Origin of the sequence: Streptococcus sp. 449_SSPC (assembly GCF_001073005.1) — a bacterium.
Classification (GTDB): domain Bacteria; phylum Bacillota; class Bacilli; order Lactobacillales; family Streptococcaceae; genus Streptococcus; species Streptococcus salivarius_F.
In genome coordinates this window covers 1-57,671 of record NZ_JVGR01000029.1, presented here as the reverse complement: position 1 = coordinate 57,671, position 57,671 = coordinate 1, and the positions used below count along the sequence as shown (strand labels likewise).

Below are 57,671 nucleotides of genomic sequence, written 5' to 3'. Positions count from 1 at the left end.
TGAAGAGCCTGCTGCTGTCCTTGCTGTCCTATAAATTCTTGCAAAAACAGTCGACTTAGTAGTCGTCCAATAGCAAGGGCTGGTAACAAAGACATAAGGGACACCAACAATATCTCCATAAGAAATTGAGCAAAAATGCGTCCCTTGCTCTTCCCAATTGCTAAAAGAATACCTATCTCATGATTTCTCTCACGCGTCCATAGTGCCATTAAAAACGAGAGGATACCTGCTCCTGTAACAATTAAACTAATCATCATCGTTCTGACTATTTCTTGTAGCGCTTGAGACGATTCCTTCAAGGAGTCAAAAGCCTTTCGGTCCTGGTCCAAACGTAGACGATACCAATCGATATCTAATTGTTCCACTTGTTTTATGACTTGGTCGATTCTATCTGGATTCTTAATACCAAAGGATAATTTTGTCACTAACTTATCAGTCAAATTAAGCAGCTGGCTAGAGTCCTCATAATGGAGGAAGACTTGATTTTCACTTAAATCTGAGGACATTCCAGTAAATGTCTCCTCCTTCTTGCCAGAAAAAATACCAACGATATCAAAGCCCATTTCCCTAGCTCCACTTTCAGTCATCTGGAAATTGGACAAGGTCAGCTTGTCTCCGACGCTTAGCTTATTTTTCCTAGCAAGCGATTCATGAATCATAATTTGCCCTTTAGCAGATAAGTGCTTCCCTTTAAGGAGTTGAAAAGCACCACTCCTAAAATCAACACTTTGCCCTGTTCCCTTAGTGAAAGTGGCCCCCAAGGCTTGATTAGCCTCATTATCAAGGTCATCACGTTCCACCGTTTGTTTTCCTGTAACGACCTTCTTATCGATTAGTCGTACTGGGCTTATATATTCAGGTATCGTTGTCATCACATCAGATAGATGACTAATCTTTTCCCCCTCTTTCCAGGAAAATGCACTGCCTCTTTCTTTACTTACCAGAGCAAAACTTGCCCCACTTGACTTCCTGATTTGTGCTTTCATTCCTCCACCAACTTGCATAAGAGAGAAACAAAAATACAAGCAAGATAATATCAAAAATAAAATGAGAAAAAGGATAAAATTCCGCGTTTTTTTGCGAAAAATATAAGCAGTTGCCTGTTGTAAGAGAACCATCTTCCACCTCCATTTAAGACATTAGCCCTCAGCTATACCAAAGATAAGTGAGGATGCTTTAATTTCTTATTCTAATTATAGACGACAAATGTGAAACCTTTATGAAATTAAATATTCTAATCATGATTGACTTTAAACTCTTTTTCTCCAACAAATCGACTTTCGCTAATAGCATTTACCTTCGGCATTTGATATAATTTTTCTCAGAGGTATTTTTATTTATGAAGAAACAAGCTTTTAGTTCTGAACAGTATTTGAATCTGCAACGCGACCATATTTTGGAGCGTATTAACCAGTTTGACGGGAAACTCTACTTGGAGTTTGGTGGTAAAATGTTGGAAGATTTCCACGCTGCTCGTGTCCTTCCTGGTTATGAGCCTGACAATAAAATCAAGCTCCTTCAAGAGCTTAAAGATCAGGTTGAAGTGGTTATCGCCATCAATGCTAACAATATCGAGCACTCTAAGGCTCGTGGTGACCTTGGCATTTCCTACGACCAAGAAGTCCTTCGTTTGATTGATAAATTCAACGAGCTCAATATCTATGTGGGTTCTGTTGTTATTACGCAGTATTCAGGTCAACCTGCAGCCGATGCTTTCCGTAACCAATTGGAAAAAAATGGCATCACGTCTTACATCCACTACCCAATCAAGGGCTATCCGACGGATATGAACCATATCATTTCTCCTGAAGGTATGGGGAAAAACGACTATATCAAGACCAGCCGTAACCTTATCGTCGTTACAGCTCCTGGTCCTGGTTCTGGTAAATTGGCAACATGTATGTCTAACATGTACCACGACCAAATCAATGGCATCAAATCAGGTTATGCAAAATTTGAAACCTTCCCAGTTTGGAATTTGCCACTTCATCACCCAGTCAACTTGGCCTATGAAGCTGCCACTGCCGACCTTGATGATGTCAATATGATTGACCCATTCCACTTGGAAACTTATGGCAAAACTACGGTAAACTACAACCGTGACATCGAGATTTTCCCAGTCCTCAAACGTATGCTTGAGCGCATCCTTGGTGAGTCACCTTACGCTTCACCTACAGATATGGGTGTTAACATGGTTGGTTTTGCCATTACGGATGATGAGGCTGCCAAAGAAGCTTCCAAACAAGAGATTATCCGTCGCTACTATCAAACCGTCCTTGATTTCAAAAATGAACGTGTTCCTGAGACCGCTGTCAAAAAGATTGAGTTGCTCATGAACGATCTTGGCATTACTCCTGAAGATCGCCAAGTGGTCGTTGCAGCACGCGCTAAGGCTGAAGAAACAGGTGGTTCTGCTCTTGCCCTCGAATTGCCAAATGGTCAAATCGTCACTGGTAAAAATTCAGAACTCTTTGGTCCAACTGCGGCTGCTTTAATCAACGCTATCAAGACTTCTGCAGGTATTGATAAGGATACTAAACTTATCGAGCCTGAGGTGGTTAAACCTATCCAAGGTCTGAAAATTGACCATTTAGGTAGCCGTAACCCTCGCCTCCACTCAAACGAAATCCTTATCGCCTTGGCCATTACAGCTGCCAACAATGCGGATGCGGCGCGTGCCATGGAGGAACTTGGTAACCTCAAAGGTTCTGAAGCTCACTCAACAATCATTCTTACCGATGAAGACAAAAATGTTCTTCGTAAGCTCGGTATCAATGTGACCTTCGATCCTTACTATCAATACGACAAATTGTACCGTAAGTAATTCATGATTTAAAACAAGAAAGACCTCAGTTTTACCAACTGGGGTCTTTTAGAAATGACTTTAGATTGAGAAAGAAAAAAGGGAAACTCTATCGAGTTCCCTTTTTGATAACCCACTCTTTCGTCTCGACCCGTTCCCAATGAAAAGGGAGTGGCCTAGCATTATTATGAAAAAGTGAGTTAAAGGTATCAAACAGAGGGCTAAGCCACTCCCGATTCTAATCAGCCTACGATTTCTAACTTGAGAAAAGGTAAGCTAAAAAGCAAAATTATAGTAGATAGGACAGCAACAAGTGGGAGGTAACGACCTCCAACAAGATAAAGTAACAATGGCGCTATCGCTATAAAGCGATTTAGAAAATTGCTAGTAACACGAACGGTTTGTCCGTCCTCGACAGTAATGGTGTTAGACTTGTAACCCAACTTTCCGACACTCAAACGAGCTTTCGACGATGGTAGGGAAACGCTCACGTCTTCCACTCCAGAAACTGTCCCCACAAGACTACTGTCTACGCGAATAGGACTCTTTCTAGCTACCTTGCTCGCTTCAATTGTTATACTAGCCACTAGCCATCTCCTTTTCCTATCTTTCCACCTATATTATACACTTTTTAAAACGCTTACACAAGTGAAATGACTGTTAAATCAGGATTTCTTGAAAATGGTTTATGTTTTCAAAAGTTCTTAAAACGCTTTGAGGGACTTTGGAAATATTGGATTTTAAATAGTAAAAAGGGCACAGTCCTATCTAATATAGAACTGAACCCTTTCCTATAACAATTTGTCTATCCTGTTGGGATAAGTGCCTGAGGGGGATAATATTCCTATACGGGAATGGTGGCACTTTCCCTACAAAAGAGCAAATTTACTTAGGCTAATCCATGAACATAAGCATCTACAGCAACGATGGCTTGCGCAATATCAGAAGCTTTCACCTCAAATGGCATTTGATGAATAGTTTCTCCTTCGATTGTTGCTTGTTGACCAACCTTGAGAAGATCTTCGTAACTTGCATTTTCAAGATGCATTTCTTTAAGAGTGGTTGGCATGCCAATTTGTTGATAGAAACGAATGTATTTATCCAAAACTTCTTTTGGACGATTTTCTAGGAACAATTGTACAAGAGTTCCGTAAGCTACTTTTTCACCATGAGTCAAATGGTGAATATCGCCAGTGAGGGCTGTGAAACCATTATGGATAGCATGAGCCGCAGCCAAGCCACCACTTTCAAATCCGATACCACTGAGAAGGGTATTGGCTTCAATGATGTTTTCAAGGGCTGGCGTTACCACTTTTGCTTCACAGGCAGCCATGGCTTGTAAACCATCTGCAAAAAGGATTTCTTCACAGCGTTCAGCAATGGCAACACCAGCAAGTGTTTGGTGTTTGCCTAGCATGGTTTTACCATTTGCTTGCATAACTGCCCTAGCTTCTACCCAAGTTGCTAAGCCATCTGCAATACCAGAAGCGAGCAAGCGTTTTGGCGCTTGAGAGATAACCTTACTATCAACCAAAACTAATTCTGGGTTCTTAGAATAGAAGATGTAGCGTTCAAAGGCACCTTCGTCCGTATAGATAACAGACAAGGCTGAAACCGGAGCATCTGTAGATGCAATGGTAGGAGCAATCACTACTGGTGATTTAAGAAGATCTGCGATGGCTTTAGCACTATCAATAGTCTTACCACCACCTAAACCAATGACTAAATTACAGCCCTTTTCTTTGGCCAAACTTACCACACGATTAATTTCATTATCTGAAGCTTCACCATTAAAGAAGACTGGAACAACTTTAAGTCCATTTTGAACGAGGTATTCTTCGAAACGTTGACCCACAATGTCATAAACTACTGAATCACACAATAGTACAGGATGACTTCCTAGTTCCAAAATGGTTTTTGCATTTTCAAATAAGGCATTTTCACCTTGAATGTAACGTGACGGACTTGCAAAATTTCTCATAGTCTTTCTCCTTTGACATAAATGTATTTATATAGAATCAATTAAACGACCTTACTTCTATGGAATATAGAGCTAAAAACTCACTTTAATTGACAGCATATCTATTTGGAGTCAGTACATAAGTCTAATTTTTTACTCTGTTTTCAAAACTCCTACTCTTCTTCTGGGTAGGTCAAACCCCAGTCTTTACGGAGTTGAGTCATGAGGTCCATGACATCTCGGCTGTAATTGAGGTAGGTACGATCATCCTCGCCTGCAACGGCTGCTTCCATATCGAGGACCTCATACTGGAGGGCTTTAGCGGTTTCTCCTGCTTCGATGACTTCTTGTGAGCCATCTTCCGTATAGGTGATGACCGCCTTTTGCCCACGTGGGTATTCATAAAGTTCGATATAGCCCTTGTCATAGGCGATAGTACCACGTTTAGGCTGTTTGGCGTGAAGACTTAGCGTCACCGTTGCCATTTCCCCTTCTGCATTGGTAAGAAGAATACCCGCTTGTTCATCAACACCAGTTGGAGCTAATTTAACCTGTGAAACCATCTCTGTCGGTTGCGACGTCATGAACCAACGTACAAAGGAAAGGGCATAAACACCGATATCAAGCAAAGCACCACCTGCCAGATTACGATTGAAAAAGCGGTTGGTCATGTCATATTCTTTATAAGAACCGAAGTTCATCTGGATGACCTTGAGAGGTCCTAGCTTACCACTTTCCACGATTTCAGAGAGTTTTCGATAGATAGGCATATGGAAAATGGTCATGGCTTCTGCCAGTTTGACATGATTTTCTTCGGCCAGTTGAATAGCTTCTGCCAATTCCTCACTATTTAGGGTGATGGATTTTTCACAGAGGACGTGCTTGCCAGCTGCTAAGGCCTTGCGAAGGTAATTAATATGCGTATTATGAGGCGTTGAGATATAGATAATATCCACTTCAGGGTCTTCAAAGACTTGGTCAATCTCTTCATAAACCTTTTCAATGCCATATTTTTCAGCGAAGGCCACTCCCTTGTCGTAGGTACGATTGGCTACGGAATAGAGTTTCCCGCCAAGAGCTTCCAAGGCTTGTGCCAATTCGTTGGCAATAACGCCAGTTCCAAGACTAGCCCAGTTGTACTTAATTTGATTTGTCATAGTTTTCCTTTTTCTATTTTTGAATGGTCAATTCATTAATCTGAGATAAGATTTCAACCTCACTCGCTCCTGCCTGAAGCAAGGCTGAAGCCGCATAGGCCCCCTCAATGAGAGGTACCTGTTGAATAAGGATTTCCTTGTCTGAAAATTCCTCAAGCATTTCCAAATTCATACGGGAACTACCTAGGTCGTAAAAGGCCAAGAGTCGGTTGGCTGGCTGACTTTCCACAGCCACTTGGACATGGTCAAAACTAGATCCCAAGCCACCATCTTCCAGACCACCTGTAGCCGTCAAAGGGATATCTGGAGCGACTTCACGAATCAGGCTCACCAAACCTTTAGCAATATCCGCAGAGTGGGACACAATCACAATTCCAAGTTCTGGCATATCCTAGCCCTCCGCTTCTAGCAAGGCTTTGAAGAGTAGACCAGACGAATAAGAGCCTGGATCAATGTGACCAATAGAACGCTCACCTACATAAGAGGCACGCCCCTTGGTAGCCACAACTTCCTTGGTTGAAAGAACAGCTTGATCAATAAGGTCATTGGTTAATTGACCTTGTTTGACAGCTTCAACAACTGGGTGCCAAACATCCACCATGGTCTTTTCACCAACTTGTGCATGGCCACGTTTTTTAATCATCTCGAGACCTGCCTCAAGCACTCCTGCCAAATCTTGACCAGCTTGTTCAGCCTTCATCATGCCCATAAATGCAGACCCATAAAGCGGACCTGAAGCACCACCAACCTTACTAATCAAGGCCATAGACACTGCCTTAAAAACTTCTGCCGTACTTTGTGGTTCAGTACTGTTAATAGCCTCAATGGCTGCCGCCATACCACGCGCCAAGTTAGCACCATGATCACCATCTCCAATAGGACCGTCTAATTCAGACAAGTGGTCTTTTTCTGCTTCAACCTTTTGATCAAAGCCTTGCATCCATTTTTCTGCAACTGTTTTATCCATAATATACCTAATTTCTAGTTTTCATGTCAGACTACCAAGCGATGGTCTTAACAGGACTCTCCAGAACCTCAAGCCAAGCGTCATTTTCAATCTTCATGAGCGTCAATGAAAGACCTGCCATATCAATCGATGTCATGTAGTTACCTAATTTTTTATAGGCCACTTCTAGTCCAACTTCTCCAAGAATGCTTGCTACATCGTTAGCAAAGACATACTGCTCCATGAGAGGTGTCGCACCCATACCATTGATGAGAAGGGCATAGCGTTCACCTGCCTTAGCCTCAAAGGCTTCAAGGAGTTTCCCTGTCAATTCTTCAGCTAACTGGCGAGATGGCTGCATAGACTCCTTACGATAACCTGGTTCACCATGGATACCAATACCGTACTCAATTTCATCCTCAGCTAGGACAAAACCAGGCTTACCAACCTCAGGAACCGTCGCACCACTAAGGGCCAAACCAATGGTGTGGATGTTAGGAACAATCTTATCAGCCAAGTCCTTGATTTCAGCCAGAGACTTACCTTCACGAGCCGCATGACCTAGGATTTTGTGAACGAAAATAGTACCTGCAACCCCACGACGACCTTGTGTATAGAGGCTATTTTCCACAGCAATATCATCGTCTACAACAACACTAGCAACCTCGATGCCTTCCATTTCAGCCAATTCTTGAGCCATCTCAAAATTCATGATGTCGCCAGAATAATTTTTAACAACCATGAAGACACCAGCTCCTTGGTCCGCTTCCTTGATAGCTTCCAAAATCTGATCTGGCGTTGGTGACGTGAAGACAGCACCTGCAATGGCTGCAGAAAGCATACCATCACCTACAAAACCTGCGTGAGCTGGCTCGTGACCACTTCCACCACCAGAAATGAGACCAACCTGACCAGCAGCCTGCTCATTTCTTGCGATGATGTCAAACCCCTCAACACGATGTACCAAATCACTGTGAACATAAGCCAAGCCATCTAGCATCTCTGTCACTACATTTTCAGGTTTATTGATAATTTTTTTCATGGGATTGCCTCCTTTTCAAAGGTATCAACTATTGCACTTACATTGGCTTCCTTCTGTGATTGTTAATTCCCTTTAAATAAAGGACTTCAAGGCTTTTTGAGAAAGACAGCGTAAAAATATGTAAACGCATACATTTTATAATTCAATTGTAGCATTTGCCTCTATCAATAGCAAGGCAAAAGGCAAGACCTCCATTTTCCTGACCTCTATCATTAAGTAGAAGAAAAATTTCATAGAAAGTCCTATTTTAGTCGCCAAAGCTATTGAAAAACCACCATTCAAACCTTATAATGGAATGACGAATTAAGCGATAAGGAGATTCAAATGACCATCGATTTCCAAAGAGAGACAGAAACAGAAACTAAAAACGAAATGGATGCCGTCCTTCAGGCAGGCCGTGTCCTTATGGAGAGCGGTGCTGAGATTTACCGTATCGAGGACACCATGGGACACATGGCCAAGTCTCTTGGTATCAGAGACTTCTCCACTTATGTGGTCAATCGAGGAGTCATGATTTCTGGACTCAACCGCTCAGGTCTTAAAGAGTCTCGTGTCCTAGCTACCTCAGTCCCGTCTATCCATCTAGGTAAACTAGAGGAAGTAAACCGCCTGTCTCGAGAACTGGCAGAACAACCAAATCAGCCTGTATCTAGCATTTTCCAAAAGCTGAAAATCATTGAGCAGAAGACTTTCTATCGTCCCTTAGAGGATATTATAGCCTGTGTCATTGGTGCAGGGAGCTTCTCGCTAGCTCTTGGAAGTAGCTGGATTGATGGGACTGCTGCGGCTATATCGGGGCTTTTTGTGGGGATTGGTATGCAACTCTTTTCCCGTTTTATTCATACCAGTTTCTTGCAGATTATCCTCTCTAGTGCCATTGCCGCTTTATCAGCTAATATTCTCTATTATTTGGGTATCGGGCAACATCGTAGCGTGATTATTCTGGGCACCTTGATGATTTTGATTCCTGGGGCCTACTTTGTAAATGCCATTCGAGAATTCACCCAGAACAACTACTATAGCGGTCTAGCCCTGATGTTGTCAGGGGTCTCCACTTGTCTATCTATCTCTGTCGGTGTTCTTGCCATGATTTCCATTCTTCCCTTTGCGGAACAGTTATCAGGCATGTTCTCAACACCGTCAACCTCATGGCTGGGGGTCTCAATTCAGACCTTCATGGCAGGACTAGGGACAGCAGCCTTCTCCGTGCTTTACCGAGTGCCTAAGAAATACTTCCTAGACCTTGGGACCCTAGGAGCAGGCTCATGGCTCCTCTACCTCTTGATTTGGAATAATACCCATCACGAGGTCCTCGCCATCCTCTTCCCAGCCCTATTAGTCACTATCACCTCACGCTTTTTGGCCCACTACCGTAGATGTCCAGCTACAGTCTTCCTAGCCTCAAGCATGTTCCCACTCATCCCAGGGATGAGCTTCTACCGTGCGGTCTACTTCCTCTTGATTGGAAATGCAGACCTCGGCCTCAGCTTCCTACGAGCTTGTTTCCTGGCCTCCTTTACCATCGCCATCGCAGTCAGTTTGACACAACAAATCCCTAGCCGTTATTTTGTACTAGGGAAGAAGAAATAAATTGTTAAAAGCCATTGGTATTGTATGCCAGTGGCTTTTTTTGGTGGCGTTCTAAAATCAGTGAATAGCATATTATGAATATCAAAAATACCCTACTCAAGGATCTATCCGCTGCTAACTTAAAGCAAATACATCATTAACACTCTTTAATGAAAGTTCATCATTCATATACTATCAGTTTTGTTTAGAGTAGAGTTGGAAAGAGTTTATACAAAAATAAAAACGCTTACACAATTCTTTGATTTTATTAAAATGTGATGATAAACTTGATGTGTAAGTAAGAGAACCATAATGCTAACTTAATTTTACTCATGAGTTAACCATATCCTTGCTACTATTATTTAGTTTTATGAAAGGAGCATTATCATGGAAAAGAAAGTATACTTTAAACTTCACAAAGTAAAAAAGCAATGGGTAACCATTGCAGTAACTGGTCTAGCTCTAGGACTTAGTTTTGCAAGCTTGGGCTATGTGTCCGCAGCTGAACAGACTTACCCCACCTCAGAACCAACGGTTGAAAACAGCATAGAAGAAAATGCAATCGATGTCATAAGCCCGTCAACTAATGAAGTCACTACTAAACCAGAGGAAAACAAATCTTTAGTCACAACAAATTCAAGTGAAATCATCACTGAAACTACTTCTACTGAATCTAAACAAAGTGTCACTGATGCAGCTACTTCAGACATAGGTACTTCTGAAATTAACTCTCAACAAGCTCTTCGTTCGGAAGTCTCTACTGTTACTAGCAGTGAAGTCGTAAGCTCTGAAACATCACATTCTGAAACAAATGCAGCCCATGAATTAGAAGAAAGTCCCGTAATATCCGGCGGTCATTACACTAGCGATGATCAGGGCAACTGGTACTATTTTAAGGATGGGAAAGCACTTACTGGTATGCAAAATATTGATAATGTGAATGTCTACTTCGATGCCGATGGTAAGCAAGTCAAAGGAGACACCCGTCACGTTAATGGAGCAACATATCACTTTGAGAAAGATAGCGGACAACTTACTCGCAATGCTTTTGCATCTGATAAGAATGGAAATTGGTACTACTTAGGCCAAGATGGGAAAGCACTTATCGGTAAACAAGTTATTGACAATATTACACTCTACTTTTACCCTAATGGTGTTCAAGCTAAAGATGCCTTTGTCATCCTAGATGGAAATTCCTATTATTTTCAAAAAAATACTGGCCAATTGGTTCGTGACCGTTTTTGGTCGGATGACGACGGCAACTGGTACTATAGTGATAAAGAAGGGAAACTTCTAACAGGCGAACAGACTATAGATGGCTTCGACATGTATTTCTACCCAGACGGTGTTCAGGCCAAGGGTGAAATCGTTACAATAGGTATCGAACCCTATTACTTTGATAAGGATAGTGGTCATAAGGTTATAAATACCGACATCACTATTAATGGAAAAACTTACCACGCAGAAGCTAATGGACTTTTGATTGAAACTGAGCAGAAACTTCCACAACTTCCACTTGTTTCTGGTGGCCATTTCCAAGAGGATTCCTCAGGGAACTGGTATTATTACACCGCAACAGGAGAGAAACTAAGAGGATGGCAAAATGTAGATGGAGTAACTCTTTACTTTGATGAAGAAGGTCGTCAAGCGAAAGATGGCGAAAGAATCATAGACGGCTTCCATTACTATTTTAGTCACTATTCAGGTGCTGTAAAAACCAACTATTGGCATACTTGGTCTATTGAAATCAGAAGATGGGAACCATTTGCAAAAACGTATAACATCTATTATGGTTCTGATGGTCGACGTTACTATGGATGGCATCGAGTTGGCGATCAACTTTATTATTTTGATCATACTGGTCGAGTTGAAAATGCTCTTACTACCTTCAAAGGACAAGACTACCTCTTTGATAATCATGGAAAATTGGTAAAAGATGCCTTTTATATTCAGTCATTACGTGTCTTTGCTGGAACTTTAAATACTAGTTATCGCTCCAATAAATTTGGTCAAGTACTAACCGGAGAACATCATATTAATGGTGATGACTACTATTTTTCAAATTCTGGTTCAGCAGTCACTGCTATTGTCACAAAAGGTGGCAAGGATTATTATTATTTTGAAGGTAAACTTCTGAAAAACTATCTCGGACCTTTACTCGTACGTCAGTATATGGATGATTATACTTACTACCATGGCATCGTAGGTACAGATAAGGATGGGAGGGTACTTACTGGTGTTAGCACTGCAAATAATGGTAAACTCTATTATTTTGAAAATAAAGGAGATATTTACCATGAAAGATATATCCCCCAAATGGTTACAGTTACAACACCTACATGGAAAACGATTGATGGTAAGCTATACCACTTAGAACCTAGCATAAACAGAACTTACAAATCTGGAAGAAGCCGAACCTATACCGTCAGAGAAGAAGTAGACATTATTAACCACGGAGTACGAACAAAGACCGATAAGATTAAACGTATTATTGATGATGATTTTGGTAATCTATACTATCTTGATGAAAACAATGATTTTTACATCGGACATCTACTTCCAGAAAACACAGATTTAACCAAGATTGAAGAAACTGTAATTCAAAGTGACAATAAATTCTATGCTTTCAATAGAACAAGTTCGCTTTCCGAAACTTCCCCTCTTACAGTTTCCAAGACCTTAGTTTACAATAAAAAAGCCTACCTCATTGATGATAAAGGAGTAGCGACCGAAACTAAACTAACAAATCGTTTCGAACACGATGATGCATGGAATTGGTACTACTTTGATAACGAGGGAAAAGCTGTCACCGGACTCCATTCAATAGATAATGTCACTCTATACTTTGATAAAGAGGGCAAACAAGCTAAGGGACGACTTGTCGAAATTGACGGTCAAACACATTATTTCGATAGAGACAGCGGAGCTATGTGGACTAACCGAACACTTGAACTTAATGGTATTCGTTATGTCATTGACCAAAATGGTTATGTAACGATGAACAAACCTGGACAATTTATTCAAGATAAAGATGGTGATTGGGCTTATATTAAAGAAAATGGACAGTTAGCCACTGGACTTCAAATTATTAATCATCAAAAATACTACTTTGATCCAACTGGAAAACAAGCCAAAGGAAAACGACTTCTGCTTGATGGAAAGTACTATTTCTTCGATAACGATACTGGTGCTATGTTCGTAAATAAATTCCATGAAACAGGCGATTACTTTTCTAAAAAATATACTTATTTTGGCGAGGATGGAAGCCAGATATTTGGTTGGGCAACTATTGAAGGTAAACGTGTTTATTTTAAAGAAGATGGCTACCAAGTTCGAAATGATAGACACAAGATAGGTGATTTCGATTATTTCTTCAAAAAAGACGGTAGTATGCTTTCTGATGATATTGACGGCGACTACAAATACTATTATGCTGATAAGGACGGTCATCTACAGTTCGGATGGGTTACTCATAATAATGAAACCTACTATATCAGCCCACCATGGGGAGCTGAAAACCGAACATATCTACAAAATATCAATGAAAAGACCTATCTTTTGGGCCCTAAAGGACGACTTCTACGGAATACAGCTACAGACATCTCTTGGGATAATTTCTGTGTTTCTGATGAAAATGGAGTTGTAAAAACAGGTGTCATTCGGTTAGAAGATAATAGGCTTTATTATTTCAACCCTGAAATTTATATGACTACTCCTTTTAGTGGCGAATGGGCAGAGTTTGATGGTAAACTTTATCATTTTGAAAAGCCGATATCAGTTAGTCCAGAGTCAAAAGGTTCTCCAATTACCACTAACACTACGCTTGAAAAAGATGGAAAAACCTATATTATTGACGAAAATGGCGTAGCTACAGAGAAAAAGGATTAATATCAAACTAACAACTGTAAGTATTTGAAAAATACCTCATTTTTGCCAAAATGTATTCAAAAACACCAGAAATCATTTTTTCTGGTGTTTTCTTTTTGTTTTCTAAAACCTAGTAAGGCTACCGGCAAAATCTCTATCATCAATCTACTTCAAGTCAAAATATTCCTTAACATCTTTAGCATAGCCATACTGCTGGTTTAAACGCTCGAGCAAGTTTTTGTTATGGCCTGGATAATTGTCATTCCTCACCTTCACCCTCATACAAACATGCCACCAAGCGTTCAAAGGGCTCTATATACTCCCAATACTCAAAAGGGAGATTTGAAATCTTACTTAGATCATTATCATCAAAATGATACACGAGATGGCGTAGTATTTGATTTTCAATATAATGGATATCTCTCAACTGCTCGAGACTGATTGTATCCAGTTCTATGATGTAGTGACACAAATCATCAAGTGCTTTTACATCAAATTTTTCTCCTCGTGCAGGAAGTAGAGAAAGCTTTGATTCTCACCTCTTTTATTATCTTCTATCAGATTCCTTTTATGCATCATTCTTGAATCCTTTCCTTAATAGCACCATTATAACACTAGAAAATGATTTCCCAAAGCTACAACATAAAAAAAGAATCTGGGATGTTTACATTCCAAATTCTCTTATTCTTGATTAGCAAAGCAGCAAGACTTTTTACCACAAACTAATGCGTTTGCTTGGTGCTAGATACATGGCGTCGCCTTCCTTGATTTGAGGGTAAGCTTCATAAAACTCAGGAAGATTCTTAAGTTGTTGGTTAACACGCAGTTCGTTAGGTGCGTGGACGTCTTGTACCATGGTATATTTATTGTACTGTAGGCTGGCCTTTTGTTTCCAGATATCTGCGTAGTTCTCAAAGTAATCCTTGAGGTTAGGTTTTGTCATATCTGTTTTGAGAACTTGTAGTGTGGATGAGAGACCGCCAGCATCTGCGACATTCTCAGTGACTGTGAGTTTTCCATTTACCTTAGTCCCGTAAATTTCCAAACCATTCCACTGGTCTTCAAAGGCTTTGATTCTCTTGTCAAAAGCTTTGCTATCAGCTTTTGTCCACCAATTGTGCATGTCGCCGTTCTCATCATAGTCGGCACCATTGGAGTCAAAGGCATGGGTAATTTCATGTCCTATCACGACACCGATACCACCATAGTTCTTTTCAACACTTTGGTTCTTGTCGTAAAACGGAGCTTGCAAAATACCAGCTGGGAAGTTGATGCTGTTGCTTTCTGGGTTGTAATAAGCATTGATATCAAAAGCTGATCCAGACCATTTATTCTTATCAATAGGCTCATCAAAATGATCAATGGTATAACGTTTTCCGAACTGGGCAATGTCTTCTGACAATTCAAAGAAGGACTTGTTCGGGTCAAGATGTAGTTCCTTAGTACCAGGATCCACATCTTCCTGATAACCTACAAAAACCTTCATTTTATCCAACTTTTCGATGGCCTTGTTGCGTGTATCTTCCGTCAACCAATCATTCTGTTGGAGACGGCCACGATAGACATTTTTGATTTTATCAATCATACCTGTCACATCAGTCTTGGCTTCTTCACCAAAGTATTTACGTCCATAATAGACACTCATGACATCGCTAAACAGATTGACACTCATCTCATAGACCGTATCTTCTTTAGAAATTGGCTTTTGTGTGCCCATAATAGCCATGCTAATCGATGCAAAATTCAAACGGTAATCTTCTGTCAAAGAATTTGACGCTGCCATAGCTTCTTGCACTAATATCCATGATTTTATTTTAGAAAAATTATCCTGATTGACGATTTTACTATAGTTCTCAAAATACTTGGTATTAGGGACATTGATGGTTTCTAAATCACGTCCCATAATGCCTTTAATGACATCATATATTTTGAAGGAACCAGAGTAGGCATTAATCTCTTCTGCTGTTTTAGGGTGAACTAAATTCTTACTCTCGGACATCTCTTCGTTACTGAGACTGTACTTAGCAATGATTTCGTCGAACTCCAGTGCTTCTTTGACAATGCGTTTACTATTTTTTTCGCTATATCCAAGCATTTCCAAGGCTTTTTGCGTGGCTGTTTCAATTGGAGTCAAATATTGTTTCTTGCTGGCCTCGTCTTTATAAATAGACACATCTGGCAATAAGATACTTGGGGGACTCAGTTGGATTTGTTTTTGACTGGTATTCTCTGCGTTAGTTCCAACGTTGTAACCAAATGGAAGAGGAATCCCCTTATCAGTCAAGCTAGCAGATTTACTGGCCAAATCATTTACATCCTTGATTTCCTCAATTTCTTTTAGATAAGGTTTGAGAGGTTCAAGACCATCTTTCTCACGTTGCTTGTAATTACTAGCAGCCTTGTAGAAGGTGATAAACTCAGACATCCCCGTAATATCTGACGTTTCCTTACCCTCCCCTAAATTTTTGATATCCTTCTTAAGCTTTCCTTTGATATCTTCCCCTAAAGTATAAAAATTATCAATGCTTGGAGAATCAGCGGGAATTTTGGCTTTTAGGAGCCAGTCCTTGTTAACAGCTTGATAAAAATTAGAAGCTACCGTAGCATTCTTATCAATTGGCGTTTCTTGCGGAACAAAGGTTTTATAAGCCCAAAAACCGCCTCCAGCAAGAGCTAAGGCCAAAGCTCCTGTTATGGAGCCAAGAATAATTTTCTTACGCTTTTTCATAAATACTCCTCATAAAATTAAATTAATGTATTTGTATTATATCATTGGAACAGCGATTTTAGCAAGCTGTTTTTGGGAGACAAAAAGAAGTAATCAGACGATTACTTCTCTTTATTTTCTTAAATAGCGAAAATTAGGTATTACGACACCAAAGATAAGAACCATAAAAGATCATCTAAAAGACAAACTGCCGAGTGATGTTAATCCTTTTGCTAGATTAATGTTACGCTCTGATTTTTCTTGGAATTCTGTGAGCGTCTTACTCAAGTCACTCACTCCAGAACTCAGTGATTTGCCTTTAGAAAGATTGCTGACTGCTAGAGCTTGAATAGCTCTACATAATTCTGCAAGAAGTTCATCATTATCCTTCTTCCCAACTTCTATTTCATTTTTATACGTTACGAGCAACTCTCTCTCATTTTCAGTTGTTTCTGGATTTATAATAAGATTATAGATATTGTTTAAGATATCCGTAATTTGGTTGTTGTTACTTTTTGTCATCTAGATTACCTCCTATAACCTGTAGCAAGATTAGGTCGAGCAAGTGAATTAAATTGGTTAATTGTTTGTGTTGTCATGAGCAACGACCTCTTTTAATAGTTCGCTGTGACATCATTATACACATCTAGCATATCAAATTCAAGAACAAAAATATCCTTCTGCCACAAATGGTCCAAATATAGCACCAACAGACAAAAAGAAGTAATTAGACGATTACTTCTTTCAGATTGAAGAATAAGTCCATTTTAGGCAACTTTCTTCAATCTGTTTCTTTTAGAGTATAAAGTGAAAAACTCTTATAAATTCCATTACATCAATATTCCTAAGAGATTTAACTACGTGGTAACCAACTTTTAAAAGGGCTTGCCTATATTCTGAAGTAAGCACATCGAGCGGTTATTTTTATATTGCTTTATTGACATAAAATCGTATCTCTAACGCTATTCCTTATATTTTTCTATCATTTTTTATGATACAATAGCATCAATTTATTTTTAGGAGGATAATATATGACTTCTACTATTGGTATTATAAGTTTATCTAGTGGGACTATGGGTGAAGACTTTGTCAAGCACGAAGTGGACTTGGGGGTCCAACGTCTCAAGGACCTCGGACTCAACCCTATCTTTTTACCTCATTCGCTAAAAGGCTTAGATTTTATCAAAGAACATCCTGAAGCTCGTGCAGAGGATTTGATTCAGGCCTTTTCTGATGATAGCATCGACATGATCCTATGCGCCATTGGTGGAAACGATACCTATCGCTTGCTACCTTATCTTTTTGAAAATGACCAACTACAAAAGGTTATCAAACCAAAGATTTTTCTCGGTTTCTCGGATACGACCATGAACCATCTCATGTTGCATAAACTAGGAATCAAGACTTTTTACGGCCAATCATTTCTAGCAGACATTTGTGAGTTAGACAAAGAAATGTTGCCATATAGCCTCCACTACTTCAAAGAATTGATTGAGACTGGAAGAATCTCAGAAATTCGACCTAGTGACATTTGGTATGAGGAACGGACTGATTTTAGTCCCAAAGCCTTGGGAACACCTCGTGTCAGCCATGCAAATACAGGTTTTGACTTGTTACAAGGCAATGCTCAGTATGAGGGAGAAATCCTCGGTGGTTGTCTTGAGTCTCTCTATGATATTTTTGACAACTCTCTACACGCAGATAGCACAGACCTCTGCCAAAAATACAAACTTTTCCCTGACTTATCCGACTGGGAAGGAAAGATTCTATTGCTAGAAACAAGTCAAGAAAAGCCTGAACCTGATGATTTCAAAAAAATGTTGCAGGCTTTAAAAGAAACTGGGATATTTGAAGTCATCAGTGGACTCTTGGTCGGAAAACCTATGGATGAAACCTTCTATGACGACTATAAGGAGGCTTTAATGGACACCATTGATAGCAATATCCCGATTGTCTATAATCTGAATGTCGGACACGCAACTCCAAGAACAATTGTTCCCTTTGGAGTCCACGCGTATGTAGATGCAACGGAGCAAGTCATTCGCTTTGACTATAACAAAGAAAGCTGAGATGAATTTCTCAGCTCAGATTGAAGTAATCATACGATTACTTCTCTTTATTTTCTTAAACAGCGAAAATTGGGTAACAAGATACTCAAGATAAGAACGATAAAAATGCCCAAAACCATAATTGTAGTATAGGGATTAAAGCAGAGACTTATTAGCAAGGCAAGACTTATTCCAATCATTAGGTATCCCAACTTTCTCACTACTGACTCACTGCTCTGGTTATGATTTTTTGTAGCCAGGCCAATACTTTTAGGAAGATAATTTCCAATCACTAGAAAAATAAGTGCCACTAACCAAATCACAGTCAATCGAACTTGAACATGGCCTCCTAAGTCAACAGTCAATATAAGACCTTGGATAAGCACAGCAGAAATTGGGACCAACCATAACATAAACTCTTTTAAGAATGGGATCGTTATTTGTTTAAAGAATGAAAAACAGAGATTATATATGATTAACGCCAGAAAAGGTAGAGCAACAATTGCTAAATTGCGATTCATAAAGCCATTGGCTTGCTCTTCTACATTATAGTGGATTGCAATCTGATTTGGTAGTTGTTTGTAAAAGACTAGTCCGACAATAACTGGTGTAAGTATCACTATATTACCAATGACTCTTTGCATATTATTTTTCATCTTCTTTTCCTCCAAGTGATTGAATCCAAGTTAAAATTTCTTCAAAAACGGTCAAGTTCAAACTATAGTAGATAAAATTCTTCTGTTTTTCTTCTTCAATAAGTCCCGCTTTTCTCAAGGTAGACAAATGATGGGAAACTGTTGCGGGAGCTAAGTCAAACTGCTGGCTGATTTCACCAGCGGACTTTGGTCCAGACTTTAGATAGTCTAAAATTTCTCTCCTCACAGGGGCAGAGATGGCTTTTAGTGTTTCAGATAAGCCCATGAGTTTTCTCCTTTCTCCAAATCCGACGTGTCAGAAGTCCAATACCTAACACATAAATAGCTAAAATAAGTTCGATTAGTAAGAGATTGCTGACTATCCCTAGCTGATAAGCACCTGCCAAAAAATCAATGGCAGCATGGAGTATAATCACCCAGAAATAGAATGAAAGCTTATGCTTAGTGACTGCCAGAAAATCCCAAGCTGTAAGCAAGACTTGTAACACCAAGGCAACTAGTCTTTCAAAGAGAGACATAAGCACAGCTAAGCCCGTTAATTGGTTGACCTGACTTACAAGAAGTGAAGGTAACTGACTGGCCTGACCTGAATGGATGGCCTGTAAAACAATGATGTTAGTGAGTAAGCCCATCACTCCAAGGAAGATAAATTCACTAAGACCATGTCCAAAACCGTAGGCTACAATATCAGACGTCATCAAACTTCTTTTCTTTGCAAGTACCTTAAAAACCAAATAGCGAGTTGTTTCTTCAACAAGGCCAGCCATAAGCCCTCCATAAATAATGGTGAACCATTTAGAAGAGTGACCAAAGCTTGAAAGAACTAGGGAGTTAATAGGTCCTTCAATCATCATGACAGGTAAGGCAAAACCAATCAAACCGACTAAAAAGAGCTTGATTGAAAATTGCCATCTTTTCTTCAGAATGATAAAACTTATGACGGCGATAACCAACATGGTAAGAATTGCCATAAAAAGAAATGTTTCCATTTGATTTATCCTTTCATTGAAACGGAGCATCAATACGACTTGAGTCAGAATACCTATTTCTATACTTTTCGAAATAGATTCTACGCTTTTCTGAAAGCACCGTCAAGACTATTTCGAAAAAAATCGAAATAGGGACACAAAAAAAGACCGTTTTCACGATCTTTCTTCTTGAGAATTTTCCCTCATTCTCGGCTGTGTGTTCTCTAGTCAATTACATGGGCTACTACTGCTTATCTTCCTGGGACATATTCGCCAGTGTTGGCATCGTAGTAACGACGTTGGCCGTTGACTGTGACGTAGGCACCTTTAACTTGGCGACCTGATTGGTCAAAGTAAAGGTGTTGGCCATTGATGACTTGTTCGCCTGTTACGGCATAACCATCTGCTCCGAAGTAAGCCCAGACATTAGGCTCGATTTGAGCAAAGCGGTTGGTTACAGGTTGACCGTCGTTTTCGTCATAGTACTTGTAACGACTGCCGACCTTAATGGCCTTGCCTTTGTATTGGATACCATTTTCGTCAAAGTAGTATTCCTTGCCATTGATAGTCCACTTGCCTTTAAGGGCTTGGCCATCAGTATTGAAGTAAGACCATTGGTTTGGTGCAATCTCAGCAAAGCTGCTTGTGACAAGAGCTCCACTGTGGGCATCATAGTAATAAGTCTTACCATCTTCGACAACAGTTTTCCCCTTAACTTGGATACCATTTTTATCAAAGTACTTAAGGTATCCATGATCAGCACGAACTTGGCCGATAGCCAGTGAACCGTCTTGTTTGAAGTACATCCACTGGTCATCACCAACTTGGAGGTAGCGTCCGCTAGCAAGAATACCTGATTCTGGCTCATAATAATATTTGATGCCATTTTCTTCAATAATTTCGCCCTTAGCTTGGCTACCATCTTCCTTGAAGTAATAGAGGTGACCATCAATGTATTGACGTCCTGTGACACGGTTACCTTCTTTATCAAAGTAGTTCCATGCCTTAGTTGCTGGGTTGTAGACAAAGATGCTGCGTCCGATTTCACCTGCTGGTGTGATGTAGCGAGCCTTACCATTTTCAAAGATAATAGAATCTGCACGATTGCTGTAGGCCGTACCAACACTACCATCTTGGTTAAAGTAATAAGTCTTACCATCAATGACACGTGAACCAGTCACAGTATTACCGTCAGCGTCAAAGTAATAACGTTTACCTGTGCTGCTGTCTGTCGCAAAGACGTTACGTCCCATGTCACCAGTTTCAGCAACATAGTAATGCAATTTGCCATCATCTGTACGAACAACGCGATCCTTAGCCTGGATACCAGTTTCACGGTCAAAGTAGAAATGGTGGCCACTCCAATGAAGGTTACCCACTACCATTGTTCCTTGAGTCGTAAAGGCACGAACCTGCTTATGTTTGTCATCAAAATCAACGAAGGCATTCTTAACCATTGCGCCGTCTAGACCGTAATAGTAGGTATAGCCGTTGCTAGCACGACGAAGGGCGTTACGCAATTGGATACCATTGTCAAAGAAATAGTAATCCTTGTTATTGATGTTTTGGGCACCCTTGGTCATCTTACCGTCACCACCGAAGTAATACCAGTTACCGTTTCCGTCTTGAACAAATTCATTCTTAACGGTTTGGTTATCACGTAGGAAGTAAACATCTTGTCCACGACGTTGGAAGACTTGAGTGCTTGTGATGGCACCAGTATCACGAAGTGGTGTTGGCAAGAGTTGGCTGTTGGCTGAGGTATTAAAGTACTGGTTGGTCTTGTCATCACGAAGGACATAGTTGATGCCTCGTCCAAGGATGTTAGTTCCATTGAAGTACTTAGCAGACCATTTGGTAATCTTTTCATTTGTAGGCAACTGTTTACCATTTGAGATTTGCACACGGTTGAAAATAGATGGGTACTTAGCTTTAAGCTCATCAAGGAAGGCTCCACCGTATTTACCTTGATAGTCTGTACCATCTGTACGGGTATTAGCCACATAGGCTTGGTCAATGATTTGATAGCCTACTTGGTGGTTACCATAACCGTTAACACGTGTCGCATTTACCACTTCTTTTCCTGGGAGGTTATAGATTTGGTCTGGCACCCAGTCAGCAATGGCTTGAATACCGTCTTTATGGAGGGCACGAAGAACGTTAAGGAGGTCCTCAAGTGATCCGTATTTATTATTTTGACTCAAGGCCATATCGTAACGGTCATCAAAGGCATAACCATTATCAATTGTTGAGTCAAGGAAGGTACCATCCTTACTTGAAACGTACTGTGGTGGAAGTCCGACTGACGTGATCCCCCAAGCTTTGAGCAAGTCAGTGTTCTTAGCCAAGACACGGTTCATGTAAAGTTCAGGTTGATCGTCCGCAAAGGCTTGGAAGTTTGAGAAGGCTTCATACATGACTTGCGAATCAAGGGCTGCTGAAGACTTGTAAACTTGACCGTCGCTATTGGCACGATTACTTGGCTGTGTGCGTGCATCTTGATTAGCCTTAGCTCCGTATGGTACCCAGACACCGAGGTAACCTGAGACTTGGACATTTTCTACACCGAAAACATCGTTGGCATTGAAGGTCAAGTTCCCATTCCAGTCAGTGCGTTTAAGAAGGTTTTTAGGCACATCAGAATCGTTGAGGTAGGTTGCTATACCATCCTTTGTCGTCAAAAGCAATGGACGATAAAGCTGATTACGGTGAGCTCTACCCATGTTCATCGTTACGGTTTCATTGCTACCTAATCGGAAATCATAGTTGTTGGTCATGATGACACCCATACCTTGCGTACGAGTTTCTGAAGTTCCCAAATCTGTTCTGTTATTGGCACCTTTACCATAACGAACTGATGTCAAGAGGCCGTCATTTCCGACTTTCTTCACTTCCATGTCTTGACCACCAGCTACATACTTGATACGGGCACGTAAGAGGGTGTCGATGGCATCAAAGTAAGGCGTCTTCTTAGCCATGTAGTGACCATCTTCACGGTAGAGGTCTCCGTAATAAACACGTGTTACAGAGTCCTTATTGGTCAACATGAGGGCATAGACAGATGGCAAGTTGTATGACGCATAAGTCTTGTGAGCCTTATCAATATCCTCATTGTAAATCTCGAAGGCTTTCTTGATTTCATCACGAGTGAAATTGTAGCCAAACAAATTTGGATTGATACGATCACGGATGATACGTTGGATAATCGTTTGAGCTTCCGTATCGTGGGCACGGGTGAAAATATAGTTAGCCATACGTTCACCATTTTTATCGTTGGCACCACGTGGATTCAAACTACTATTGATGAAAGCAGTCATGTCTCCAAGCTGCATACGTGTATTTTTATCACGCATCAAGAGGTTGGTAAGGGCATTACGAAGGGCATTGTCAATCGGAAGTTGTGCCCCCTTAGTGTCCTTGTTATAGTATGGGTCGTTGGCAGACCAAGCTTCCAAGTATGACAAGTGCTTAATTGCATTGGCTTCAGACTTGTCAACACCATAGGCTGCTTTAAAGTAATCTGATGCGATTTGGAGCAGGTCGGCATCCACATTGTCCAAGGCATCGACACGCAAACCGTCAAAGTTGGCTGTTGGGTCATTGGCCATGATGCTTCCGATATTCATCATAAAGTGGAGCCAGTTAAGTTGTTCTGCCTGAACTGCTGGGTTTGAGTTATCAATATCGTTGGCAAGCAAGAACTCAAGACCACCGATAGAATTGTCCTTGAAGTACTTACGTGTACCCGTCTGGTTAGTCGGTGTGCGGTTAAGCAAACGATAGTCAGAGTTGGCGTGGCTGGTACGGTTGCCAGTATCACCCTTACTGTTGTTAAAGAGCAACTGTCCACCTTGCAAGTGGTCGTATGAACTATTTTCAGTGCTACTATTCCAACCTGGCTGAGTCTTGATGAACTGGTCGATACTTGTACGCAACCAGTTGGTATTACCCTCACGAGCGATACGTTCTTCAATCTTAGTCTGAACCATCTTGGCAGCTTGGTCTAGACTTTCCTGGCTAGAGTTGGTTGAGAATGATCCTGCACCAAGACCTTGATTTTGCATATAGTTAAGGTAGTTCACCTGAGTTGACTTGTCAGGCCACCAAACCATCAAGAGTGGACGTTTGTCAGCCTCGGTTGAAGCTGTCCAAGTCTTCCCATCCTTGAGAATGCTCTTTGGACGGTACCAAGCATCCGCTGTGATGAAGGTGTCAAGTTGGTCCAAAGACTTGTCATCGTTTTTGTAGAGCTGGTTTCCAGATGAAAAATCTACAGTTGCCTTGATAGGTTCTGTTGAAAATTCATCCTGTGACTTAGTCGCAAGAGCCCCAGTTTCAGCATCAAAGTAATAAGACTTACCATCTTGCTCAAAGACATAGTTCTTACGCACACTACCGTCACTATTGACATAGTATTGTTTGCCGTTAATCCATTGGATACCAGTCGATGTGTTGGTGTTGGCTTCACGAGTTTCTGCCAAGGCACGACGACTACGTGTACGAGCTTCTGTATTTGCCGTATCAGTTGTTGCTGCACGGTCTGTTGTAGCAGCATTAGTATTTGTATCTGTAGTTGTAGCACTCGTATCAGCTGTAGCTGGTTGTACATTTGTACTTGGTGCTGCTTGACCTGAGTTGGTGTCAACTGTTGCTGCGTTTGTGGTAGGTGCTGCTGCTCTATCTGTGACAGCTGTTGTCGTGCTAGTGGCGTCTGCGACAGGTATGTTGACACTAGCAGTATTGGCATCTGTCGCGATAGTTGGTACTACCGTAGTTGCTGCATCATTAGTTGTGGCAGGTGTCTCTTGAAGCAAATCCTGACTGCTATCACCCGACTGATTCGCAGGATTTTGTTCATCGGCCTGAACCTGTTGATCCGCCAACAAGGTTCCACCAGCAACAGTAACCATTGAGAGTGCTGTTACCCCAATTGTCACCCAATTCTTCTTCACTTTATGCATTTTAAAGCGTACTTTTTGTTCCATATTATATACCTTTTTCCCTTATATTATTTCTATCATAAGCTATTTGACAAGAGAATACAATTACACAACTATAATATCAGCTTAATGTATAGCCCCTGGTTTTCTAAGAAATCAGGCTCAAATGAATGGTAGACGAAACGAGGAATTGGTAACTAACGGTATCATTAGGTTATAGCCCCTCCAAGCACTCCTTGCACCCCAACAATCTTAATTTATTTTTAAATAAAAAAACCTTCATTTCTAAGATGAAATAAAGGCTTTGTGGGAGGTATTAGCGAATGACTGTGAAAGTATGTGTGGCTAATGGGTTAGGAGGTTGCGCTGCTTTCCATGTTTGGTAGTCCGAAAAACTCTTGATTGGTGTTTTTAATTATTTTCCATGTACTACCACCTAGTAAAAAAGGCACCTATGGTCTCAATAATTGCATAGAGGAATGCTTTTTTTCGTGTTCTGGAATCTGTTTTATAAAAGTAATAATTCGAAATTAAAAGAAATAATATGACAATGATAATCCAAGCCAAGATAAGCATGATTTTCCTCCTCTAGAAAGTCAATTACACCTCGAGTTTAACGAAAATAGTCCCCCATAACTACCCCTAACTCTATTTTCCTAAATACAACTATAATACCCATTATAACACGGCTATGGCTCCTTCTTTTGAATATGAGAGGGATAAAATTATTAGGATTTAAGCGTGAAAAATCACCTAAACAAACAGCAAAACGTTATCTTCACTAAAAAACCAGCAAACGCTGGCTCTTTCGTCTATTTAATCATCTAGAGTTCTGATAGGAAAATAATAATAGTAATTTATATAGGAAAAGGAAAAATTCGCTCTAGATTTTTAAAGTACATCTTAATTAGCGACGCTGTCTCAATTCACCAGTTTTGGCATCGCAGAAAAGGCGTTTACCACCAACATAGACATAACGTCCTTTCACTTGACGACCTGAACCGTCGAAGTAAAGTTGTTTGCCATTGATGACCTGTTTTCCAGTCACTGCTTGACCTGCTGCGTTAAAGTAATACCAGCAACCACGGCCAGCTTCGACAAAGCGGTTCACCACTTGCTCACCAGTGTGGGCATCAAAGTAGCATTTCTTACCTTGGACAGTGAGCAACTTACCTTTGACTTGAGCACCATTGCTACCAAAGTAGTAAACTTTATTGTTAATGTTTTGAAGACCTGTCACTTTGTGACCATCTTGGTTAAGGTAAGCCCATTGGTTAGCCGCAATTTGAATGAATTGGTTGATGACTGCTTGGCCAGTAACGGCATCATAATAGCGTCCTTCAGCCCAGCCACCTTTTAATTGGCTGTGATCTTTATTGAAGTAATAGAGTTTACCATCAATCACTTTTGCACCTTGAACGAGGCAACCAAAAGCATCCGCATAATACCAGTTGTTGTTTTCAAAGATAAAGCGTGAAACAGCCATTTCACCTGTTTGAGCTGAAATGTAGTATTGCTTGTTGCCTTGTTGCATCATCTGACCTTTGATTTGACGGCCTTCTGAGTCAAAGCAGTATTCTTTACCATTGATGATACGTTTTCCTGTCACAGCGTAACCATGTTCATCTAGGTAGTACCAAGCTTGGTTTTCTTTATTTTGAACAAAAGTATTTACAGCCATATTACCAGTATCAGGGATGAAGTAACGGATACGGCCATCTGAGAAGCGAATAAACTTGTCTTTCGCTTGGATACCTGTTTGTGTATCAAAGTAGAAGGTTGTGCCACACATTTCAAGAAGACCAGTAGCCATGTGACCATAACAATCGAAATAGCGGACATCCTCACGATAACCTGCAAAATCGTAGAAACCGTTGATAGCTTTCACACCACTTTTATCGTAATAATAAGTGTAGCCATCGCTACCTTTAACAAGTGAGTCACGAGCTTGAAGACCATTTTCAAGGAAGTAATAAGCCTTACCATCGATAACCTTTTCACCTTTGACCTTTTGGCCATATTGGTCGTAATAATACCATTGATTTTCGCCTACACGGACAAATGAAGACTTGGCATTGTTCGAATCAACACTTGGTTTAGTCTCGCCTGAAATGATTTGGTAACCTGAGTTATTTTGCTGATTTCCTTGTGAAATGATAGTGACATTAGCATTTGAACCATTTGAATGACCTACTGTCACGTTTGGAAACAGTTTATTAGAATTCGAAACGATAGTCACATTCGGCGTTGTTCCTGAAGCCGTGATGGTGATTGTCGTGTTTCGACCACCATTCCAATGAATGCCGTTTGAGTCAGACGAACTTGTCGTAATTGTCGCAAAACCGCTAGCTGACGATGATGATGACCATGATGATGAAGACGAGTAAGAATACCAAGCTGAACTTGATGAGCTTGAAGAACTTGACGCACTAGCACTTACTGATGCCGAACTGCTACTTGATTGGTAAGCAGAACCCGTTTGTGATGAATTAGAGGTTTGTGTTCCTACTACTTGAGAAGATTGTGACGAACTCACTTGACCAGCTCCGCCACCTACCACAGTCTGTGATGAGCCTCCTGTTGAGGTAGATGATGAAGACTCGTAGCTTGAGTTTGTTTGACTGCCATAGTTAGATGACACTGCTGACAAATGGCCAGCATCTTCCGTCAAGGTTGGTGAGTAACTTTCATTAATCAATGAAGCACTTGACTCAATGCCTGCATCTGTTTGTTCAAAACCGTCACCATTAGGAAGAGACACTTCATCTGCTTGTGCCGATTGATCTGCTAAAAGAGCTCCACCCGCAAGTGCAACCATCGACAGCGTACTAACTCCAATAGTCACCCAGTTTTTCTTGACCTTGTGCAACTTAAATCCAACTTTCTTTTCCATAACATACACCTTTCAATATAACTTTATTTCTCTATACTATGTTAAGGGATTTTGGAAGCGAATACAATTACAGATGCATAACCCTAGTCTCATAAGACTAACCTTCTACCCATAATCCATTTGAAGAAACAAGCCTAAGATATATACCTATAACCTTTATATGTTAGAAAACGTTACTAAAAATAACGTTCGGATTTTCTTAAATTCACACAGAAATTCCGATGTTTAGCCGTTTTAGCTCCCCCTTCATTAGAGGACTGAGTATAGTTTAAAACGAAAGTAAGCAGTTTATTGACGATTCTATTAATCAAACTCATTGTTTGCTTACAATCCACTAGACATTTCGAGGGAAATGATAAAAGAAAAGTACTTGAAAGAAAATACTTCAAGTACTTAAAAGTTTTGAAATTATGTGGAAAGCTGCTGATTTTCAATCTATAAGCTTCTGGGATAGTCTCAAAAATACATTTTCTTATGCCTACTTATCGTTTTCTGACCCAAGCTCCAGTATTGGCGTCATAGTAACGGCGTTGGCCTTTAACCCAGACGTAACGGCCTTTGACCTGACGGCCAGAAGCGTCAAAGTAGAGGTGTTGGCCGTTGATGACTTGTTCACCAGTTACGGCTTGGCCTGAGGCGTTAAAGTAATACCAAACACCGCGAGAAATTTGGATGAAGCGATTGGTTACGGCTTCACCACTATTGGCATCAAAGTAGTATTTCTTACCTTTATAGGTAAGGAGTTTACCCTTGGCTTGGACCCCATTGCCTTCAAAGTAGTAAAGTTTACCATTGATATGCTGGAGACCAACTACCTTTTGACCATTTTGGTTGAGGTAAGCCCATTTGTTGGCACCAACTTGGACAAAGCGGTTGGTTACGGCCTGACCTGAGTCACCATCATAGTAACGGCCGTTGGCCCAGGCACCCTTGACTTGGCTATAATCATTGTTGAAATAATAGTGATTACCATTAATGACTTGAGCACCTTTAACCAACTTACCATTGCCATCGACATAGTACCACTTGTTGTTTTCCGTCACAAAGCGTGAACGGGCAATTTCACCACTATCGCCATCAAGGAAGTAACGTTGGTTATTGATAGTGACAAAGTGTCCTTTAACTTGTCGTCCTTCATTGTCAAAGTAATACTGTTTACCGTTAATGGTTTGTAGTCCTGTCACGGCATAACCGTTGCTATCGAGGTAATACCAAGCCTTGTTTTCAGGATTTTGCGCAAAACGGTTGACTGCGAGATTTCCTGTATCTGGAATGAAGTAACGTGTGCGTCCGTCCGCAAAGCGGATGAACTTGTCTTTGGCTTGAATACCAGTCTTTTCATCGAAATAGAAGGTTGTGCCATACATGTCGTGGAGGCCACGATACATTTGACCGTTGCCATCAAAATAGCGAACATCTTGGCGAGGACCTGCAAAGTCGTAGAATCCGTTAAAGGCCTGAACCCCTTTAGGATCGTAGTAATAAACGTGACCATCACTACCTTGGCGAAGGACATGGCGTAGCTGGAGACCATTGTCTAGGAAGAAGTATTTCTTGCCATCAATGACCTGTTCACCAGTGACCATGTTGCCGTTCTTATCAAAGTAATACCACTGGTTGGCACCGATTTGAATGAAGGTATTCTTAGCAAGGTAGCCACTCGTTGAGAGGTATTGGACCTTATCTCCCACCCTACGGAAACCAGTTGCTGTGATTTCTGTCATTTGTTTTGGAAGGAAGGTCTGACCTGCTTTCAGGTTGAAGTATTGGTTTGTGGCATTATCTTGCAAAACATAGCGAGCCCCAGTACCTTGGATATTGCTTCCATTGAAATACTTGGCTGACCATTGCGTGATTTTCTCATTGGTTGTCAATTTACGGCCATTTGAAATCTGCACGCGCTCAAAGATAGCTGGGTATTTCGCCTTCAACTCATCGAGGAAGGCACCACCGTACTTGCCTTGGAAGTCATTTCCAAAGGTACGTGTTTTAGCTGCATAGAGACTATTGTAGATTTCGGCATTTGGACGTGGTGTGCCGTAGCTGTTGGTACGTGAGGCTGTTACCACTTCTTTTCCAGGAAGATTGTAAATTTGGTCTGGAACCCAGTCAGCAATGGCTGAGATACCTTCTGCGTGAAGGGCACGAAGGGCATCCATGAGGTCTTTGAGTGAACCGTATTTGTTGTTCTTACTCATGGCAATATCGTAACGATCCTCGAAGGCATAGCCATTTTCAATGATAGAATCCAAGAAAGTGCCGTCTTGGCTAGACACGTACTGTGGCGCAAATTCAAAGGAAGTGATTCCCCACTCTTTGAAGAGTTTGGCATTTTGAGCAATGACACGGTTGGTGTACTGACTTGGTGTCTTAACGAAATCTTGGAAGTTTGAGAAACCTTCGTAAATGACCTGTGAGTCAAGAGCAGCTGATGATTCAAAGACCTGCTCACCTTTCTTGGTCGTCGAAGCCTTGGTTCGAGCATCTTGGTTTTCAGAAGCACCTACTGGCACCCAAACTGCCAAATAACCTGAAACTTCAACGGTTGAATGACCAGTGATATCATCTGCTGTAAAGGTCAAGTTCCCTTGATTGTCAGTATAGCGAACCAATCCAGCTGGCACATCAGAATCCTTGAGGTAGGTCGCAAGACCTGTAGATTTGCTGAGAAGCAATGGACGGTAAGCCTGATTTTTGTGGGCAGCTCCCATATTGACCACCAAACGGTCATTTGTTCCCAACTTCATATCTGGACGGTTGGCTGTAAGGACGAGCATTCCTTGGTTGCGTGTTTCGGCAGTACCAAGCTGGTTGGCTTCTTCTGCTCCTTTACCATAACGCACAGATGACATGATTTCATAGCCATTAAGCTTAGTAACCTTCATGTCTTGACCACCTGCTACATATTTGATGCGAGCACGGAGCAGGGCATCGATGGCATTATAGTATGGTGATTTTTCAGCCATGTATTGGCCATCGTCGGTAAAGAGGTCCCCGTAGTAAACACGAGTGATACTATCCTTGTTGGTCAACATTGTGGCATAGGCAGCTGGGATATTGTACTGGGTGTACTTTTTATCAGCCTTGCGCATGTCCGCATTGTAGATTTCAAAAGCCTGTTTGAGCTCATCCATAGTGAAGGTGAAACCATCTGTTTTTGGATTAATCTGCTTGCTGATGATATTGGCCAAAACAGCTTGCACTTCACTATCATGGGCACGCACGAAAATATAATTGGCATCACGTGGCGTGTGTTTCTGCTCACTTGAACGATTGTTAAGAGAGTTAGTAATCACTCGCTCCAAGCTACCACGGTAATTGCTCTTACGCAAGAAAGTTGTCAAAAGCGTTTCACGTAGTGGATTGTCAATGGACAACTGGGCACCCTTGGTATCCTTGTTATATTGATGATCGTTGTAGGACCAAGCTTCAAGGATTGACAAGTGGGCAATAGCGTTGGCTTCATTGTCAGCCACACGGTATTTTTCCTTGAAGTAGTCAGAAGCAATCTGCAAGAGGTCCGCATCCACATTGTCCACCGCATCGATACGAACACCGTCAAAGTTGGCACTTGGATCATTGCCAAGGATAGAACCAATATTCATGATGTAGTGGAGCCAGTTTAGTTGTTCAGCCTGAACAGCTGGGTTAGAGTTGTCGATATCGTTTGCCAAGAGCAACTCGTAACCACCATTTGAACGGTCAATATGGTATTTGCGTGTCCCCGTTTGGTTAGTCGGTGTGCGGTTCATGAGACGGAAATCTGAATTGGCATGACTTGTCGCACTATTATTGAGGAAGGTCAGTGCTCCTCCTTGCAAGTGGTCTTTACCAACTAAGAGATTGTCTTCACTCTCAGAGTTCCAGTCAGGCTGTGTTTTGATGAAGTCTGACATCAACTGGCGAAGCCAAGTGGTATTGCCCTCACGACCGATACGTTCCTCGATTCCTTGTTGAACCGTTTCGGCAGCGGCTGCCAAGTCATAGCTCATCATATCTGTCGTATAGGTCTTATTACCAAACCCTTGTTGACTCATATAGTTGAGGTAGTTGACTTGTGTCACCTTGTCTGGCCACCAAGTCATCAAAAGGGGACGATAATCTTTCTCAGTTGAAGCTGTCCAATTTTTCCCGTCCTTCAAGATCTGTTTTGGACGGTACCAGCTATCAGCCGTCAAGAAATTGTCCAAGTGTTCAAAACTCTTGCTTGACGTATCATAGGCCTGGTTATAAACCGCATAGATAGAGTTATTTGGAATGGCATCGGCACGATACAAAGGTTTACTTTGATCCACCATAGCCCCAGTCTCATCGAAATAATAAAGACGACCATCAAGTTCAATCGCTGTGTTCTTTTTCACAACGCCATTTTCAACATAATACTGCTTGCCATCAATAGTCTTCAAGTTGGAAGCTACTGGTTTATAGTCAAGACTTGGCTGACTTGGTTGGACTGGCTTATTAGGTTGGGACGGTTGACTCGGTTGAACAGGTTTGTTGGGTTGATTTGGCTGCGTTACAATGGTCACATTTGGTCTTGTGCCATTTGGACTTGTCACCGTCACGTTTGGCTTAGGAGTGTTTGGCCCTGTGATAATGGTTACATTTGGTGTCGTACCGCTGGCCGTAATCGTGATGTTAGTGTTGCGGTTAGCATTGATACGAATAGTGCTGTCAGCAGCGCGTGTGGCAATTGCTGGTGCAGCATTGGTCAAGACTCTAGGTCTTGCTTGTTCTGTCACACTTGGAGTAGACTGAGCACTTGTTTGCCCAGCTACTTGAGTTGATGTCTGACCTTGTGAGGCTTGTTCCGTAGTCTGTGTCTCTTGAGCACTAGCTTGAGTTTGCAAAGAAACTGCCACTTCCCGACTGGCAACTGGACTAGTTTGTGCTTGGACAGTTGCCTCTTGGCTGACTGCACTTGTCGCCTCCTGAGAGCTTGTTTCGTGACTTACGCTGGCTGTTTCTACTGCTGACACACTTGCTTGAGCACTAGCTTGCTCAGTAACAGTTGTTGTCGTCACTAGACTGGCAGTCCCATCCTCACTCAGTTGCTGCAAGCCATCACCGTTAGGTGCGCTCGTCTCATCGGCCTCTACTTTTCCTTGAGATAGGAGGCTTCCACCTGCCAAGGCAACCATTGAGAGAGTGGTCACCCCGATAGTTACCCAGTTTTTCTTAACCTTGTGTAGTTTAAAACGTACCTTATTTTCCATCTATATCAATCATCCTTTTTCTGTTGTTGACTCTACTCTATGATATATTCAGACAAATTACAAATAGGAAAAAATCATCTTCTTTTCATAAATCTCTGCCACAAGCTCAGTTATATTAACTTTGATTAGCGAAAATGAGACCTTACACTTCATGTAAGGTCTTAAATAGAAAGTTTTCGATTCTCAAACACCTTCAAACGCTTATCCTTAAAGACTTTTCAACATTAAAGCAAGCTTCAATTAAGCTTAAGAGATAGCAAAACTATGAGAGAAGTAGACCCTAAAAAGACAATTCTGAAAAGAAAATTTTAGATAGAAAGACTCTATTTTTTCATCTGACTAAGACCGTGTCCGGTCTATAATGGAAAAAGATTAAAGCACAGAGAGATTATTTGAGAGGAACCTACTCCATCCTCTAGATTTCTGAAAGAATCTTCTAAATTTTCTTGCATTTTGGCGTAAACTGGCAGAAAAACCTAGGAAAGTCAGCCCCTTTCAGATATAATAAAACTTAGGAAAAAGGAGGAAAATTATGAAAGTACATTCTAATTTTGCTGGACAGACGTCCAAACATCGTCTTCTTGCGCTCTCATGCGCAACTGCTCTTGCTAGTTTTGCCTTTATTGCTAAGCCTGCCCTTGCCGAGGAAGCAACAGCTGACAGCACTGCCAACCTCGACACTAGAGCTACGACAACCGCCAATGTCGAAACAACAGCTGATCTAGTTGAGACAAAAGTTGTCGATGCCACGCCAGCGACAGAAGCGACTGCTAACACTTCAGAAGAGGCAGCAAGTGTAAACACTGACGCAGGCACTAATCTCACTACAGTGACTGTTAGCCAAGAACAGACACCTGATCAACCTGCTGTAGCAACAAATGCACTTGAGGCCCAAGCCACCAATACTGAGTCAAGCGCTTCAACTGGTCACTACTACAGTGATGACAAAGGTAATTGGTACTATAAAGACGCCAATGGTGAAAACCTCAAAGGCGCACAAACCATTGATGGTCAAAACGTTTACTTTGAAAACAATGGGCGACAAGTCAAGGGAGATTTCGCCGAAGACGGTTATTATTATGATGGTAACTCGGGTCAGCGTGTTACTAATAGTTATGTTAGACGAGGAGCAAGTCTATGGTTCTACGTAGATGCAGAGGGTAGAAAACTCTTTGGAGAACAAACAATTAATAATCAAGACGTTTACTTTGATCAAAATTACGGTACTCAAGTAAAAGGCAACTTTGCAAGTAATGGTTATTACTATGATGAGGATTCAGGTGCTCGTGTTGACTTTGGAAAAAATCAGTTTGTTAAAGTGGATAATAACTGGTACTACGTAGATAACCAAGGAAAGATTGTAAAAGGTGCTCAAACCATTGACGGAAGAGAGCTTTATTTTGATCAACGTACTGGTCGACAAATTAAAGGTAACACCGACCCTAACAGTCTATACTACAGTGACTTAACTGGCGATCTCGTCAAAAACCAATTCTATAAGCTTGGTGATAGTTGGTATTATGCTGGGACAGATGGAAAGAGACTAAAGGGAGCCCAGACTGTTTACGGGAACCAAAAGGTCTTCTTCGAATATGATGGTAGACAAGTCAAAGGGGAATTCGCATCAGATGGCAATTACTATGACAAGGACAATGGACTTCTCGTTGATCTACCTCGTAACCAGTTTATCTACCTTAACAAAAGATGGTACTACATCAACTCTGAAGGCAAGCGCCTATTTGGTGCGCAAACAATCGATGGGAAAAGTCTTTTTTTCCATCCTTACCACGGCTTCCAAATCAAGGGTGATTTTGCCTACTACTCAGAAGGATCTTTTGGTGGGGACTTCTACGATGGTGAAACTGGTGAGAAAGTTACTCACAAAGGTTTTGTTAAACGTAATTCAGGAGACTGGTTCTACCTTGATGACAACGGTAACAGACTCATGGGACTTCAAAACATTGACGGAAAGCTCTACTATTTCATTGCTAGCGGAGCTTCCAAATATATCCAATACGGGAAACAAGTAAAAGGAGAAATAGTTGACTTCGTTGCTAATTCAAACATAGCACCTGTTTATTCTATGTGGAACAAGTTTGAAATAACTAGACGTTACTACTTTGATGAAAACACTGGTGAAGCTGTTAAAAATCGCTACATCTACGATCGTGGTGCTTGGTACTACTTTGGTGAAGATGGTAATGCCATCCGCCCAGAATCTGGTGAAGCTGTTATTGATGGTCAAGTGGTTTACCTCTACGAGTCTGGTAAACAGGCCAAAGGTGAGCTTATTGAAGTCAACGGTGTCCCACACTACTACGATGCTAATACTGGAGCCCGTGTGTCAAACGCCATTCTCACGATTAAAGGCAAGACCTACCAATTCGACGCTGATGGTAACGGAAAACTTGTCGGATAATTAAGAAATAGCAAAATGAAAGGAAGTCGGGTATCGACTTCTTTTTTCGTAGATACATTTTGTTCCTCTTAAACATTAAAAATGAAAAGGTATTCATTCTTTTTATCTAAACCTTTTATAATCTATTGATTAAAAAATAATAACATTTATAATAATAATTAAGAAAAGGAGGAAAGTTATGAAAGTGAATTCTAATTTCTTTAGGTTGACGTCTAAAAAGCGTCTTGTTTCCCTATCTTGCGCAACTGCTTTAGCTAGTTTTGCTTTAATTGCAAGACCTGTCTTTGCTGAAGAAGTCACCACAGATAAACCTACAAATCTCGATACAACAACAGTTACGACTGCGACTGTCGAAACGACTGCTGATTTGGTTGAGACTCATTCTTCAAGTACTGTAGGCCTATCAGAAACAAGTGCTGCTTCTACGACTGAAAATATTTCATCAAACAGCACAGAAACAGTAAGCTCTCTTCTTGGGACTTCTGAAGCGACAAGTGACTTAGCCTCGCAAGCAGGGAGTCAGAGTCAAGCTGCTAGTGAAAGCCCAAACACTACAAGCACTACTGCTTCAACATCAACTGCCACTTCTACAGCGACAAGTGAAGCTAATTCAACTACTGCTAACACGTCCAGTGAAACTAATATTACTGGTGGAGAATACTATCTTGGAGACTACGGACGCTGGCACTATAGAGATGCTAACGGCAAGGACCTCGTAGGCCCTCAGACTGTTGATGGTATTAAAGTCTACTTCTATAAAACTGGTGCCCAAGCCCGAGGTGAGTTTGCCGGGGATAGAAAATACTATGATAATGAAAAAGGAGCCTTGGTCACAAATAGCTATGTCACCTACAAAGATGACACCTACTATATTGATGAAAATGGCTACGCCCTAGAAGGTCCTCACGTTATTAATGGTGTCCATGTCTATTTCAATGATAATTGGCAGCCAGGCAGTACGGGGGCTATGCTAAAAAATTCTTTTGGGAGAGACAACCGATACTATAATGAGAAAGGTGAACAGGTAGATTTCGGTACAAATAACTACTTCCAAATTGGAGAGGACTGGTACTATGCTGGAAGTGATGGAGCTATCGTCAAGGGTCCTCAGATTATAGATGGAAAGCAAGTCTATTTTGAAAAAGAAAGTGGTAAACAGGTTCGAAACCATTTTGTAAAAGATGCTACTAATCCTAAGAAGTTATATTACTATGGTGACGACAATGGTGCTTTAGTCACAAACCAATACCTTGTAGCCTACAATAAGAAAACTCAAAGAAAAGAGCGTTATTACCTTAATGCTGAAGGAACGCCTAGCTTAGGAGAACAAACTATCGAAGGCAAACAAGTCTACTTCGACCCTCAAGACGGCAGACAACTGTTTGATGTTTTTTCAAGTACTGGTCACTACTATGATCAAGACGGTATCCTAAAAGATTTTGGTACTAACCACTACGTCAATATAAAAGGAAATTGGTACTATGTTGGTAGCGACGGAGCTTTTGTCAAAGGTCGAAAAGTTATTAATGGCGCTCAAGTCTACTTCGGCAAAGATGGGAAGCAAGTCAAAGGTGACTTTGATGATGATAATAATTTCCATGACATCAACGATGGAGACCTTGTCACTAATCGTTTGGTAACAGTAGGTGATAAGAGCTACTATATTGGAACCTACAACAAAGCTATCAAGGGTGCTACCGTTATTGATGGTACAGAGTATTATTTTGACAATACTACAGGCGTCCAAGTTAAAGGACACTTTGCATCTAATGACAAATATTATGATGCTAGAAGCGGAGCCCTCGTAACTAATAGTTATGTCCAAGTCGGTCAAGATTGGTATTATGTTGATAAAGAAGGAAAAGCCCTAACAGGTGAACATACTATCAACGGTGACCATGTTTACTTCGAAGATTATCGTGGTAAACAAGTTAAGGGTAACTTTGCTGAGAATGGCTATTATTACGACCAACATACCGGTGCCAAAACAGATTTGGGTACAAATCGTTATGTTCAAGTGAATGATGACTGGTACTATATTGGATCAACAGGAACCATTCTCAAAGGGCAACAAACTATTGATGGTGTTGAGGTCTATTTTGATACAACCACTGGAAAACAAGCTAAGGGACTTTTCATTAATGAATACGGTGAAGCAGAAAATCCAAATTATAGGTTAAGTACTGTTAAATTCTATGACAAAGATAATGGTGCCCTCCTTAAACAGCAATACTTTAATTTTAATGATAATTGGTACTATGCTGATGCTGATGGAACCATTCTCAAAGGGGCGCACACTATTGATGGTGTCGATGTCTACTTTGATAAGTCAAACGGTAAGCAAGTCAAAGGGAAGTTTGTTACTGAGTCAGGAGATGTAAGTGATAGTGGGATTCACTACTATGACAAAGATAATGGCGCCCTCATCAAAGGGGGTTACTTCACTGACGGTGGCTACTGGTATTATGCTGACGATCAAGGCAATCTTCTTTCAGGTGAACACACCATTAATGGGATTAAGGTTTACTTTAATCCAAAAACTCACCGACAAGCCAGAAATACAATTGTCAATGGCTACTATTATGACAAAGAGACCGGTGCACCACATGCAGTACCTCGAAATCAGTTTATAGACCTTGATGATGATTTGTACTATTTTGATAGCGAGGGCAAGCCTCTAACTGGTAAACAAATCATAGATGGGAAGGAATATTATTTCAGAGAAAATGGTTCAGCTCGAAGAGGGGACTTTAATTTCTTTGGTACAGGGCCATATTATGACAAGAAAACAGGGGCTGCAGTCTATAAAGCTGGTCTCGTCGAAGTTGGTAATGGACACTGGTGTTACATTAACGACAAGAGCGAAAAGCTACTCTATCTCCAAAATATTGATGGCAAACTCTATTATTTTGAAAATATTAGAGCCAACTATTACACTTCAGGTTATCTCGTTAAAGACAGAGTACTTAGTCCTGAAGTTGAAGAATTTGATCGACACAGGGGTACAACTGCTGATGAAGTTGTTAAATCAGAACCTCGCGCTTATTATTACTTCGATGCCGACACAGGTGCTGCCGTAACCAATCAATTCATCAACTGGCGGGGGAATACCTACTACTTTGGTGCTGACGGCAAAGCACTCGTCTTTAATCAAATCATAGATGGCAAACACTACTACTTTGATGAACAAGGTAAACAAATCAAAGGGCAATTTATTTTAGATTACAATGGCAATCGCTATTTTGATGATAATACTGGGGAACTCCTAACTAATACCATTCGAACTATTAATGGTAAGACTTATTCCTTTGATAAAAATGGTAAATCTACAGAGATTTAAGTCTCCGTTTAAGATATGGAATTCCAGATAATCATTTGGCTTTAACTAAGTATTAACCCTTTCAATGGATATTGAAAGGGTTTTTGTTGCTTCTATTTTTTCCTATACACCCTTAAACTCTGACACTAGCTCTGAAAAATCCTTATTTGAAATAAAATGATGTCAATATTTTAGCATTTAGGGTATTTCTGTTAGTTTCTATTGTTTATTCTTAAAAAAGGATTATAATGAAGCTAGGTGAACATGTAAGCGTTTTAATCTTACTTTAAAGGACACTTGGGGATTATCTAAAAGATTGACATTAGTTGCCTAATGCCTAAATAAGAATCATAGTAGGATGACCATTCCTGAGTCACTTTGAACCATCAAACTAGGGCTCATTTCTAAAAATACAGCATCATTTCAAACTAGAGCTCTAGAGAGGACGCCCCATACTAGTAAGCTCTAGTTTTTTGTGTCTTAGAAAACCAAAATAAACGAGATCTTCAATGCTTAGAAAGGAGGAAAATTCCGAACAACTCTCGTTTTTCTAAAATCATTTCGTCAGGACTCATGTTTGCCTTGAACAGTCTCACAATACCGAAATTGAGGAGACTTGGAGAAATAAGGATTGTCATTAAATAGATTGCCCCACATCGTTAGGGACTCTACCCAATGCTCACTTTTCATAAACTCTCATGACAGCCCTTATTTTGCAGTATGTAAAAAGTTTAAAATGAAAGGAGAATTATCATGGAAAAGAAAGTACATTTTAAACTTCACAAAGTTAAAAAACATTGGGTAACTATTGCAGTAACAGGACTTACTTTGGGATTGAGTTTTGCAAGCCTTAGCTACGCTTCAGCTGAAGAACAGACTACCCCTGTTAATGAAGCAACCGTTGAAGCCATCATCAAAGAAGGTGCTATTGACGTCGATGCTCCAGCGACTAGTGAAACCACAGCTAAACCTGCAGAAAACACGGCTACTACCGCTTCGAGCGAAGCTGCCACAGTATCAGAAGCACCAGTAGCTAGCTCTGAAGTCGCTTCAACAGAAACCGTTTCTGAAAAACCAAGCTCTGAAGTCACAAGCACAGCTAGTTCAGAAGTAGCCAGCCCGGAAACTGTGCATTCCGAGGTAAGTGCTAGCCCTGAAGTAGTCGAAAAAACAGTGGTTACAGGCGGTAAATACACTAGCGATGACCAAGGTAACTGGTACTATGTTAAGGATGGCAAGGTGCTTACTGGTCTACAAACTATTGACTATGTAGACGTTTACTTTGATGCTGATGGTAAACAAGTCAAAGACGACACCCGTCAGATTGATGGTAGTACCTATCATTTTGCTAAGGATAGTGGTCAAATCACGCGCAATGCCTTTGCCTCTGACAAAATGGGTAATTGGTACTACTTTGGTCAAGATGGTAAAGCACTTACTGGTAAACAAATTGTTGACAACTTCACACTCTACTTCTACCCTAATGGGGTTCAAGCCAAGGATGCCTTTGTCATTCTTGATGGCAATACCTATTATTTCCAAAAAGACAGTGGTCAACTGGTTAGCAATCGTTATTGGTCTGATGACGAAGGCAACTGGTACTACAGCGATAAAGATGGTCGTCTCTTAATCGGTGCTCAAACTGTTGATTTTGTAAATGTCTACTTCTATGATGATGGTGTCCAAGTTAAAGGTGACTTTGCGCCAAACGGCCATTATTATGATAAAGATAGTGGAGCCCTCGTTACCAACCGTTATGTCGAAAAAGATGGCAAGTGGTACTATGTCAATGATAAGGGCGATAAATTAATTGGTGCTCAAACTATAGATGGTGTAGAAGTCTATTTTGATAAAGACGGTGTCCAAGCCAAAGGTATTTTTGCCAATGCTGATCATTTTTATGACAAAGACACAGGTGCTGCTGTCCGAGACCAAATCGTCGAAGTCGATGGCAAACGCTATTATGTTGGTCAAGATGGTAGAAAAGTTTACTCAGGAACACATATTGTTCATGGTGAAGAAGTGAATCTTATCGTTGGAGATGGTCATCAAGGCTTCGGAGAATTCACATACTACGCAGATAGTGGAGACTATATCGGATTTGATGGTAAAAAGGTTACAAAAGCTGGTTTCGTTAAAACCAAAGATAATCACTGGTATTATTTAGACGGTAAGGGAAACAAATTAGTCTCCGTTCAAGTTATCGATGGCGAACTCTACTACTTTGGACTTCCTACTCGTAAATACTACTACGGAATGCAAAGTAGAGGTGAGCTCATCTATGCGTATTACAGTGATACTATCCCTAACAGCAGCCACATCTACTATCTGGATGAAGCAACAGGCGCTGCTCTTAAAAATCAGTACCATGAATGGGAAGGTAGTTGGTATTACTTTGGTCCAAACTGGTACGCCTTGACCGGTGAACAAACCATTGACAATGTCCCAGTCTACTTCCACAGTAACGGTAAACAAGCCAAAGGTGAACTAGTCACCGTTGATGGTAAAATCCACTACTACGATGCCAACTCAGGTGCCCGTTTGTCAAATATTGACATTACTATAAAAGGGGAAACCTATCATTTTGATGCGGACGGAAACGGAACACTCATTAGTTAATGAAGTTATAGAGACTCCTTCTCAATAATGACAGATTTAAAATGAAAGGAGAATTATCATGGAAAAGAAAGTACATTTTAAACTTCACAAAGTTAAAAAACATTGGGTAACTATTGCAGTGACAGGACTTGCTTTGGGATTGAGCTTTGCAGGCCTTAGCTACGCTTCAGCTGAAGAACAGCCTACCCCTGTTAATGAAGCAACTGTTGAAGCCATCATCAAAGAAGGTGCTGTTGACGTTGAAGCTCCTGCAACTAGTGAAGCCACAACTAAACTTGCAGAAAACACACCTACTACCGCTTCGAGCGAAGCAACCACAGTGTCAGAAGCACCAGTGGCCAGCTCTGAAGTAGCCTCAACAGAAACAGTTTCTGAAAAACCAAGCTCTGAAGTGACAAGCGCAGCTAGTTCGGAAGCAGCTAATTCTGAAATTATTCATTCTGAGGTAAGTGCAACAAATACACCTACAAACAACGAAAACCTCATCATAAGCACTTCTCCTGATAAAACAACTTTAGATACCTCACAAAAAGATGGTGATTTCACCATCACTGTTGAAGCGGAAGGTATCACAAAAAAGACAGATAAAAGAGAAAGTTTCGTTTCAGATGCAAATGGTGTTACCTATTATGTAGATGCAAAAGGGCAGCTGGTTACTGGACCAAGAGACATCAACGGTTTCCATTATTACTTTAACGATGACGGCACTATGGTAAAAGGGCAGCTTAGGAAAGTTGACGACAAACTGCACTTTTACGATGAAAACGATGGCAAGCTAGTAACAGACCGTTTTATTACATTCAAAGACAACCACTATATTCCAGAAGAAAACTATAGTAAAGTTGTTTACTTCAATGAACCTGCTTATATCGAACCAAACTATTATGTAATGCCTGGATTAGAACGTTACTATTTTGATAAAAATGGTAACACACTTGAGAAAGGTCGTCAGACAATTTTAGGTAACGACTATTACATCTATGACAATGGTCAAGTTGCTGTTCATAGACTAATGGAATTAGATCACAAACGCTACTACTTTGACGACAAAGGGGCCTTAGTCAAAAATAAACAATATCCTATCATCGAAAAGGGTCTATGGAAGTCTATGCCATATGTATTTTATTCAGACAACGATGGGGTGGCACATTATCTCAATAAACAACTAAACATTGTGACTTATCCGTTCCCAACTTACTATACTCTTCCTTCAGAAAATAATAGAGACTATCCAAAAAATCAATTTATGATGGACTACGAAGGTCGTTGGTATTACTTCAACAAAGACGGATTTCCTATCACTGGACCTAAAACTATTGATGGCTTTGAACTCTACTTCCATGAATCATCTCGTCCAGAAGGACATCAAGCTAAAGGCGAATTCATTAATATTGATAATAAAATTTACTACTTTGACAAAGACAATGGTCGTAAAGTCAAGGATACATCTTTTGAGTTAAACGGTATCCATTATATCGCAGATAAAGAAGGGAACATCACTATCCAAGGTGATTCTAGATTCCATAACCAATATGTCAGCGATGATAAAGGCAACTGGTATTACTACAACTCCGATGGCAATAAACTCATTGGCGAACAAAACATTGATAACGTCAAAGTTTACTTTAAGGACAGTGGAGTCCAAGTTAAAGGACACTTCGCTCCGAATGGACACTTCTATGACAAGGATAGTGGTGAACTTGTTACCAATGCTTATGTAGAAGACAATGGGAACTGGTACTATGTCGATGAAAATGGTCAAAAACTCATTGGAAACCAAATTGTTGATAGTTATCATGTTTGTTTTGACAGTGATGGTCGTCAACTAAAAGGTGAGGCTAGCTACTCAAATTCAGGTCTACCAAAACATTACTATGATTTGCATAATGGACAAATGGTTATCAACTCTCTTATTCAAATCGATGGTAAGACCTATAAAGCTGATAATGAAGGTAAACTCTCTGAAGTACCATATGCTTTAAACTATCGCAACCAAATTGTTACCGACGAATTTGAAAACAGCTATTATTATGACTACCAAGGAATGATGGTTAAAAATCAATACGTTACTATCTATCACCTAGAGAATGACTATCTTAACCCTAAAATTAGAAAAGTCACCTATTATGCAGGATATGACGGAAAATTCCTTCACGGTCCCCAAACAATAAATGGTGTTGCTACTTATTTCAATGCCTATGGTGAACAAATCAAAGACCAGTTCGCAGACGATGGTTACTATTATGATAAAGATACCGGTGCTCGTGTTAATTTAGGTGTCAACCGATCAGTTATGATAAATGGTAAATGGTATTATGTTGACCAAAACGGAAAGCAATCTAAAGGAGAGTTTATTAAACAAGGAGGAAACAAATACTACTACGATAAAAATAATGGTGAGCGTGTCATTGGAACACTTTTTGAAGTGAACGATAAACTTTATATTTCAGATCAAGAAGGTGTCATTACTGAAAAGAAAGATGATATCAAAAAAAATGGACTGTTCTATGATGACTACCACAATATCCATTATATGAATGATAATGGTCATCTAGCTAGGAACTTATACGTTCCTTCTAACCACAATGGATTTAGCGATGATACAAAACCATTTTACTATTTTGGTTCCGAAGGAATCGCTTTAAAAGGGGAGCATACTATTAATGGTGAAACAGTATTCTTCGATGAAAATGGAGAGCAAGTAAAAGGAGGTTTCGCAAAAAACGGTAAATATTACGATAAACATACAGGTAACTTAGCAAGAAATACTTTCAGAGAACGTACTGTAAGAATCGCTCGTGAATGGCGTGCTAATGGTATCTCAACTACATTCCGCTACTACCTAGATAATAGTGGCTACAAGGTGTCAGGTTATCAGACTATTAACGGTGAGGACTACTACTTCTACCCTGATGGACCACAGTTAAAAGGGGATTTCGCACCAGATGGTAGATATCACGATAAGGACACCGGAGCTTTAGTCACAAAACGTTATGTTCAAATAAAACCTTGGCATTTTATCACCGACCTAGGTAATGAGCCTATCGACCATAATTATGTTCAAGTATTTCAATTCGATAGATACCCTAGTCTAGCAGACACCTCAACTGGTGCAATTACTAGATATTTTGGTAAAAAATATTCTAATAGTTGGTACTACGTCGATGAAAATAGTCAAAAGGTAACTGGACACAAAACTATCGATAATGTGAAGGTTTACTTTGATAAAGATGGTAAACAAGCTAAAGGTATTGTTGCTGATGATGGTTATTACTATGACAAGAATACTGGTGAACTTGTTGACTTAGGACGTGACAAATTCGTTGACGTTGACGGTAATCGTTACTATGTTGGTAGTGATGGTAAATGTTACAAGGGAGAACAAAAGATTGGAGATGATTACTACTATTTCCACGATGATGGTAGACTAGGCTACGACGAATTGCGAACAATTTGGGCGGGAAATGACTACTACTACCATTATTATTACCCAAAAACTGGAAAACGTGCTAAAAATGTTGACATTACTTTTAACCACTCAATTCGTTACAAGGTGAAAGCTGAGCTTGTTCATTTCGATGAAAACGGTGATGGAAGGGTTATTAAATATATTTACGAATAATATTTATTTCACACATATAATTCCAATTTGTCTTTCAATGAAAGGAGAATTATCATGGAAAAGAAAGTACATTTTAAACTTCACAAAGTTAAAAAACATTGGGTAACTATTGCAGTGACAGGACTGGCTTTGGGATTGAGTTTTGCTGGCCTTAACTATGCTTCAGCTGAAGAACAGTCTACCCCTGTTAATGAAGCGACTGTTGAAACCATCATCAAAGAAGGCGCTATTGACGTTGAGGCTCCAGCGACTAGTGAAGCCACAGCTAAACCTACAGAAAATACACCTGCTACCCCTTCTAGCGAGACTGCTACAGTATCAGAAGCACCAGTAGCTACCTTAGAAGTTCCTTCAACAGAAACAGTCTCTGAAAAACCAAGCTCTGAAGTGACAAGTACAGCTAGTTCGGAAGTAGCGCATTCTGAAACTGCACATTCTGAGGTAATTGCAACGACTAGTGAGAGTGTTACAGCTGAGAATGCGTCACCTGTCGGTGATATCCCAATCGAAAATACCACAAGAGGAACTGACCGTTCTGCCTTTACTGAAAAAAGGAATGGATTTGTTACCGAAAAAGAAGAACGCATTGAAACAGAAAACTATTTAGGTAGTCTTATTACCACAAGACATCCTTATTACGTAACTTATTACTACGATAACAACGGTAATAAGCTTATGGGATGGCAAGATATTAATGGAGAACGCTATTATTTCAAAAAAGAGCGAGAACATCCTGGTTTCGAAACCATTGATGGAAAACTCTATTACTTTACAGATAGTGCACGTATGCTCCATGATGAATTTGTTGAAGAAAATGGTCAAACTTACTATCTAGGTAGCGATGGCGTGCGAGTTTCTGGCTTACAAGATATCAAAGGACAAACCTATTACTTTAATCCTGATAGAAACGGCCAACTTAGCTACGGCTTGAACGTGGTTGGTGACAAGCTCTATCTGTTTGGAGATGCTGGCAAAGAAAATGCAGGACAATTAGTTAAAGACACACATCTCAACAACGGTGATTTCAAACTCAATATTGATCCTAATGGTATCGTTACAGTGGCAAATAACCATCCCGCTTTTCTACAAGATAATGGTGGTCACTGGTACTATATGGATAAAGATGGAAAACTTATGACTGGACCACAAACTATTGATGGTTTGACCTATTACTTTGATTCAAATGGTAGACAGGTCAAGGGGGAACGCCGTAAGGTCAATGGTAAATCCTATTTTTACGACCCAGATAACGGCGCCCTTGTGGCGAACCGCCTCGTCACCTTCAAAGCTGGACGATTCATTCCTGAAGAAAACTATGCTAAAGAAGTAAGATTTGACTTTGCTCCTTATGCAAATTATGATAACAATGAACATCCTGAACTCGAACGGTATTATCTTGGTGCCGATGGCCTACCAGTCACAGGATGGCAAACCATCAATGGTAATAAGTACTTTTTCCAAGATGATGGAAATATGGTCGTGCACAGATTTTTCAATAACTATTACTTCTACAATGATGGAACTATTGCTAGAAATAAACGATTGAATATTCCTACACACTATATTACGAGAGAATTTCCAAATATCTATGAATTTGATAATGATGGGGTTGGTAAATTCATTTCTAGTGATTTTAAGGACCTTCGACAAAAGACTGCTTATTTTGTCCAAGATAAAGATGGATACTGGCGTTACTATGATGAACATGGATTTCCTGTCGTTGGCCCTGCAACTATTGATGGCTACGACATGTATTTCCATTTAGGAACTCATAGACAAGCTAAGGGAGAGCTCGTTGATATCGATGGAAGGGTTTACTATTTTGATAAAGATAACGGTCGAAAAGTCAAAGATACAACTTTTGATTTCGATGGTAAGACCTATGTGGCAGACCAATCTGGTGTCCTCAGCATTAAAAGTCAATCAACTGAACGAAACCGCTATATCAGTGATTCCGAAGGTAACTGGTACTATGTCAATGACAAGGGTTACCTCCTCCTTGGTGCCCACACCATTGATAACGTCAACGTTTATTTCGGCACCAATGGTGTCCAATACAAAGGCCATTTTGCTCCTGATAATCACTATTACGATAAAGATAACGGTGCTTTAGTAACAGATAGATTGGTTGAGGATGGCGGCAAAGAGTTTTATGTTGATGAAAAAGGAAAGAAGTTTCACGGTACTAAATATTTGGACGGAATTCAGTACTACTTTAGATACGGCGAAAAAGTGAAAGGTGAGTTTAATTATCCATACCGTGGTGATCATTATTATGACAAAGAGACTGGTGCCCTTGTAACCGGAAAATACTTCGAACATAAGAATAACTGGTATTATGCAAATAGTAAGGGAAATATTCTGACTGGTAGAAGAGTCATCGATGGAAAGCATGTCTACTTCTACGATGATGATTACGGACAATATAAGGGTATACAAGCTAAAGATAAACTCATCATTTTAGGTGGTAAGACTTACTATTATCTTCCTGGCTCTGGTAATCGTGCTGATAATGTAACCTTGACAATCAATCACGTTACTTATTACTTTGATAATGACGGGGTTGGCCATATCCTTCGATAGTCATTTACAAATGACTATGGATTTCAATTACTCCACACAAAAGGAAGTCGACCAATTGTCAACTTCCTTTTTCATATCATCAATCACAATCATACAAATAGAACCCAATTATGAACAATTCTTAAACAATTACGATTATCTTGTAAAAAAACTTGTTTGTCATAAAAAAAGTATTATAATAAAGATAGGTGAACATGTAAGCGTTTTACTAAAAACGTTGAAAGTGTACTACAGGGGATTAGGATTAGGAACTTGGCTTTAGACTTCTAACGTCAAAATAATTTTTTATGCATGAAAACTGGTCCTTAGGCACTTTGGCATGATAATCTAAGGCTCTTTTCATACACACATCTGTCTATAATATAAAACTAGAGCTTTAGAGAGAATGCTTCAAACTAACAGCTCTAGTTTTTTGTATTTGAAGACATGTGCATAGGTTGGATTCAATAATTAAACGAAAGGAGAGAAATAAAAGTATTAGGATAAAAAAAATAAAATCACTTGTTTCTAGATATAAACTACACAGCATAAGCATATTCTCCTTGCCACACATTTGACGTGCTCGCCTATAAAATCGTCTTATGGCCATGCCCTGAGAGATTTAGATATGGGGCTCAGTCGTTTTAATAGATTTGCTCACTTTTAACACTCTTCTGACGGCCCAGCTCCTTTATGTTACACACCTAAACATCGGTGTTCATTTTTGAAGGGAGTCTATTATGAATACTGAAATGAATTATCATTGGCAAATGTCCAAAAAACACGTCGTAGCACTTTCTTGCGCAACTGCTCTAGCTACTTTTACTTTAGTCGCACGCCCTACATTTGCGGATGAAGTAAAAATACCTGAAGCGACAGGCCAACCAACTGAGATTCTTGCACCTGCACAAGAAACTGTAGTAACTAATGTTGAGGTCAAAGCACCTACTACAAATCCTATTTCAACTAATACTGAGCTACCTACTAGTACAAGTACGGTTCTTAGTGAAGCTCCTAGCAGTGAAGTCGCATCATCTGAATTAGCAAGCGAATCACCAGTAGAAATCACTTCTGAACAAGGTAATAGCAATCAAGATAATGAGGCCAATAAAGCTATACCTATCAAAACCGCAACTTCAGAAGCCTCTGCCACAAAGACTTCGGCAGAAAAAGTCAATGAACCTATTACTGTCGAAGAAACAAAAACACCTACAAAAAACAGTGAACAACCTGCCCCAATCGAAGACAATGAAAAGCCAGTCTCACCTTCTGTAACACTTGAAAATGCACCTCATATTTCTGGTGGACATTATTATAGTGATGATAATGGTAACTGGTATTACAAGGATGCAAATGGCAAAAATCTTGTTGGGCTGAACTATGTGGATAATGTTCCTGTTTACTTTAGCCAAGACGGTATTCAGATCAAAGGTGGTTTTGCAGAGGATGGTCGATACTATGACAAAGATTCTGGTGCTCTTGTAACCAAGGCCTTTAAAGAACTCTTAACTTATATTGGTCGTGATGATATCAACAATCAAAACATCTATACTACTGATTGGTACTACCTTGATGCCGATGGAAGACCTCTTAAAGGTCCTCAAAATCTTGGTGGAACAAACATGTACTTCTTCCCTAACGGAGCACAAGTTAAGGGACGTTTCGCACCTGACGGACATTACTATGATAAGGACTCTGGTGCGCTTGTAACTAACAGCTTTGTCCATGTCTACAACTGGAATTTCCAAAATCAAGACGGAAATCGTGTGAATCACTTTGTCATCACCATTCCTAATAATTCAGTCGTTGGACCTAACGGTGAAAACCAATTTTTGGATATGAGTCATTACCCACTTTCTAGCAATGATTTGAATCGCGAAGATTTCTACTATTACGTAGATGACAAGGGGGATAAACTGACAGGACCTCAAACCCTAAACGGCATCCATGTCTACTTCGACCAAAATGGTAGACAACTTAGAGGTGAGTTTGAATTCGACGAAGATGGTACCGTTCATTACTACGATGCGAAAAACGGTGCACGCGCTGAAAATACCATTGTTAGAACAAATACTGGTGCCTTCAAATTCGATGCAAACGGTAATGGACATTTGATGAAACCTGGTGAAGAAATAGATACCCCCGTCACTCCTACACCAACTGTCTCCCTAGACAAGGCTCCACGTGTTTTTGGTGGTCACTATTATAGTGATAACCAAGGCAACTGGTACTACAAGGATGCAAACGGTAAAAACCTCATCGGTCTCAACTTCGTTGACAACATTCCAGTCTACTTTGACAAGGATGGCAAACAAGTCAAAGGACGTTTTGCAGAGGATGGTCGCTATTACGATAAAAACTCTGGTGCACTTGTAACAAAACGCTATCTTGAAACTGAAGATGGCAACTGGGTTTACGTCAATGATAAAGGTGATAAACTCAAGGGAGAACAAACTATCGATGGTGTTAAAGTCTACTTTGATGATTTCACTGGTACACAAGTCAAGGGACATTTTGCACCAAATGGTAAATACTATGACAAAGATTCTGGTGCTCTCGTAACCAATGCTTTTAAAGAAATCTTGACTTATATTGGTCGTGATGATATCAACAATCAAAATGTTTATACTACTGCCTGGTACTATGTCGATGCTGATGGTAAGCCATTAACAGGACCTCAAACCTTTGGAAATAGTCGCTTTTACTTCCTTCCTAATGGGGCACAAGTCAAGGGACGCTTCGCCCCTGATGGACACTATTATGATAAAGACTCTGGTGCTCTCGTAACTGATAGCTTTGTTCATGTCTACAACTGGAATTACCGAAATCTCGATGGTGATCGCATCTTCCACTTCACTATTACCATTCCTGGAAATGATATCGTAGATCAGGATGGACAGTACCCAAGAGAAAGCAAAGATTTAGATCGTGAAGATTTCTACTACTATGTTAATGCTAAAGGGGATAAACTGACAGGACCTCAAACCTTAAACGGCATCCATGTTTACTTCGACCAAAACGGTAGACAGCTTAGAGGCGAATTCAAATTTGACGATGACGGAACTGTCCACTATTACGATGCTAAGAATGGAGCACGCGCTGAAAATACCATTGTTAGAACAAACACTGGTGCCTTCAAATTCGATGCTGACGGTAATGGACATTTGATGGGACCTGATGAAGTATAGGAATATAATTCAAATAACAACTATTGATATCGCATAATTACTTTGATTTAGTAATCGTTAAAAAGGAAGTCGACCAACTGTCAACTTCCTTTTTTATATCACAAGTAAACTTTTTCTTCCCCTTTAAGAAAACTTTAGGATTTGCTTTATATACTATAACCATCCTAAAACTTTTCTTTTTCATAATCTCCTAAATCCAGGGCCTAGGTCCTGGATTTTTTTGTGTTTAACTTAAAAAGTACTAACTCGGAAAGCAAAAAAAGGTTCCTATTATACTAAAATTCAAGTATAATAAATCGTATAGTATTTAGAATAATTAAAAAATTGTTTTTTTATTTATAAAACATATATTTGGAGGTAATTAATTGAAAAATAAACTCAAGAAAAATGCTCTCTGGGGACTTATTCCAATTCTCTGTCTTATTGCTGCTTATTATTTTCTAGCCTTTGCTCCCCATCAAAAGGCAGTCGACTCCTTCAATAATATTGCTCAAAAGGTAAAAAATAAGAATAATCTCTTAGAAGATAAAATAAAGACAGCAAATCAACTCCTAAGTAATAAAGACAAACCTTTAGATGAAAATCTTTCCTCTGAATTAAAAAATGAAATCACTTCTGCTGAGAAAGCAAAACGAAAAATTCCTAAGATCAAAAAGTCAACAAGTGACATTAACAAACAGGTAGAAGTACTTAAAAAACCGTTAGATTATACAACTGAAATAAAGAAACTCGATGATCTAAATCAAAAGTATTCAACAAGTGTTAAACAACTAAAACAAATAACCAACCCTTCTAGTAGCTTTATCGAAAGTAGACTTAAAGAAATTGATACCATTACAGGAGTTCAGTCAGCAACTGAAGATAATGATCCAAATAAGGGATTGAATAAACAAGGTAGTTACACAGCATCCGTGTATTTTACTGATAGTTTAGTTACTGACACTATTGAAGGAAAGGATATTGTAACTAAAGGAACAGATGCTGGTGGCAATATCGAAGTCTACAAAACAGTCGAAGATGCACAAAAACGAAATGAGTATTTGAGTGCTTTCGACGGACTCCCAACTATGTTAAATCCTGGATCTCATTATGTTTATGGTACGATTATCATCCGTACTTCTGGAAGATTGACTGCTACACAACAAAATGACCTAACTCAAAAGATTTATCAAAAGTTGATTGAGATTAAAGATGGAGATACAAGCGAAACTAGTCAAAAAACTGAAACCAATAATAGCTCTGAAACTAGTACTCAAACTAACGTAACAACACAATCTACTCAAAAGAATTCAGGTACTATCTCTAGTTCTACCACGGAAAGTAGTACAAATACTGCTTCTAGCGAAAAACAATCTGAATACCTCAGTAATATTGATGCAAATGGCTATAACAAGCTTACTGGAGAGAATATCTTTGAGAAAAAATCCGGAAATCCTGAAGATGGTCCTGAGTACCACAGTTTCTTTGATAGAAATGGCTATAACAGTCAAACAGGTATGAATCTTTATGATTACGTTGTACCCAATGATAGTTCCACTGGCATAGGATGGTCAGACGGTCAATAGTTAATTCTTAAAAATACTCACCTCCTACTTTAAGAAAACTTTAGGCTTTGCTTTATATACTATAACCATCCTAAAACTTTTCTTTTTCATAATCTCCTAAATCCAGGGCATAAGTTCTGGTTTTTTTTGTGTGGTCAAGAAATAAACGATGTCATAGGTTTTGAGCTATTGCTTTTCTTCTTTTCCCTGATTAACCATATCTAAGAAATAAGCATGTACCCTTTCGTCACCCGTTAATTCTGGATGAAAAGAGGTCACCAACATATGATTTTCTCTAGCTGCCACGATTGCCTCATTGACTTGAGCAAGAATCTCCACTTCTGGTCCAACAACTTCAATAATCGGCCCACGAATAAAGACCATTGGGATTTCGCTTATTCCTTTAAATTCAGCATCTGTGACAAAACTGCCCAATTGGCGACCATAGGCATTTCTGGCTACATTGATGTCCATACTTGCCAAATGTTTTGTTTGGTCCCCCACTATGGTTTTGGCCAACAAAATCAGACCTGCACAGGTTCCAAATACAGGTAGTCCTGTATCAATTTTTGCCTTAATTGGCTCAAACAAGTTCAAATCATGCAAGAGTTTTCCAATGACTGTCGACTCGCCACCAGGTAGGATGAGCCCATCTAAATCAGCGTTGGCTTCCCAATCCTGTCGATTTCTGATTTGAACCGTTTCAACCCCAAGTGCTTTCAAGACCTGCTCATGTTCTGCAAAAGCACCTTGCAAAGCCAGTATTCCAATTTTTGTCATCTATTTTCCTCGCTCCGCCATTAAGATGTCAATTTCATCCTTGTTGATACCAACCATGGCTTCCCCCAAATCTTCTGACACTTGCGCCAAAATATCTGGACGATTATAGTTAGTCACTGCTTTGACGATGGCTTCCGCACGTTTTTTCGGATCTCCTGATTTGAAAATCCCTGAACCAACAAAGACACCTTCAGCACCCAACTGCATCATAAGCGCAGCATCCGCTGGCGTCGCTACACCACCTGCCGCAAAATTGACAACAGGCAACTTGCCATGTTCATGGACATAACGAACCAAATCAATTGGCACCTGCAAGTCTTTAGCGGTAATATAAAGCTCATCATCTCTAAGATTTTGAATGCGGCGAATTTCTTGATTCATGAGTCGCAAGTGGTGAACAGCCTGAACAATATCACCAGTACCAGGTTCACCCTTGGTACGAATCATAGATGCCCCTTCTGAAATACGGCGAAGAGCCTCACCAAGGTCCTTAGCTCCACAGACGAAAGGCACATCAAATTTGGTTTTGTCCACATGAATAAGGTCATCGGCCGGTGTCAAAACCTCACTCTCGTCGATATAATCAATCTCAATCGCCTGCAAAATCTGTGCTTCCACGAAATGACCAATACGCACCTTAGCCATCACTGGAATACTAACAGCGTCCTGAATTTCCTTAATCATCTTAGGATCACTCATACGTGACACACCACCCACTGCACGGATATCGGCCGGAATGCGTTCCAAGGCCATGACTGCAGCCGCTCCTGCCGCCTCAGCAATACGTGCCTGCTCAGGATTTTGAACGTCCATGATGACGCCCCCCTTAAGCATCTGTGCCAAATTTTTATTTAAGTCGTAACGATTTGTCATTGCAATCACCTCTCATGTTTTTATGCCCTCTATTTTACACAGGATGATTTTTGAAGAAAAGAGTCTTTTTCTCAAACTGTATGGGGACAATTACCCTTTCAAGCATATCTATAGACGAAAAAATAAATAAATTAGGAAAACTCTTTTATAGGCTACAACTATCACGAATATAAGAATCTTTTTATAAAATCATGGCGTTTTTGTATCCGTTTTCTATTGAGTTTATTAGAAAATAAGATTAAAATATAACTGTAAATTAATTTTGGTTTTCATGTTGTTTTAAATGTCACAACATGAATTTACCAAGTCACCATATAAGGGGGAAAATTATGGAAAACAAAGTTCGTTTCAAACTTCATAAAGTTAAGAAACATTGGATTACAATCGCCGCCTCAAGTTTGGCTATCGGGGCTTCACTAATTGGACTAGGACAGGTCGGAGCCGATGAAGTCAAACCAGAAACGACTGCTGTTAACAGTCCTGAAAATGTCGTCTCTGACAGCAATCTTGAGACAAGTGCTAGCCTTATAACAAGAACCGAAGTAGCTCCAACGAGTACAGTTGTCGAGAATACTTCTAGTGCAGCAGTATCTACTGACACTACATCTACTAATGTGGCTAGTCAGCCTGCAGAAGCAACTGCTACACAGCCTAGTAACGAGGCCGATAAAAAGGTTGAAACCGCTCAATCTAGTGAAACAACTATTGCTGATAGAAGTGCTGAACCTGTCACCGACAAGCAAAATACAAATGAAAATAAATCAGAGATTACTGAGGTCAGTGAGCATCCATTATCAGGACAAGAAATCTCTATCACTCAAGGAAAATTCACATCCGACGCTCAAGGCAATTGGTACTACACCAAGGACGGAAAAAATCTCACTGGATGGAATAATGTAGAAGATCGCGAATACTATTTCCAAGAAGATGGAAAACAGGTTAAGGGCCAGTTTGTTGAGGTAAATGGAAAGAACTATTATTTAGATGACCATACTGGTATGCTCTTAGTCAATTGTTACCTCGATAAAGATGGAAAACATTATCAAATAGATGAGAATGGAGTTGTGACAGAGAGAACTAAACTGCCTACAAACATTACTGGTGGACATTTTGAAGCCAATGATAAGGGGGAATGGTCTTATATCACTTCACAAGGTGAAAAATTGACTGGTTTCCAATATGTGGACGGTATTGAACTCTATTTTGACAAAGATGGAAAACAACTCAAAGGTCAAGAAATCACAGTTGATGGAAAAACCTATTACTTAGATCAAAACACCGGTGCCCTTCTCAAAAATTCTTACCGCAATTGGTCTGAAAAACAGATTATCTCACGGTATAAAACAAACTACATTTACCATACTAGTTACTTCAACCGAGATGGCAAACGTGCCACAGGTCTCGTTAAAACAGCAGCTGGTTTCATTCACTATTTTGATGAAAATGGTGAACTGCTTAAGAATGTAGCAGTTAATGTAGGAGACACAACCTATGTCTTTGGTGAGGGAGGACGGTTAGCTCGAAAATCCTTTATTTGGGATAAGGTAGATTTCACCTTCCCTGAAAATGTCAATTTTTATTATGGTGATGAAAAGGGCCACGCTGTTAAAGGACTTCAAACCATTGATGGTTACCAACTTTACTTCGATAAAAACGGTCGTCAAGCAAAAGATGAAATCGTTCAGATTGATGGTAAAACCTATTACTTTGATAAAACCAACGGACGTATGGTTAAAAATCAATGGGCCTCAGTCAATGTTGGTGGAATTAGTCCTGCATCAAAGGACTACCGTTCATACTATCTCGGAAATGATGGCGCTGCTGTGACTGGTTGGCAAGATATTGATGGAAAACGCTTGTACTTCACTGAAACCGGTATCTATGCTGCTAATGGCATCTATTCAATCAATGGTAAGAACTATCTCTTTGAAAAAGGACAATTAGTCAAAGATGCTTATGGCGTTGTTGATAAGCCAGGGGCTAGAGTGAGATTTAAATATACCTACCGAACTAATTCAGATGGAGAAGTCCTAACTGGTAAACAAATTATCGATGGAACAGAGTATGTCTTTGCTTCAGATGGTCATGTTGTCGATGGTGTCATAGGTTATGACAGCAAACTTTATCTAGTCAAAGATAGTAAAATAGAAAAAAACTACTTTGGAGCCTTCTTTTCTAAAAACGAAATTTTGGGTGGAATTAATTTCACTGGAATCTATGGAACTGATGAAAATGGTGTCCTCCTAGAGGGTGTCCAACGAGGTTTAGATGGTCAACTGCACTACTTCCAACCTGAGGTAAAAAGTGTTGATAAACCTACATGGAAAGAAATCGATGGCAAGCGCTATCGTCTAACAAAATGGTATCTTCCTGAACACCACGCTGGTATGTACACCACTATTATCCTCACTAACGATACTTTGAAAGTCGATGACAAGACCTATACAATTGATAATGAGGGAGTTGCAACTGAGTTTACGGCCAAAAACCAATTTGTTCGCGATGATTTCTGGAACTGGTACTACTACGACAAAGATGGCAAACTCCTAACAGGCCGTCAAACCATTGATGGTGTTCAACTCTACTTTGATGCTAACGGTAAACAAGCTAAAGGTACTTTGATTGACATTGATGGTGACACTTACTACTTTGACAAGGATAGTGGGGCTATGTGGACCAATCGTAGTCTAACTCTCAATGGAATGACCTACGAAATTGATGACCAAGGCCGTGTGACATCGTCACTTCGAAATACCTTTGTTCAAGATAAGGATGGTGACTGGACCTACCTCAAGGATAAAGGGCAAGTAGCTACTGGATGGCAGACTATTGATGGTATTCAACTCTACTTTGATGGCACTGGGAAACAAATCAAAGGTGAGCGTATCCTTATAGATGGAAAATACTACTATTTCGATAAGAACAGTGGCGAACTCCTCCGTAATGCATTCCATTCCTTTAATTCATATATTCACTACTTTGGCAATGATGGAGCACAAGTTTTCGGCTGGTACACAATAAACGGTCACCGTGTTTACTTTAAAGAAGACGGTCTACAAGCTAAAGATAATGTCCTTTTAATTGACGGCAATTATTATTATTTCAATCAAGATGGCCAACTTCTTGTTAATGGTTCCGCTAAATCATATAATAGTTTATATCTTGCAGATTCAGAAGGAAAATTATTATCAGGGTGGAAAGAAATTGACGGTAAGACCTATTACCTAAATCCAAGCAAACAATATCGCTACTCTAACACAACAGAAACCATAGATGGAAAGACTTATCTTTTCGGTTCTTACGGAGAATTGTTACGAAATGACACTAACTACGGACACGCTTCGGATGAAAATGGAATCGTTCGAACAGGATTCTACCGTACTGATAAAGGATACCTCTGCTATCTTGAGCCAAGAGTAATCTCTTACTACCAACCAACTTGGAAGGAAATTGACGGTAAGCTCTATCACTTCGAAAAATCAACTTCAATAGGTAAAGACCTTAACGGTTCTCCAATCACAACCAATGCAACCCTTGAAAAAGATGGCAAAACTTATGTCATTGATGAAAATGGTGTAGCGACTGAAAAAGTGAATTAAAATGGAAAACAAAATCTTTCTTCCACTTTAAGAAAACTTTAGGCTTTGCTTTATATACTATAACCATCCTAAAACTTTTCTTTTTCATAATCTCCTAAAATCCAGGGCTCAGGTCCTGGATTTTTTTGTGTAAACATCTACTTCTCTCAAACGTCTCTATTGCACTATTTATTGAAACTATAATTATGTATGCGTTTTCTATTGAGTTTGTTAGAAAATAAGGGTAAGATATAATCATAAATTAATCTTTGGTATTAATCTCGTTGATTCTTTCACGATGTGAGTATGCCAAGTCACCATAATAAGGGGGAAATTTATGGAAAACAAAGTTCGTTTCAAACTTCATAAAGTTAAGAAACATTGGATTACAATCG

30 protein-coding genes and 1 pseudogene (1 of these 31 running past the window's edge) are annotated in these 57,671 nt (G+C 40.0%); 13 read left to right on the top strand and 18 right to left on the bottom strand.

Annotated elements, in window-relative coordinates; translation table 11 throughout:
* Positions 1-1,118, bottom strand: partial view of an ABC transporter permease gene (locus ADH51_RS06360; RefSeq protein ID WP_048675289.1) — the 5' portion only. It extends 142 nt beyond the left edge of the window; only the first 1,118 of its 1,260 coding nucleotides appear in the window; it begins with the start codon at positions 1,116-1,118; the stop codon falls past the left edge of the window.
* 221 nt (positions 1,119-1,339) lie between these two features.
* Between ADH51_RS06360 and ADH51_RS06355 the strand changes: the two genes are divergently transcribed.
* Positions 1,340-2,824 (top strand): DUF1846 domain-containing protein, encoded by a 1,485-nt coding sequence (locus ADH51_RS06355; RefSeq protein WP_048675286.1) that lies wholly within the window; start codon positions 1,340-1,342, stop codon positions 2,822-2,824.
* A 221-nt stretch (positions 2,825-3,045) separates the two neighbouring features.
* On the opposite strand, the gene ADH51_RS06350 is transcribed toward ADH51_RS06355, so the two are convergent.
* From ADH51_RS06350 to dhaK, 6 genes are all read right to left on the bottom strand, one after another.
* Positions 3,046-3,390 (bottom strand): hypothetical protein, encoded by a 345-nt coding sequence (locus tag ADH51_RS06350; RefSeq protein ID WP_002885337.1) that lies wholly within the window; start codon positions 3,388-3,390, stop codon positions 3,046-3,048.
* A 302-nt stretch (positions 3,391-3,692) separates the two neighbouring features.
* Positions 3,693-4,784 (bottom strand): glycerol dehydrogenase, encoded by a 1,092-nt coding sequence (locus tag ADH51_RS06345; RefSeq protein WP_048675284.1) that lies wholly within the window; start codon positions 4,782-4,784, stop codon positions 3,693-3,695.
* 152 nt (positions 4,785-4,936) lie between these two features.
* Positions 4,937-5,920, bottom strand: a complete 984-nt coding sequence (locus ADH51_RS06340) for a Gfo/Idh/MocA family protein (RefSeq protein WP_048675281.1) — start codon at positions 5,918-5,920, stop codon at positions 4,937-4,939.
* A 13-nt stretch (positions 5,921-5,933) separates the two neighbouring features.
* Positions 5,934-6,308: a dihydroxyacetone kinase phosphoryl donor subunit DhaM gene (dhaM, locus tag ADH51_RS06335; protein ID WP_048675279.1), complete on the bottom strand. Its 375-nt coding sequence runs from the start codon at positions 6,306-6,308 to the stop codon at positions 5,934-5,936.
* Positions 6,309-6,311: 3 nt separating this feature from the next.
* Positions 6,312-6,887, bottom strand: coding sequence for a dihydroxyacetone kinase subunit DhaL (gene dhaL / locus ADH51_RS06330; protein ID WP_048675277.1), 576 nt, complete (start codon positions 6,885-6,887; stop codon positions 6,312-6,314).
* Between the two features lie 31 nt (positions 6,888-6,918).
* Entirely contained in the window at positions 6,919-7,908 is a 990-nt protein-coding gene (gene dhaK / locus ADH51_RS06325) for a dihydroxyacetone kinase subunit DhaK (RefSeq protein WP_048675273.1), read from the bottom strand.
* 324 nt (positions 7,909-8,232) lie between these two features.
* Between dhaK and ADH51_RS06320 the strand changes: the two genes are divergently transcribed.
* Both ADH51_RS06320 and ADH51_RS06315 read left to right on the top strand, forming a co-directional pair.
* Positions 8,233-9,498 carry a threonine/serine ThrE exporter family protein gene (locus ADH51_RS06320; protein WP_048675270.1) on the top strand — a complete coding sequence of 422 codons (1,266 nt, stop codon included), beginning with the start codon at positions 8,233-8,235 and terminating at the stop codon, positions 9,496-9,498.
* Between the two features lie 366 nt (positions 9,499-9,864).
* Complete coding sequence (locus tag ADH51_RS06315; protein WP_048675269.1) at positions 9,865-13,365, top strand: KxYKxGKxW signal peptide domain-containing protein; 3,501 nt, start codon at positions 9,865-9,867, stop codon at positions 13,363-13,365.
* Between the two features lie 238 nt (positions 13,366-13,603).
* Here ADH51_RS06315 and ADH51_RS06310 read toward each other — a convergent pair.
* The 3 genes and pseudogenes from ADH51_RS06310 to ADH51_RS06300 all read right to left on the bottom strand — a co-directional run bounded on the left by ADH51_RS06310 (position 13,604) and on the right by ADH51_RS06300 (position 16,573).
* Positions 13,604-13,923: pseudogene (locus ADH51_RS06310) on the bottom strand (hypothetical protein).
* Positions 13,924-14,056: 133 nt separating this feature from the next.
* Positions 14,057-16,072, bottom strand: coding sequence for a M13 family metallopeptidase (locus tag ADH51_RS06305; RefSeq protein WP_048675264.1), 2,016 nt, complete (start codon positions 16,070-16,072; stop codon positions 14,057-14,059).
* A gap of 171 nt (positions 16,073-16,243) precedes the next feature.
* The gene (locus ADH51_RS06300; protein ID WP_048675263.1) at positions 16,244-16,573 is read right to left on the bottom strand and encodes a bacteriocin immunity protein; all 330 of its coding nucleotides are present in this window, start codon (positions 16,571-16,573) and stop codon (positions 16,244-16,246) included.
* A 509-nt stretch (positions 16,574-17,082) separates the two neighbouring features.
* On the opposite strand from ADH51_RS06300, the gene ADH51_RS06295 reads away from it, so the two are divergent.
* Positions 17,083-18,120: a S66 family peptidase gene (locus ADH51_RS06295; protein ID WP_048675260.1), complete on the top strand. Its 1,038-nt coding sequence runs from the start codon at positions 17,083-17,085 to the stop codon at positions 18,118-18,120.
* Positions 18,121-18,167: 47 nt separating this feature from the next.
* On the opposite strand, the gene ADH51_RS06290 is transcribed toward ADH51_RS06295, so the two are convergent.
* The 6 genes from ADH51_RS06290 to ADH51_RS06260 all read right to left on the bottom strand — a co-directional run bounded on the left by ADH51_RS06290 (position 18,168) and on the right by ADH51_RS06260 (position 32,772).
* Positions 18,168-18,755, bottom strand: coding sequence for a DUF1648 domain-containing protein (locus ADH51_RS06290; RefSeq protein ID WP_048675257.1), 588 nt, complete (start codon positions 18,753-18,755; stop codon positions 18,168-18,170).
* Positions 18,745-19,020 carry an autorepressor SdpR family transcription factor gene (locus ADH51_RS06285; RefSeq protein WP_002891308.1) on the bottom strand — a complete coding sequence of 92 codons (276 nt, stop codon included), beginning with the start codon at positions 19,018-19,020 and terminating at the stop codon, positions 18,745-18,747. The genes ADH51_RS06290 and ADH51_RS06285 overlap by 11 nt, the downstream gene beginning before the upstream one ends.
* Positions 19,007-19,744, bottom strand: coding sequence for a YhfC family glutamic-type intramembrane protease (locus tag ADH51_RS06280; RefSeq protein WP_048675255.1), 738 nt, complete (start codon positions 19,742-19,744; stop codon positions 19,007-19,009). The genes ADH51_RS06285 and ADH51_RS06280 overlap by 14 nt, the downstream gene beginning before the upstream one ends.
* A 230-nt stretch (positions 19,745-19,974) precedes the next feature.
* Positions 19,975-24,708: a glycoside hydrolase family 70 protein gene (locus ADH51_RS06275; protein ID WP_048675252.1), complete on the bottom strand. Its 4,734-nt coding sequence runs from the start codon at positions 24,706-24,708 to the stop codon at positions 19,975-19,977.
* 862 nt (positions 24,709-25,570) lie between these two features.
* On the bottom strand, positions 25,571-27,556 hold the full coding sequence (locus ADH51_RS06265; protein ID WP_048675250.1) for a KxYKxGKxW signal peptide domain-containing protein: 1,986 nt from the start codon (positions 27,554-27,556) through the stop codon (positions 25,571-25,573).
* A gap of 482 nt (positions 27,557-28,038) precedes the next feature.
* Positions 28,039-32,772: a glycoside hydrolase family 70 protein gene (locus ADH51_RS06260; RefSeq protein ID WP_048675248.1), complete on the bottom strand. Its 4,734-nt coding sequence runs from the start codon at positions 32,770-32,772 to the stop codon at positions 28,039-28,041.
* Positions 32,773-33,304: 532 nt separating this feature from the next.
* Here ADH51_RS06260 and ADH51_RS06255 point away from each other — a divergent pair.
* From ADH51_RS06255 to ADH51_RS06225, 7 genes are all read left to right on the top strand, one after another.
* A complete protein-coding gene (locus tag ADH51_RS06255; RefSeq protein WP_048675246.1) occupies positions 33,305-35,191 on the top strand; it encodes a hypothetical protein in 1,887 nt (628 codons plus the stop codon).
* A 178-nt stretch (positions 35,192-35,369) separates the two neighbouring features.
* A complete protein-coding gene (locus tag ADH51_RS06250; RefSeq protein ID WP_048675243.1) occupies positions 35,370-38,531 on the top strand; it encodes a hypothetical protein in 3,162 nt (1,053 codons plus the stop codon).
* A 732-nt stretch (positions 38,532-39,263) separates the two neighbouring features.
* Positions 39,264-41,129, top strand: coding sequence for a KxYKxGKxW signal peptide domain-containing protein (locus tag ADH51_RS06245; protein WP_048675240.1), 1,866 nt, complete (start codon positions 39,264-39,266; stop codon positions 41,127-41,129).
* 58 nt (positions 41,130-41,187) lie between these two features.
* Positions 41,188-44,751 (top strand): KxYKxGKxW signal peptide domain-containing protein, encoded by a 3,564-nt coding sequence (locus tag ADH51_RS06240; protein ID WP_048675237.1) that lies wholly within the window; start codon positions 41,188-41,190, stop codon positions 44,749-44,751.
* Positions 44,752-44,805: 54 nt separating this feature from the next.
* Positions 44,806-47,334 carry a KxYKxGKxW signal peptide domain-containing protein gene (locus tag ADH51_RS06235; RefSeq protein ID WP_048675234.1) on the top strand — a complete coding sequence of 843 codons (2,529 nt, stop codon included), beginning with the start codon at positions 44,806-44,808 and terminating at the stop codon, positions 47,332-47,334.
* 719 nt (positions 47,335-48,053) lie between these two features.
* Positions 48,054-50,501 (top strand): glucosyl transferase, encoded by a 2,448-nt coding sequence (locus ADH51_RS06230; protein ID WP_193389899.1) that lies wholly within the window; start codon positions 48,054-48,056, stop codon positions 50,499-50,501.
* 365 nt (positions 50,502-50,866) lie between these two features.
* Positions 50,867-52,066, top strand: coding sequence for a hypothetical protein (locus tag ADH51_RS06225; RefSeq protein ID WP_048675232.1), 1,200 nt, complete (start codon positions 50,867-50,869; stop codon positions 52,064-52,066).
* Positions 52,067-52,231: 165 nt separating this feature from the next.
* Here the strand turns inward: ADH51_RS06225 and pdxT are convergent, their stop codons facing one another.
* Positions 52,232-52,825, bottom strand: coding sequence for a pyridoxal 5'-phosphate synthase glutaminase subunit PdxT (gene pdxT, locus ADH51_RS06220; RefSeq protein ID WP_048675229.1), 594 nt, complete (start codon positions 52,823-52,825; stop codon positions 52,232-52,234).
* Complete coding sequence (gene pdxS, locus ADH51_RS06215; protein ID WP_021151642.1) at positions 52,826-53,698, bottom strand: pyridoxal 5'-phosphate synthase lyase subunit PdxS; 873 nt, start codon at positions 53,696-53,698, stop codon at positions 52,826-52,828. It lies immediately after the preceding gene.
* Positions 53,699-54,027: 329 nt separating this feature from the next.
* On the opposite strand from pdxS, the gene ADH51_RS06210 reads away from it, so the two are divergent.
* Positions 54,028-57,297, top strand: a complete 3,270-nt coding sequence (locus ADH51_RS06210; protein WP_048675227.1) for a KxYKxGKxW signal peptide domain-containing protein — start codon at positions 54,028-54,030, stop codon at positions 57,295-57,297.
* A 316-nt stretch (positions 57,298-57,613) separates the two neighbouring features.
* The coding region (locus ADH51_RS10320; protein ID WP_193389901.1) for a KxYKxGKxW signal peptide domain-containing protein at positions 57,614-57,671 on the top strand (58 nt) is incomplete at its 3' end.

Coding starts and splice junctions, on each gene's coding strand:
- ADH51_RS06235 (WP_048675234.1), top strand. CDS start 44,806: ATGGAAAAGAAAGTACATTTTAAACTTCACAAAGTTAAAAAACATTGG.
- ADH51_RS06290 (WP_048675257.1), bottom strand. CDS start 18,755: ATGAAAAATAATATGCAAAGAGTCATTGGTAATATAGTGATACTTACA.
- ADH51_RS06355 (WP_048675286.1), top strand. CDS start 1,340: ATGAAGAAACAAGCTTTTAGTTCTGAACAGTATTTGAATCTGCAACGC.
- ADH51_RS06260 (WP_048675248.1), bottom strand. CDS start 32,772: ATGGAAAATAAGGTACGTTTTAAACTACACAAGGTTAAGAAAAACTGG.
- ADH51_RS06210 (WP_048675227.1), top strand. CDS start 54,028: ATGGAAAACAAAGTTCGTTTCAAACTTCATAAAGTTAAGAAACATTGG.
- dhaK (WP_048675273.1), bottom strand. CDS start 7,908: ATGAAAAAAATTATCAATAAACCTGAAAATGTAGTGACAGAGATGCTA.
- ADH51_RS06315 (WP_048675269.1), top strand. CDS start 9,865: ATGGAAAAGAAAGTATACTTTAAACTTCACAAAGTAAAAAAGCAATGG.
- ADH51_RS06295 (WP_048675260.1), top strand. CDS start 17,083: ATGACTTCTACTATTGGTATTATAAGTTTATCTAGTGGGACTATGGGT.
- ADH51_RS06300 (WP_048675263.1), bottom strand. CDS start 16,573: ATGACAAAAAGTAACAACAACCAAATTACGGATATCTTAAACAATATC.
- ADH51_RS06265 (WP_048675250.1), bottom strand. CDS start 27,556: ATGGAAAAGAAAGTTGGATTTAAGTTGCACAAGGTCAAGAAAAACTGG.
- ADH51_RS06285 (WP_002891308.1), bottom strand. CDS start 19,020: ATGGGCTTATCTGAAACACTAAAAGCCATCTCTGCCCCTGTGAGGAGA.
- ADH51_RS06230 (WP_193389899.1), top strand. CDS start 48,054: ATGAATACTGAAATGAATTATCATTGGCAAATGTCCAAAAAACACGTC.
- ADH51_RS06280 (WP_048675255.1), bottom strand. CDS start 19,744: ATGGAAACATTTCTTTTTATGGCAATTCTTACCATGTTGGTTATCGCC.
- dhaM (WP_048675279.1), bottom strand. CDS start 6,308: ATGCCAGAACTTGGAATTGTGATTGTGTCCCACTCTGCGGATATTGCT.
- ADH51_RS06250 (WP_048675243.1), top strand. CDS start 35,370: ATGAAAGTGAATTCTAATTTCTTTAGGTTGACGTCTAAAAAGCGTCTT.
- dhaL (WP_048675277.1), bottom strand. CDS start 6,887: ATGGATAAAACAGTTGCAGAAAAATGGATGCAAGGCTTTGATCAAAAG.
- pdxS (WP_021151642.1), bottom strand. CDS start 53,698: ATGACAAATCGTTACGACTTAAATAAAAATTTGGCACAGATGCTTAAG.
- ADH51_RS06345 (WP_048675284.1), bottom strand. CDS start 4,784: ATGAGAAATTTTGCAAGTCCGTCACGTTACATTCAAGGTGAAAATGCC.
- pdxT (WP_048675229.1), bottom strand. CDS start 52,825: ATGACAAAAATTGGAATACTGGCTTTGCAAGGTGCTTTTGCAGAACAT.
- ADH51_RS06245 (WP_048675240.1), top strand. CDS start 39,264: ATGGAAAAGAAAGTACATTTTAAACTTCACAAAGTTAAAAAACATTGG.
- ADH51_RS06320 (WP_048675270.1), top strand. CDS start 8,233: ATGACCATCGATTTCCAAAGAGAGACAGAAACAGAAACTAAAAACGAA.
- ADH51_RS06240 (WP_048675237.1), top strand. CDS start 41,188: ATGGAAAAGAAAGTACATTTTAAACTTCACAAAGTTAAAAAACATTGG.
- ADH51_RS06340 (WP_048675281.1), bottom strand. CDS start 5,920: ATGACAAATCAAATTAAGTACAACTGGGCTAGTCTTGGAACTGGCGTT.
- ADH51_RS06255 (WP_048675246.1), top strand. CDS start 33,305: ATGAAAGTACATTCTAATTTTGCTGGACAGACGTCCAAACATCGTCTT.
- ADH51_RS06305 (WP_048675264.1), bottom strand. CDS start 16,072: ATGAAAAAGCGTAAGAAAATTATTCTTGGCTCCATAACAGGAGCTTTG.
- ADH51_RS06275 (WP_048675252.1), bottom strand. CDS start 24,708: ATGGAACAAAAAGTACGCTTTAAAATGCATAAAGTGAAGAAGAATTGG.